Source organism: Streptomyces olivoverticillatus (assembly GCF_014203555.1).
Classification (GTDB): Bacteria; Actinomycetota; Actinomycetes; order Streptomycetales; family Streptomycetaceae; genus Streptomyces; species Streptomyces olivoverticillatus.
Map to the genome: position 1 here is coordinate 56009 of NZ_JACHJH010000005.1, position 46117 is coordinate 102125.

Annotated in this window: 42 protein-coding genes (1 of these 42 only partly in view); 29 read left to right on the forward strand and 13 right to left on the reverse strand. The window is 71.7% G+C overall.

From position 1 onward, the window contains the following. The 6 genes from mqnC to FHS39_RS17405 all read left to right on the forward strand — a co-directional run. Window positions 1-206 carry the final stretch of a cyclic dehypoxanthinyl futalosine synthase gene (gene mqnC / locus FHS39_RS17380; protein WP_184350272.1) on the forward strand. Its footprint begins 991 nt before the window's first position, so the window shows 206 of its 1197 coding nt (coding positions 992-1197); its start codon lies beyond the left edge, outside the window; its stop codon occupies window positions 204-206. A 10-nt stretch (window positions 207-216) separates the two neighbouring features. After that, the gene (locus FHS39_RS17385; protein WP_184350273.1) at window positions 217-666 is read left to right on the forward strand and encodes an imidazolonepropionase-like domain-containing protein; all 450 of its coding nucleotides are present in this window, start codon (window positions 217-219) and stop codon (window positions 664-666) included. A gap of 146 nt (window positions 667-812) precedes the next feature. Further along, window positions 813-1508, forward strand: coding sequence for a demethylmenaquinone methyltransferase (locus FHS39_RS17390; protein WP_184350274.1), 696 nt, complete (start codon window positions 813-815; stop codon window positions 1506-1508). A 133-nt stretch (window positions 1509-1641) separates the two neighbouring features. Continuing rightward, a complete protein-coding gene (locus FHS39_RS17395; RefSeq protein WP_184350275.1) occupies window positions 1642-2724 on the forward strand; it encodes a hypothetical protein in 1083 nt (360 codons plus the stop codon). Window positions 2725-2814: 90 nt separating this feature from the next. Then, window positions 2815-4116: a geranylgeranyl reductase family protein gene (locus tag FHS39_RS17400; protein ID WP_184350276.1), complete on the forward strand. Its 1302-nt coding sequence runs from the start codon at window positions 2815-2817 to the stop codon at window positions 4114-4116. A gap of 237 nt (window positions 4117-4353) precedes the next feature. After that, window positions 4354-4608: a hypothetical protein gene (locus FHS39_RS17405; RefSeq protein ID WP_184350277.1), complete on the forward strand. Its 255-nt coding sequence runs from the start codon at window positions 4354-4356 to the stop codon at window positions 4606-4608. A gap of 110 nt (window positions 4609-4718) precedes the next feature. Here FHS39_RS17405 and FHS39_RS17410 read toward each other — a convergent pair whose 3' ends face one another. Continuing rightward, on the reverse strand, window positions 4719-5534 hold the full coding sequence (locus tag FHS39_RS17410) for a C40 family peptidase (protein WP_184350278.1): 816 nt from the start codon (window positions 5532-5534) through the stop codon (window positions 4719-4721). 728 nt (window positions 5535-6262) lie between these two features. Here FHS39_RS17410 and FHS39_RS17415 point away from each other — a divergent pair. The 14 genes from FHS39_RS17415 to nuoN are packed head-to-tail and all read left to right on the forward strand — an operon-like array spanning window position 6263 to window position 22305. Beyond that, window positions 6263-6622, forward strand: a complete 360-nt coding sequence (locus FHS39_RS17415) for an NADH-quinone oxidoreductase subunit A (protein ID WP_184350279.1) — start codon at window positions 6263-6265, stop codon at window positions 6620-6622. A gap of 10 nt (window positions 6623-6632) precedes the next feature. Then, window positions 6633-7187: a NuoB/complex I 20 kDa subunit family protein gene (locus FHS39_RS17420; RefSeq protein ID WP_184350280.1), complete on the forward strand. Its 555-nt coding sequence runs from the start codon at window positions 6633-6635 to the stop codon at window positions 7185-7187. Beyond that, entirely contained in the window at window positions 7184-7933 is a 750-nt protein-coding gene (locus FHS39_RS17425) for an NADH-quinone oxidoreductase subunit C (RefSeq protein ID WP_184350281.1), read from the forward strand. Before FHS39_RS17420 ends, FHS39_RS17425 begins: the two co-directional genes overlap by 4 nt. Then, window positions 7933-9255, forward strand: coding sequence for an NADH-quinone oxidoreductase subunit D (locus FHS39_RS17430; RefSeq protein WP_184350282.1), 1323 nt, complete (start codon window positions 7933-7935; stop codon window positions 9253-9255). Before FHS39_RS17425 ends, FHS39_RS17430 begins: the two co-directional genes overlap by 1 nt. A 17-nt stretch (window positions 9256-9272) precedes the next feature. Then, entirely contained in the window at window positions 9273-10133 is an 861-nt protein-coding gene (gene nuoE / locus FHS39_RS17435; protein ID WP_184350619.1) for an NADH-quinone oxidoreductase subunit NuoE, read from the forward strand. Continuing rightward, window positions 10130-11482 carry an NADH-quinone oxidoreductase subunit NuoF gene (gene nuoF / locus FHS39_RS17440; protein WP_184350283.1) on the forward strand — a complete coding sequence of 451 codons (1353 nt, stop codon included), beginning with the start codon at window positions 10130-10132 and terminating at the stop codon, window positions 11480-11482. Before nuoE ends, nuoF begins: the two co-directional genes overlap by 4 nt. Continuing rightward, entirely contained in the window at window positions 11479-13998 is a 2520-nt protein-coding gene (locus tag FHS39_RS17445; protein WP_184350284.1) for an NADH-quinone oxidoreductase subunit G, read from the forward strand. Before nuoF ends, FHS39_RS17445 begins: the two co-directional genes overlap by 4 nt. 38 nt (window positions 13999-14036) lie before the next feature. Next, window positions 14037-15359, forward strand: a complete 1323-nt coding sequence (gene nuoH / locus FHS39_RS17450; protein WP_184350620.1) for an NADH-quinone oxidoreductase subunit NuoH — start codon at window positions 14037-14039, stop codon at window positions 15357-15359. Continuing rightward, entirely contained in the window at window positions 15352-15957 is a 606-nt protein-coding gene (nuoI, locus tag FHS39_RS17455; RefSeq protein WP_184350285.1) for an NADH-quinone oxidoreductase subunit NuoI, read from the forward strand. Before nuoH ends, nuoI begins: the two co-directional genes overlap by 8 nt. Beyond that, window positions 15954-16781, forward strand: a complete 828-nt coding sequence (locus FHS39_RS17460) for an NADH-quinone oxidoreductase subunit J (protein ID WP_184350286.1) — start codon at window positions 15954-15956, stop codon at window positions 16779-16781. Before nuoI ends, FHS39_RS17460 begins: the two co-directional genes overlap by 4 nt. Next, window positions 16778-17077 (forward strand): NADH-quinone oxidoreductase subunit NuoK, encoded by a 300-nt coding sequence (gene nuoK / locus FHS39_RS17465; protein WP_184350287.1) that lies wholly within the window; start codon window positions 16778-16780, stop codon window positions 17075-17077. The genes FHS39_RS17460 and nuoK overlap by 4 nt, the downstream gene beginning before the upstream one ends. A 13-nt stretch (window positions 17078-17090) precedes the next feature. After that, window positions 17091-19028: an NADH-quinone oxidoreductase subunit L gene (gene nuoL, locus FHS39_RS17470; protein ID WP_184350288.1), complete on the forward strand. Its 1938-nt coding sequence runs from the start codon at window positions 17091-17093 to the stop codon at window positions 19026-19028. Between the two features lie 2 nt (window positions 19029-19030). Further along, window positions 19031-20656: an NADH-quinone oxidoreductase subunit M gene (locus FHS39_RS17475; RefSeq protein WP_184350289.1), complete on the forward strand. Its 1626-nt coding sequence runs from the start codon at window positions 19031-19033 to the stop codon at window positions 20654-20656. Next, window positions 20653-22305: an NADH-quinone oxidoreductase subunit NuoN gene (nuoN, locus tag FHS39_RS17480; protein ID WP_184350290.1), complete on the forward strand. Its 1653-nt coding sequence runs from the start codon at window positions 20653-20655 to the stop codon at window positions 22303-22305. The genes FHS39_RS17475 and nuoN overlap by 4 nt, the downstream gene beginning before the upstream one ends. A gap of 78 nt (window positions 22306-22383) precedes the next feature. On the opposite strand, the gene FHS39_RS17485 is transcribed toward nuoN, so the two are convergent. The 4 genes from FHS39_RS17485 to fahA form a co-directional block, all read right to left on the reverse strand. Continuing rightward, window positions 22384-22893, reverse strand: a complete 510-nt coding sequence (locus tag FHS39_RS17485; protein ID WP_184350291.1) for a hypothetical protein — start codon at window positions 22891-22893, stop codon at window positions 22384-22386. Window positions 22894-22964: 71 nt separating this feature from the next. After that, window positions 22965-23513, reverse strand: a complete 549-nt coding sequence (locus tag FHS39_RS17490) for a hypothetical protein (protein ID WP_184350292.1) — start codon at window positions 23511-23513, stop codon at window positions 22965-22967. Window positions 23514-23586: 73 nt separating this feature from the next. After that, complete coding sequence (locus FHS39_RS17495; RefSeq protein ID WP_184350293.1) at window positions 23587-24246, reverse strand: GOLPH3/VPS74 family protein; 660 nt, start codon at window positions 24244-24246, stop codon at window positions 23587-23589. After that, entirely contained in the window at window positions 24243-25433 is a 1191-nt protein-coding gene (fahA, locus tag FHS39_RS17500) for a fumarylacetoacetase (RefSeq protein ID WP_184350294.1), read from the reverse strand. Before fahA ends, FHS39_RS17495 begins: the two co-directional genes overlap by 4 nt. A gap of 235 nt (window positions 25434-25668) precedes the next feature. Between fahA and FHS39_RS17505 the strand changes: the two genes are divergently transcribed. The 6 genes from FHS39_RS17505 to FHS39_RS17530 all read left to right on the forward strand — a co-directional run bounded on the left by FHS39_RS17505 (window position 25669) and on the right by FHS39_RS17530 (window position 32684). Continuing rightward, window positions 25669-26928, forward strand: a complete 1260-nt coding sequence (locus FHS39_RS17505; RefSeq protein ID WP_343069626.1) for a carboxylate--amine ligase — start codon at window positions 25669-25671, stop codon at window positions 26926-26928. An 81-nt stretch (window positions 26929-27009) separates the two neighbouring features. After that, the gene (locus FHS39_RS17510) at window positions 27010-28218 is read left to right on the forward strand and encodes an FAD-dependent oxidoreductase (protein WP_184350295.1); all 1209 of its coding nucleotides are present in this window, start codon (window positions 27010-27012) and stop codon (window positions 28216-28218) included. Window positions 28219-28400: 182 nt separating this feature from the next. Continuing rightward, window positions 28401-29411, forward strand: a complete 1011-nt coding sequence (locus FHS39_RS17515; protein ID WP_184350296.1) for a polyprenyl synthetase family protein — start codon at window positions 28401-28403, stop codon at window positions 29409-29411. Between the two features lie 189 nt (window positions 29412-29600). After that, window positions 29601-30851 carry a LolA family protein gene (locus tag FHS39_RS17520; protein WP_184350297.1) on the forward strand — a complete coding sequence of 417 codons (1251 nt, stop codon included), beginning with the start codon at window positions 29601-29603 and terminating at the stop codon, window positions 30849-30851. A 29-nt stretch (window positions 30852-30880) separates the two neighbouring features. Next, window positions 30881-31822, forward strand: coding sequence for an ABC transporter ATP-binding protein (locus tag FHS39_RS17525; RefSeq protein WP_184350298.1), 942 nt, complete (start codon window positions 30881-30883; stop codon window positions 31820-31822). Continuing rightward, window positions 31809-32684 carry an ABC transporter permease gene (locus tag FHS39_RS17530; RefSeq protein ID WP_184350299.1) on the forward strand — a complete coding sequence of 292 codons (876 nt, stop codon included), beginning with the start codon at window positions 31809-31811 and terminating at the stop codon, window positions 32682-32684. The genes FHS39_RS17525 and FHS39_RS17530 overlap by 14 nt, the downstream gene beginning before the upstream one ends. Before the next feature lie 45 nt (window positions 32685-32729). Here FHS39_RS17530 and FHS39_RS17535 read toward each other — a convergent pair whose 3' ends face one another. The 8 genes from FHS39_RS17535 to FHS39_RS17570 form a co-directional block, all read right to left on the reverse strand. After that, entirely contained in the window at window positions 32730-33785 is a 1056-nt protein-coding gene (locus tag FHS39_RS17535; protein WP_184350300.1) for a M28 family metallopeptidase, read from the reverse strand. A 56-nt stretch (window positions 33786-33841) separates the two neighbouring features. Beyond that, entirely contained in the window at window positions 33842-34816 is a 975-nt protein-coding gene (gene rarD, locus FHS39_RS17540; protein ID WP_184350301.1) for an EamA family transporter RarD, read from the reverse strand. An 85-nt stretch (window positions 34817-34901) separates the two neighbouring features. Then, the gene (locus FHS39_RS17545; protein ID WP_184350302.1) at window positions 34902-36896 is read right to left on the reverse strand and encodes an APC family permease; all 1995 of its coding nucleotides are present in this window, start codon (window positions 36894-36896) and stop codon (window positions 34902-34904) included. A 94-nt stretch (window positions 36897-36990) separates the two neighbouring features. Next, window positions 36991-38070: a 2-oxoacid:ferredoxin oxidoreductase subunit beta gene (locus FHS39_RS17550; RefSeq protein ID WP_184350303.1), complete on the reverse strand. Its 1080-nt coding sequence runs from the start codon at window positions 38068-38070 to the stop codon at window positions 36991-36993. Then, window positions 38063-40024, reverse strand: coding sequence for a 2-oxoacid:acceptor oxidoreductase subunit alpha (locus FHS39_RS17555; protein ID WP_184350304.1), 1962 nt, complete (start codon window positions 40022-40024; stop codon window positions 38063-38065). The genes FHS39_RS17550 and FHS39_RS17555 overlap by 8 nt, the downstream gene beginning before the upstream one ends. A gap of 240 nt (window positions 40025-40264) precedes the next feature. Continuing rightward, window positions 40265-40924, reverse strand: coding sequence for a LuxR C-terminal-related transcriptional regulator (locus tag FHS39_RS17560; RefSeq protein WP_184350622.1), 660 nt, complete (start codon window positions 40922-40924; stop codon window positions 40265-40267). Window positions 40925-41053: 129 nt separating this feature from the next. Beyond that, window positions 41054-42403, reverse strand: a complete 1350-nt coding sequence (locus FHS39_RS17565) for a sensor histidine kinase (RefSeq protein ID WP_184350305.1) — start codon at window positions 42401-42403, stop codon at window positions 41054-41056. 162 nt (window positions 42404-42565) lie between these two features. Next, window positions 42566-43753, reverse strand: a complete 1188-nt coding sequence (locus FHS39_RS17570; protein WP_184350306.1) for a sensor histidine kinase — start codon at window positions 43751-43753, stop codon at window positions 42566-42568. Window positions 43754-43925: 172 nt separating this feature from the next. Here FHS39_RS17570 and FHS39_RS17575 point away from each other — a divergent pair, with 172 nt between their 5' ends. From FHS39_RS17575 to FHS39_RS17585, 3 genes are all read left to right on the forward strand, one after another. Further along, a complete protein-coding gene (locus tag FHS39_RS17575) occupies window positions 43926-44342 on the forward strand; it encodes an NADH-quinone oxidoreductase subunit A (RefSeq protein ID WP_184350307.1) in 417 nt (138 codons plus the stop codon). Beyond that, window positions 44333-44890, forward strand: a complete 558-nt coding sequence (locus FHS39_RS17580) for an NADH-quinone oxidoreductase subunit B (protein WP_246470328.1) — start codon at window positions 44333-44335, stop codon at window positions 44888-44890. Before FHS39_RS17575 ends, FHS39_RS17580 begins: the two co-directional genes overlap by 10 nt. Further along, on the forward strand, window positions 44890-46117 hold a 1228-nt coding region (locus FHS39_RS17585), incomplete at its 3' end, for an NADH-quinone oxidoreductase subunit C (protein ID WP_184350309.1). The genes FHS39_RS17580 and FHS39_RS17585, both read left to right, overlap by 1 nt.

Genomic DNA, 46117 nt, shown 5'->3' on the forward strand with positions numbered 1-46117 from the left:
ACCGCTCCAACCGCATGGAGCTGATCGACCTGATCCGCAAGGCGGGCCGGGTCCCGGCGCAGCGCGCCACGACGTACGAGCACCTCCTCGTCCACGACGACCCGGCGAACGACCCGGTCGACGACCGCGTCGTCTCCCACATCTCCTCCACGGCGATCGAGGGCGGCACGGCGCACCCCGAGCTGAAGCTCATCGACGCGGGCTGAGGCGGCCGCCGTGCTCACCGTGCACACGGCGCAGGCCGTGCTGGTCGTCCCCGAGGACGAGGCGCCCGTCGTGGACGGGGCCGTGGCCGTCGAGGGCGACCGCATCGCGGCCGTCGGGCCGCGGGAGCAGGTCCTCGTGGCGCACCCCGGCGCGCGGGTGCGCCACTGGCCGGGGGCGCTGGTGCCCGGCCTGGTCCACGACGAGCCGCTGCCGGCCGCGCCGAGTCCGCGGGAGCGGGTGCACGCGCTGCTGCAGGGCGGGTGCACGGCGGTGCTGTCGGAGTTCGTCGCCGACCCGGAGCTGCGCGGCGCCGCCGTGCGGGGCGGGGTGGCGGTGCTTGACGGCTGCCGCCTGGGTTCGCTGGTTCCGGGGGGCAGGGCCGACTTCGCCGTCTTCGACGCGACTGGCGAGTGCCTCGCGACGGTGGTGGCGGGGCGGCTCGTTCACCGTCGGCGGTAGGTGGTGCAAGCGACCTTCGGCCGCTTCGTCCTCAAACGCCGGACGGGCTGAAATTCAGCCCGTCCGGCGTTTGAGGACGAGCCCGAAGGGCGATTACGGCAACCCGGACGCCGGGTGCCAGAGCCCACAGGTGAACAATGGGGACCGTGACCCGCGCATCCCTGGAGAAGCAGCCGCACGAAGTCGCCGCGATGTTCGACGACGTGGCGGCCAAATACGACCTGACCAACGACGTCCTCTCGCTGGGCCAGGCCCGCCTGTGGCGCAAGGCCGTGGCGCAGGCCGTCGCCGCCCGCCCCGGCGAGAAGGTGCTGGACCTGGCGGCCGGTACGGGCACGTCCTCGCTGCCCTTCACCCGCGACGGCGCCTACGTCGTCCCGTGCGACTTCTCGACCGGGATGCTCCGCGAGGGCAAGAAGCGCCACCCGTGGATGCCGCTGACCGCCGGCGACGCCACCAAGCTGCCCTTCGCCGACGAGGTCTTCGACGCCGTCACGATCTCCTTCGGGCTGCGCAACGTCCAGGACACGGACGCGGCGCTGCGCGAGATGCTGCGGGTGACCAAGCCCGGCGGCCGCGTGGTGATCTGCGAGTTCAGCCACCCCACCTGGGCCCCGTTCCGCACGGTCTACACCGAGTACCTGATGCGCGCGCTACCGCCCGTCGCCCGCGCCGTCAGCAGCAGCCCGGACGCGTACGTCTACCTCGCCGAGTCGATCCGGGCCTGGCCCGACCAGGGCGCACTCGCGGCCCGGCTGCAGCAGGCGGGCTGGTCCAAGGTCGCCTGGCGCAACCTGACGGGCGGCGTCGTCGCGCTGCACCGGGGCACGAAGCAGGCGTAGCCGGAGGAACCGCCGGAGCGGTCATGGGTGCGCTCCACGCTCGGTACGATCATCGTTTTCCCGGTCGTGATCTTCCTGCCGAGCCTCGGAGCGCTTCATGCCGTCGTTCTGTCCAGCTTGTGGTTTCGCGTTCGTGCCGCACGCTCGCTTCTGCATGGCGTGCGGCCTGGAACGGCCACAGGACGCGGCGGCGAAGCCGGCCACCGCCGCCACCGCCGCCATGGCCGCGGCTGGTCCGCCGGCCGCACCGCCTGCCCAGCCCGCCTTGGCCACCCCGGCGACCCCGCCCACACCGGCGGTACCTCCGGTCGCTCCCGCGGCCCCGACGGCACCCCCGGCCCAGGCGTCCCCGCCGCTGCCCGCTCAGCCGGCACCGGCAGCGCCCCCGGCCCAACTCGCCCAGCCCGCACCGCCCGTCCACCCCGGCCACCCGGCACCGCCCGCCCCCGCAGCCCAGCCTGCCCCGCCGGCTCAGCCGACCCCCGCCCTGACCGGCGCCTTCGCGCCTCTCGCCGCGCAGGCCCAGGCCACCGTGCCCGGCGAGCAGCGCTCCACCCGCCGCAAGGTCGTCCTCTGGGTGGCCGTCGGTCTGGCCGCGTTCCTCGTGGGCGGGGCCGCCACCGCCGGTGTGATGCTGACCCGGGGCGACGCCGGGAGCGACGGCAAGCGCAAGCACCCCGCGCCCGCATCCAGCAGCGGGCCGTCCGGCTCCGCGGGCCCGGCCGCCCCCGTCACCATCCCGGACCGCGCCAAGGCTCAACCGCCCGCCGGCTACGAGCGGATGACGTCCCCCGAGGGCTTCACGCTCGCCGTCCCCGAGGGCTGGCACCGCGAGAACAAGGGCAGCAACCAGATCGACTACGCGGGCCCCACGGGCCTGGCGCATCTGCGCGTCGGCATCACCGTGCACAGCACGCAGTCCGTCTCCGACCACTTCCTGGAGATGGAGAAGGTGGTCTCCAAGCAGGACGGCTACAAGCGCGTGCAGTTCACGGAGAACACCTTCCAGGGCAGGCCCGGCGCGCTGTGGGAGTGGACGTACACCGAGCAGTACACGGGCCGCACCATCCATGCCATCGACCAGGCCTACCTGGACGAGAAGGGCAACGAGCTGGCCGTCCTCTTCGAGGACCGCGAGGAGTACTGGTCCGAGACCCACAAGGTCTTCGACACGGCGCTCGCCTACTGGTGGTGCGGCGCAACCGATTTCGAGTGAGCGCCCCCGGGAGGTCCACTGGCTGCCCGGGGACGCCCGGCTCATAGACTCAGGCCCGACCGAATCCCTTGCCGAACGGGAGAGCCGACCGTGTCCGACACCGCATCCGCCGAGCCTGTCACCTCCGAGCGCAGCGCCGACGTGATCGTGGTCGGGGCCGGTCCCGCCGGCTCCACGACCGCGTACTACCTCGCCAAGGCGGGCCTGGACGTCCTGCTGCTGGAGAAGACGGCGTTCCCGCGCGAGAAGGTGTGCGGCGACGGTCTGACGCCGCGCGCCACCAAGCAGCTGGTGTCGATGGGCATCGACATCTCCGAGGAGGCGGGCTGGCTGCGCAACAAGGGCCTGCGCATCATCGGCGGCGGCGTCCGCCTCCAGCTCGACTGGCCGGACCTCGCCTCGTACCCGGACTACGGGCTCGTCCGCAAGCGCGACGACTTCGACGAGCAGCTGGCGCGGCAGGCCGTGAAGGCCGGGGCGCGGCTGTACGAGCGGTGCAACGTCGGGGCGCCCGTGATCGACGACCGTACGGGCCGGATCACCGGGGTCGAGGCGAAGCTGGGCGAGGAGAAGACGCCGGTCACCTTCCACGCCCCGCTCGTCGTCGCGGCCGACGGCAACTCCACGCGGCTGTCGCTGGCCATGGGCCTGCACCGCCGCGAGGACCGTCCGATGGGCGTGGCCGTGCGGACCTACTTCACCTCCCCGCGCCACGACGACGACTACCTGGAGTCCTGGCTGGAGCTGTGGGACCGGCGCGGCCCGCAGGACCGGCTGCTGCCCGGCTACGGCTGGATCTTCGGCATGGGCGACGGCACGAGCAACGTCGGCCTCGGCGTGCTCAACACCTCCGACTCCTTCAAGGAGCTGGACTGGCGCGAGGTCCTCAAGGCCTGGTGCGCCTCCATGCCGGAGGACTGGGGCTACACCCCGGAGAACATGACGGGCCCGATCCGCGGTGCCGCCCTGCCGATGGCCTTCAACCGGCAGCCGCACTACACCCGCGGCCTGCTGCTCGTCGGTGACGCGGGCGGGCTGGTCAACCCGTTCAATGGCGAGGGCATCGCCTACGCCATGGAGTCCGGCCAGCTGGCGGCGGACGTCATCGTGCAGGCGCACGCGCGCGCTTCGTACGCCCAGCGCGAGCTGGCGTTGCAGCGCTACCCGAAGGTCCTCAAGGACACCTACGGCGGCTACTACACGCTCGGCCGCGCCTTCGTGAAGCTGATCGGCAACCCGAAGGTCATGCGGATGGCGACGGAGCGCGGGCTGACGCACCCGCTGCTGATGAAGTTCACGCTCAAGATGCTGGCCAACCTCACCGACCCGACGGGCGGCGACGCCATGGACCGCATCATCAACGGCCTGAGCAAGGTGGCCCCGAGGTCGTAGCGCCGCCACCTCCCTCGCGAGCGGGAGGTTACGGATGGGTCGGGTAAATCACCAATTCGTGTGGCATTTACGGGGTTTGGTGTGTCGCCTTTTTGGAATAAATCGGGATAGTCCGGTTCTTCACCGCGAAGGGCGACATCTCATAGCCGCCCCCCGAGCGCCGCCCGCTGTGCGTACGCCCCCGCACGGCGGGCGGTCCACCAATTTTTGGAGTTGAGCCCCGTGGAGTTGAGCCCCGTGCCTGACCCCGATGCCGTGAGCTACTCGCGGGACATCCGCCCGCTCTTCACCGACCTGGACGTCACGCATATGCGGGAGTTCGGGATCTTCCTGGACGACTACGCCTTCATGTCCGTGCCCGTCAACGCGGAGAGCGCCTATTTCCAGGTCTCCCACCGGCTGATGCCCCCGCCGGACAGCGGGGAGGACGCCTGGCCCACCGAGCGCATCCACCTGCTGCGGGACTGGATCGACGGCGGGCTGCTGCCCTGAGGGCCGCGGGGCCCGCCCACGGCCCCGCACACACACGCCGAAGGGCCGCCGTTCCCGAGCGGTGGGAGCGGCGGCCCTTCGGACCAGACTGCTGACGGCGGCGGCCGGCGTCACATGACGCGGACGGCACCCGTGGGCGGGGAGTAGCTCAGGTCGCGCTCGACGATGCCCGTGCTCGGGTTCTGCGCGCCGATGAACTTGCCGCCGCCGACGTAGACGGCCACGTGGTAGGCGCTGCCCGCCGGACCCCAGTAGAGGATGTCGCCGACCTGGAGGTTGTCCAGCGACACCTGGGTGCCGGCCGTCGACTGGTCCTGCGAGACGCGGGGCAGGTCGATGCCGATCTGCGAGTAGGCGGCCATGACCAGGCCCGAGCAGTCGTACGAGGACGGGCCGGTGGAGCCCATGACGTACGCCTTGCCGAGCTGCGCCTCCAGGAAGGAGACCAGGGAGGCGGCGCTGCCGGTGGCGGTGGAGGCCGTGGTGCCGGAGTCCGAGGCGGACTTGGCGGTGAGGGAGGAGCGCTCGCTGCTGCGGGAGGCGCGGGCGGCCTCGTCGGCCTTCTCCTTCTCGGCGGCCTTGCGCTCGGCCTCGGCCTTGCGGTCGGCCTCGTCCTTGACCTTCTTGGCATCGGCCTTGGCGTGGTCGACGGCCTCGTCCACCTGGGCGCGAACCTGGTAGTCGACGGCCGTCTGCTGGGTGGCGGACGCGCTCTGCTCAATGGAAGCCGACAGGGCGGCGTTGAACGCCGGCATCTCCATGGTCGACTCGGTGGGCTTCTCGGCGGCGCTGGCCGAGGCGGAACCGGCGCCGGCGACTGCCAGGGTGCTGAGGACGCCACCGGCAACACCCGTGCGCACGACCCAGGACTGGGTCGCGGTGCGACGGGGCTTCCGGTGGCTGGTTATGTGCGCGTTCGGGGACATGGGACAAGGGACTATCAGTACGCGCAGGTTGAGTTCAATAAAAGTGGCGTGCGTCACGATTGGCGTGTACGCGCCCAGAATTCGGACTTTCCGATCACGGGAGGGTCACGGTGCAGGGGGCGCCCGGATCCGCGATCACACGCCTCAGCACGGGGTTTGGGTCCCGGCGACGCCCGGCGCACGCCCTATCACTTTTGCAGCCCGCCCGTCGAGGCTGCCCACAAAATCCGGCCTCCGAACCTCTCGGCACGTGGCAGAACTCACGCCCCGCCCGTCTTGGCGCGACGCTTGCGAATCCTCACGCGGAGCGGGCCGCGGAAGCGGCCCGAGGCGCCGGGGACGACCGCTGACTGCCGTCCCCTCGGCGGATGGCGCTTCTTTATCAGTTGACGGTTGAACGCGCGAATTTGCCATTGCGTAGCCGGTGCTGATAGTGGATCAAGGCTCCCACCAGCGCTTCCGCTCCGGAATGTCACCTATCGTGACCGGTCGGCCGCTTCGCGTATGAAGATCACCGCTCATCCGACTTGATGATCGTTCGCCAGGTGGTGGAGATCACAAACGTGGTCCTGTACGCCGTGTCGCAGATCACAGACCGACGGGCATAGGATGCAATCGACCCGGGCTTGTGAACTGCCTCACATGTGGCGATCTCCGCCAGGGGCCTCCCGCCGCCGGGTCCGGTCAGCCAGTAGTCAGCGTCGACAGACTGGAAGGAGCGAGGAGCGGTGAACGCCTACGCGCCCATCCTCGTACTGGGAGCCCTCGGTGCCGGCTTCGCGGTCTTCTCCGTGGTCATGGCATCGCTCATCGGCCCGAAGCGGTACAACCGCGCCAAGCTCGAAGCCTATGAATGCGGCATCGAGCCCACCCCGCAGCCGGCCGGCGGTGGCCGCTTCCCGATCAAGTACTACCTGACGGCGATGCTCTTCATCGTCTTCGACATCGAGATCGTCTTCCTCTACCCCTGGGCCGTCACCTTCGACGCCCTGGGGATGTTCGGGCTCGTCGAGATGCTCCTCTTCGTGCTCACCGTCTTCGTCGCCTACGCCTATGTATGGCGCCGCGGCGGCCTGGAATGGGACTAGGGGGCGCCCCATGGGACTCGAGGAAAAGCTGCCCAGCGGCTTTCTGCTGACCACCGTCGAACAGGCCGCAGGCTGGGTGCGCAAGGCATCCGTCTTCCCGGCCACCTTCGGCCTGGCCTGCTGTGCCATCGAGATGATGACCACCGGAGCCGGGCGCTACGACCTCGCCCGCTTCGGCATGGAGGTCTTCCGCGGCTCGCCGCGGCAGGCCGACCTGATGATCGTGGCGGGCCGGGTCAGCCAGAAGATGGCGCCGGTGCTGCGGCAGGTCTACGACCAGATGCCCAACCCCAAGTGGGTGATCTCCATGGGCGTCTGCGCCTCCAGCGGCGGCATGTTCAACAACTACGCCATCGTGCAGGGCGTCGACCACATCGTCCCGGTCGACATCTATCTGCCCGGCTGCCCGCCGCGCCCCGAGATGCTGCTCGACTCGATCCTCAAGCTGCACAAGAAGATCCAGAACGAGAAGCTCGGCCCGCACCGCGAGGAAGCCGAGCGCGAGGCGGAGCAAACGGCCCTCAAGGCCCTGCCCTTGATCGACGCGAAGGGGCTGCTGCGATGAGCGAGCCGACCGCCAAGGGTCCCAACGGCGTCAACCCCGACAAGGACGTCAACGCCCAGAACCTCCCCGGACAGCGCGGGGATCACGGCGAGACCATCCGCGTCCAGCGCGGCATGTTCGGCGCGAACAACGGCGGCGACACCTCCGGCTATGGCCGCCTGGTGCGCACCGTGCGGCTGCCCGGCGAGGCCGTCCGCCCCTACGGCGGATGGTTCGACGAGGTGGCCGACGAGCTGGAGGGCGCCCTGGAGGAGCAGGGGATCCCGGCCACGGGCGCCATCGAGAAGACCGTCGTCGACCGCGGCGAGATCACCTTCCACATCGCCCGCGAGCACCTGCCGCGGGTGGCCCGCACCCTGCGCGACGACCCGGCGCTCCGCTTCGAACTGTGCACGGGCGTGAGCGGAGTGCACTTCCCCGGCGACAAGGGCCGCGAGCTGCACGCCGTGTACCACCTGCGCTCGATCACCCACAACCGGCTGATCCGGCTGGAAGTCGCCGCCCCCGACGACGACCCGCACATCCCCTCCCTCGTCGAGGTCTATCCGACCAACGACTGGCACGAGCGCGAGACCTACGACTTCTTCGGGCTCGTCTTCGACGGCCACCCGGCGCTCACGCGGATCATGATGCCCGACGACTGGCAGGGCTTCCCGCAGCGCAAGGACTATCCCCTCGGCGGCATCCCCGTCGAGTACAAGGGCGCCCAGATCCCGGCGCCCGACCAGCGGAGGTCGTACTCCTGATGCCGACATCCAACGCCAGCCCCCGCGAGACCACCGAAGGCACGGTCTACACCGTCACCGGCGGCGACTGGGACGAGATCGCCGCGGCGGCGAAGCGGGCCGACGACGAACGCATCGTCGTCAACATGGGCCCGCAGCACCCCTCCACGCACGGCGTCCTCCGGCTCATCCTGGAGATCGACGGCGAGACGGTCACCGAAGCCCGCTGCGGCATCGGCTACCTCCACACCGGCATCGAGAAGAACCTCGAATACCGCAACTGGACCCAGGGCACCACGTTCGTCACGCGCATGGATTACCTGACGCCCTTCTACAACGAAGTGGCGTACTGCCTGGGCGTGGAGAAGCTGCTCGGCATCGAGGAGCAGATCCCCGACCGGGCCACCGTCATCCGGGTCATGCTCATGGAGCTGAACCGAATCTCCTCCCACCTGGTGGCCATCGCCACCGGCGGCATGGAGCTCGGCGCCACCACGATCATGATCTACGGGTTCCGGGACCGCGAGCTCGTCCTCGACGTCTTCGAGCTGATCACCGGCCTGCGCATGAACCACGCCTACGTGCGCCCCGGCGGCCTCGCCCAGGACCTGCCGCCCGGCGCCATGGACCAGGTGCGCGAGGTCATCAAGAAGATGCGCCGCAACCTCCCCGAATACGACAAGCTCGCCACCGGCAACCCCATCTTCAAGGGCCGCATGCAGAACGTCGGCTACCTCGACCTCGCGGGCTGCATGGCGCTCGGCGCGACCGGGCCCATCCTGCGCTCGACGGGCCTGCCGCACGACCTGCGCAAGGCCCAGCCCTACTGCGGCTACGAGAATTACGAGTTCGACGTCCCCACCGCCGACACCTGCGACGCCTACGGCCGCTTCCTGATCCGGCTGGAGGAGATGAGGCAGTCGCTGCGCATCGTCGAGCAGTGCCTGGACCGGCTGCAGCCCGGCCCGGTCATGGTCGCCGACAAGAAGATCGCCTGGCCCGCCCAGCTGGCCCTCGGCCCGGACGGCCTCGGCAACTCCCTCGACCACATCAAGAAGATCATGGGCACCTCGATGGAGGCCCTCATCCACCACTTCAAGCTGGTGACCGAGGGCTTCCGGGTGCCGCCCGGCCAGGCCTACACGGCCGTGGAGTCCCCCAAGGGCGAGCTGGGCGTGCACGTGGTCAGCGATGGCGGCACCCGCCCCTACCGGGTCCACTTCCGGGACCCGTCCTTCACCAACCTCCAGGCCGTGGCGGCGATGTGCGAGGGCGGCATGGTCGCCGACGTGATCGTCGCCGTCGCGTCCATCGATCCGGTTATGGGAGGCGTCGACCGGTGACTGACGTCGAACTGGGGATGCCCCAACTCCCCGCACCCGACTACCCCGAGGACGTGCGGTCCCGGCTGGAGGCGGATGCCCGTGAGGTGATCGGCCGTTACCCCGACAGCCGCAGCGCCCTGTTGCCCCTGCTCCACCTCGTCCAGGCCGAGGAGGGCCACGTCTCCCGCACCGGCATCCGCTTCTGTGCGGATCTCCTCGGGCTCACCACGGCCGAGGTGACGGCGGTGGCCACCTTCTACACCATGTACCGGCGCAAGCCGGGCGGCGAGTACCAGGTGGGGGTGTGCACCAACACCCTGTGCGCGGTGCTCGGCGGCGACGCCGTCTTCGCCGCGCTCCAGCGCCACTTGGGCGTCGGCAACGGAGAGACCACCGAAGACGGCAAGATCACCCTTGAGCACATCGAGTGCAACGCCGCCTGCGACTTCGCGCCGGTGGTGATGGTCAACTGGGAGTTCTTCGACAACCAGACGCCCGGGAGCGCCGAGCGGCTCGTCGACGACCTGCGCGCCGGGCGCACCGTCACCCCCACCCGCGGGGCGCCCCTGTGCACGTACAAGGAGACGGCCCGCATCCTGGCCGGCTTCCCCGACCAGCGGCCGGGCGCGGTCGAGGCGGGCGGCGGCGCCGGGCCCGCCTCGCTCGCGGGGCTGCGGCTGGCCAAGGGCGAGAGCGCCCCGGCCCGCGTGGGACCGCCGCGCGGCGCGCCCCCGCACGACGAGCAGCCGCCCCGGCACCCGAGCTCCCACGCCCGCCCGTCGCCCGACCACCACCCCTCAACGAGTCCCTCCGGGACGCAGCAGTCTCCGCAGCAGACATCCGCCTCGGACCCCGACCACCCCAGCGGTCCGGTCACCGAGGAGGGGGAAGGATGACCGTGGCACCGGAGATCTTCGAGACCAGCCCGGAGAAACTGCTCACGCCCGTCCTGAGCGCCTTCTGGGACGAGCCCCGCTCCTGGACGCTGGAGACCTACCTGCGGCACGAGGGCTACCAGGGCGTGCGCAAGGCCCTGGCGATGTCCCCCGACGAGGTCATCGCCTACGTCAAGGACTCCGGGCTGCGCGGCCGCGGCGGCGCGGGCTTCCCCACCGGGATGAAGTGGCAGTTCATCCCGCAGGGCGACGGCAAGCCGCACTACCTCGTGGTCAACGCGGACGAGTCCGAGCCGGGCACCTGCAAGGACATCCCCCTCCTCTTCGCCAATCCGCATTCCCTCCTGGAGGGCATGCTGATCGCCTGCTACGCGATCCGCTGCAACCGCGCCTTCATCTATCTGCGCGGCGAAACCGTCCCCGTGCTGCGGCGGCTGCACGAGGCCGTGCGCGAGGCGTACGCGGCGGGCTATCTCGGCCGGAACGTCCTGGGCAGCGGACTCGACGTCGACATCACCGTGCACGCGGGGGCGGGCGCCTACATCTGCGGCGAGGAGACGGCCCTCCTCGACTCGCTCGAAGGGCGCCGCGGCCAGCCCCGGCTCCGGCCCCCCTTCCCCGCCGTCGCGGGCCTGTACGCGTGCCCCACTGTGGTGAACAACGTCGAGTCCATCGCCTCGGTTCCCGCGATCCTCCGGCGCGGCAAGGAATGGTTCCGTTCGATGGGCAGCGAGAAGTCCCCGGGCTTCACGCTCTACTCGCTCAGCGGCCACGTCGCCTCCCCCGGCCAGTACGAGGCGCCGCTGGGCGTCACCCTGCGCCAGTTGCTCGGGATGAGCGGCGGCATGCGCCCCGGCCACCGGCTCAAGTTCTGGACCCCCGGCGGCTCTTCGACGCCGCTGCTCACCGACGAGCACCTGGACGTGCCGCTCGACTACGAGGCCGTGGGTGCGGCCGGCTCCATGCTCGGCACCAAGGCGCTGCAGTGCTTCGACGAGACGACGTGCGTCGTCCGGGCGGTGACGCGCTGGACGGAGTTCTACGCCCACGAGTCCTGCGGCAAGTGCACGCCCTGCCGCGAAGGCACCTACTGGCTGGTGCAGTTGATGCGCGACATCGAGGCGGGCAAGGGCCGGATCCCGGACCTCGACAAGCTCGCCGACATCGCCGACAACATCAACGGCAAGTCCTTCTGCGCCCTCGGCGACGGCGCCGCGAGCCCGATCTTCTCCTCGCTCAAGTACTTCCGCGCCGAGTACGAGCAGCACGTCAAGGGCCGGGGCTGCCCCTTCGACCCGGCGAAGTCCACCGTGTGGGCCGACCAGTCGCACCCGGAGGTGCACGTATGACCGTCACCACGTCCGCACCCTCCGGAGGGGGAGGCGCGGCCGTTCCGCCCGACGACCTGGTGTCCGTCACCATCGACGGCATCGCCGTCTCGGTGCCCAAGGGCACACTCGTGATCCGCGCCGCGGAGCTGCTCGGCATCGAGATCCCGCGCTTCTGCGACCATCCGCTGCTCGATCCCGTCGGCGCCTGCCGCCAGTGCATCGTGGAGGTCGAGGGCCAGCGCAAGCCGATGGCGTCCTGCACCATCACGTGCACGGACGGCATGGTGGTCAAGACGCAGCTCACCTCGCCCGTCGCCGAGAAGGCGCAGCGCGGCGTGATGGAGCTGCTGCTGATCAACCATCCGCTGGACTGCCCGGTCTGCGACAAGGGCGGCGAGTGCCCGCTGCAGAACCAGGCGATGTCCGCCGGCCAGGCCGACAGCCGCTTCGAGGGCCGCAAGCGCACCTACGAGAAGCCGGTGCCGATCTCGGCGCAGGTGCTGCTGGACCGGGAGCGGTGCGTGCTGTGCGCGCGCTGCACCCGCTTCTCCAACGAGATCGCGGGCGACCCGATGATCGAGCTGCTGGAGCGGGGCGCGCTGGAGCAGGTGGGCATCGGCGAGGGCGATCCGTTCCGGTCGTACTTCTCGGGCAACACCATCCAGATCTGTCCGGTGGGCGCGCTGACGTCGGCGGCCTACCGGTTCCGGGCCCGCCCCTTCGACCTGGTCTCCTCGCCGTCGGTGTGCGAACACTGCGCGGGCGGCTGCGCGGTGCGCACGGACCACCGGCGCGGCAAGGTGATGCGCCGCCTGGCCGCGGAGGACCCGGAGGTCAACGAGGAGTGGCTGTGCGACAAGGGGCGCTTCGCGTTCCGCTACGCGCAGCGGCCGGAGCGTTTCACCACCCCGCTGGTGCGGGACGCCGACGGGGTGCTGCGGACGGCGAGCTGGCCCGAGGCCCTGGAGGCCGCGGCCCGCGGGCTGGGCGCGGCCCGGGGCCGCGCCGGGGTGCTCACGGGCGGGCGGCTGACCGTCGAGGACGCGTACGCCTACGCCAAGTTCGCCCGCATCGCCCTGGAGACGCACGACGTGGACTTCCGGGCGCGGGTGCACAGCGCCGAGGAGGCCGACTTCCTGGCGGCCGAAGTGGCCGGTCGGGGGCGGGATCTGGACGGCTCCGGAGTCACCTACCGGTCGCTGGAGGAGGCGCCCGCGGTGCTCCTGGTGGGCCTGGAGGCGGAGGAGGAGGCGCCCGGCATCTTCCTGCGACTGCGCAAGGCGTGGCGCAAGCACGGGCAGCGCACCTTCGCCCTGGCCACGCACGCCACACGGGGCCTGGGGAAGGCGGGCGGCACGCTGCTGCCCGCCGCGCCCGGCACGGAGACGGAGTGGCTGCGGGCGCTGGCCGAGGGGTCGGCGGCGGGGCTGGACGCGAACGGCCGGGCGGCGGCCGACGCGCTGCGCGCCCCCGGCGCGGTGATCCTGGCCGGGGAGCGGCTGGCGGGCGTGCCGGGCGGCCTGACGGCCGCGGTGGCGGCGGCCGCGTCGACGGGCGCGCGCCTGGTGTGGATCCCGCGCCGGGCGGGCGAGCGGGGCGCGGTCGAGGCGGGCGCCCTGCCGGGGCTGCTGCCCGGCGGCCGCCCGGCCACCGATCCCCGGGCCCGGGAGGAGACGGCGGCCGCGTGGGGCGTCGGGGAGCTGCCGCGCAGCCCCGGCCGGGACACCGGCCACATCGTGGAGGCCGCGGCCACCGGCGAGCTGTCGGCGCTGCTGGTGGGCGGCGTGGAGGTCGCGGACCTGCCCGATCCGGCGCGGGCCCGCGAGGCCCTGGACGCGGTGGGCTTCCTGGTGAGCCTGGAGCAGCGGCCGAGCGAGGTGGCGGACCGGGCGGACGTGGTGCTGCCGGTCGCGGCGGTGGCCGAGAAGGCGGGGACGTTCCTCGACTGGGAGGGCAGGGCCCGCCCGTTCGAGCCGGCGATCCGCCGGGAGCAGCTGACGCACGGCGTGGCACAGCTGCCGGACCTGCGGGTGCTGCACATGCTGGCGGACGCCATGGAGGTGAACCTCGCGCTGCCGGACGTCTCCGCGGCGCGGGCCGAGCTGACCCGGCTGGGGTGCTGGGCGGGGGAGCGGGCCGCGGGGCCGGCTTCGAGCGCGGCCGCGCTGCCGCGGCCGGAGCGCGGGGAGGCGGTGCTCGCGGGGCACCGGCTGCTGCTCGACCGGGGCCGGCTGCAGGACGGTGACGACGCGCTGGCGGCCACCCGGCATCCGGCGCTCGCCCGGCTCTCGGCGGCGACGGCCGTGGAGGCGGGGGTGCGCGACGGAGAGGTGCTGGCGGTGACCGGCCCGGCGGGCACGGTCCGGCTGCCCTTGCAGATCACACCGATGCCCGACCGGGTGGTGTGGCTGCCGCTGAACTCCGTGGGCGGCGGCGTCGCTTCGGACACCGGGGTCCGCCCGGGCGGGCTCGTACGGATCGGGGCGGACACCGGCGCGGGCGCCGGGACGCCGGAGACGGAGGAGCGGTCGTGAACCCCTCGCTGCACCACCTCGCGGCCGAGGATCTGTCGATGTTCGGCCGGGACCCGTGGTGGCTGGTCGTCGTCAAGGCGGTCTTCTGCTTCGCGTTCCTCATGGTGACCGTGCTCTTCTCCATCGTCTGGGAGCGCAAGGTCGTCGCCTGGATGCAGCTGCGCATCGGCCCCAACCGGCACGGGCCGTGGGGGATGCTGCAGTCGCTCGCGGACGGCATCAAGCTGATGCTCAAGGAGGACGTGATCGTCCGCCGCGCCGACAAGGTCGTCTACCTGCTGGCGCCGGTCGTCGCGGCGATCCCGGCCTTCATGGCGATCGCCGTGATCCCCTTCGGCCCGGCCGGAAACGAGATCTCGGTCTTCGGGCACCGCACGACGATGCAGCTGACGGACCTGCCGATCGCCGTCCTGTACATCTTCGCCGTCGCGTCCGTGGGCGTCTACGGCATCGTGCTGGCCGGCTGGTCCTCCGGCTCGACCTATCCGCTGCTGGGCGGGCTGCGCTCGTGCGCACAGATGATCAGCTACGAGATCGCGATGGGCGCGGCCTTCGCCTCGGTCTTCCTCTACTCCGGCTCCATGTCCACGTCGGCGATCGTCGAGGCGCAGCACGACCGCTGGTACGTGCTGCTGCTGCCGGTCTCCTTCCTCGTCTACATCGCGACGATGGTGGGCGAGACCAACCGTGCCCCCTTCGACATGCCGGAGTCCGAAGGCGATCTGGTCGGCGGCTTCAACACCGAGTACTCCTCGATCAAGTTCGCGATGTTCATGCTCGCCGAGTACGTGAACATGGTGACGGTCTCGGCGGTCGCGACCACCCTCTTCCTGGGCGGCTGGCAGGCCCCGTACCCGCTGTCCCTGTGGGAGGGCGCCAACCACGGCTGGTGGCCGCTGCTCTGGTTCGTCGTCAAGGTGCAGCTGCTGCTGTTCTTCTTCATCTGGCTGCGCGGCACGCTGCCCCGGGTGCGCTACGACCAGCTGATGAAGCTGGGATGGAAGGTGCTCATCCCGGTGTCGGTGACGTGGCTGATGCTCGTCGCCACCGTGCGGGCGCTGCGCAACGAGAACTACGGCTTCCAGAGCATCGTGCTCTACGTCGGCGGCGCGCTGCTGGCGGTGCTGCTGCTGTCCTTCGTCGTCGACGTCTTCCGCGACCGCGACGGCAGGCGGGGCGCCGAGCCGGCCGACGGCCCGCCGCCCGCCTTCGACCCGATGGCGGGCGGATTCCCGGTGCCGCCGATGCCCGGCCAGAGCCTGCCGCCGGTGCCCCGGCGCAGGCCGCGCGGGGATCGCGAGCTCATTGTCAGTGGCGGAGTGGATACTCTGAGTGACGGAAAGGAGGGCGGCCGTGTCTGACCGGTCTTCCCGGCCCCCGCTGCAGAACCCCGTCGCCGGCTTCGGCGTGACCTTCAAGGCCATGTTCAAGAAGCGGCTGACGGAGCAGTACCCGGAGGAGAAGAAGCACACCGCGCCGCGCTTCCACGGCCGCCATCAGCTCAACCGGCACCCCGACGGCCTGGAGAAGTGCATCGGCTGCGAGCTGTGCGCCTGGGCCTGCCCGGCCGACGCGATCTACGTCGAGGGAGCGGACAACACCGACGAGGAGCGCTACTCGCCGGGCGAGCGCTACGGCCGCGTCTACCAGATCAACTACCTGCGCTGCATCCTGTGCGGCCTGTGCGTCGAGGCCTGCCCCACCCGCGCGCTCACGATGACCAACGAGTACGAACTGGCCGACGCCAGCCGCGAGTCACTGATCTACACCAAGGAGCAGCTGCTCGCCGGGCTCGACGAGCGCATGGTCGACACCCCGCACGCGATCTATCCCGGCATGACCGAAGAGGACTACTACCGGGGCCTGGTGACGGGCGCCGCGCCGGGCACCGTCCGGCAGCCGGCCCGCTCCCAGGGCGAGCGGCCGCAGGAGGACCACGAGGAAGGGGTGGAGGCATGAACGCTGCCGCCACCGCCTCGATGACGTCGACGGGCGAAGCGGTCCAGTTCTGGATCCTGGCCGTCGTCGCCACGGGCGGCGCGCTGGGCACGGTGCTGATGAGGAAGGCCGTGCACAGCGCCCTGTCGCTGGCCGGCACGATGATCGTGCTCGCGGTCTTCTACCTGGCCAACGGCGCGTATTTCCTCGGCGTCGTCCAGATCATCGTCTACACCGGCGCGATCATGATGCTGTTCCTGTTCGTGGTGATGCTCGTGGGCGTCACCGCCGCGGACTCCCTCAAGGAGACGATCCGCGGGCAGCGGTGGCTGGCCGCGCTGTGCGCCCTGGGGTTCGGCGTCCTGCTGTTCGCCGGCATCGCCAACGCCTCGCTGCGCAGCTTCGACGGGCTCGGCCAGGCCAACTCCGGGGGCAACGTCCAGGGGATCGCCGCCCTGTTGTTCACCAAGTACGTCTTCGCCTTCGAAATCACCGGCGCCCTGCTGATCACCGCGGCAGTGGGGGCCATGGTCCTCACCCACCGCGAGCGCACCGAGCGCGCCCCCACGCAGCGCGAGCTGTCCGTGGCGCGGGTGCGCCGCGGCAAGCAGGTGCCGCCGCTGCCCGCCCCCGGCGTCTACGCCCGGCACAACGCGGTCGACGTCCCCGGCCTGCTGCCCGACGGCACGCCCTCGGAGCTCACGGTCAACGCCACGCTGCGCGCCCGCGGCCAGATCCGCGACGTGTCGGCCGAGGCGCTGGGGGAGCTCGCGGCGCTGGAGCAGCGCTCGAGCGAGTGGCAGGGGCAGAAGCAGGGCGAGGGCCGGAAGGGAGCCGCCCAGTGAACCCCGTCAACTACCTCTATCTGGCCGCCCTGCTGTTCACCGTCGGCGCGGCCGGAGTGCTCATCCGGCGGAACGCCATCGTGCTCTTCATGTGCATCGAGCTGATGCTGAACGCCTGCAACCTCGCGTTCGTCACCTTCTCCCGGATGCACGGCAATCTCGACGGCCAGGTCATCGCCTTCTTCACGATGGTCGTGGCCGCCGCCGAAGTCGTCATCGGCCTCGCCATCATCGTGACGATCTTCCGCTCCCGTCATTCGGCCTCGGTCGACGACTCCGGCCTGCTGAAGCTGTAAGGGGACACTGACGGTGGAAAACCTCATCGGATTGCTCGTCCTTGCCCCTTTGCTGGGCGCGGCCGTGCTGCTGTGCGGCGGGCGCAGGCTGGACCGCGCCGGGCACTGGGTCGGCACGCTGCTCGCGGCCGTGTCCTTCGTCATCGGCGTGGTGCTCTTCGCGTACCTGCTGGGCAGGAGCGGCGACGACCGGGAGCTGGGCGTCACGGTGTTCAGCTGGGTGCCCGTCGGCGGCTTCCGCGCCGACGTGGGCTTCCAGCTCGACCAGCTGTCGATGACCTTCGTGCTGCTGATCACGGGCGTCGGCTCGCTGATCCACCTCTACTCGGTCGGCTACATGGCCCATGACGAGCGGCGGCGCCGGTTCTTCGGCTACCTCAACCTCTTCCTGGCCGCGATGCTGCTGCTGGTCCTGGCCGACAACTACCTGCTGCTTTACGTGGGCTGGGAGGGCGTCGGCCTGGCCTCGTTCCTGCTGATCGGCTTCTGGCAGCACAAGCCGAGCGCGGCCACGGCGGCGAAGAAGGCGTTCCTGGTCAACCGCGTGGGCGACATGGGCCTTTCGATCGCCATCATGCTGATGTTCACCACCTTCGGCACCTTCGCCTTCGGCCCCGTCCTCGGCGGCGCGGACGGCGCGGGCGAGGGGCGGCTGACCGCGATCGGGCTGATGCTGCTGCTGGCCGCCTGCGGCAAGTCCGCCCAGGTGCCGCTGCAGTCCTGGCTCGGCGATGCGATGGAGGGCCCGACGCCCGTCTCGGCGCTGATCCACGCGGCCACGATGGTCACGGCCGGGGTCTATCTGATCGTCCGCTCCGGGGCCATTTTCGAGGGCGCGCCGGACGCCCAGACGGCCGTGGTCACGGTCGGTGCGGTCACGCTGCTCTTCGGTGCGATCGTCGGTTGCGCGAAGGACGACATCAAGAAGGCCCTCGCGGGCTCGACCATGTCCCAGATCGGCTACATGATCCTCGCCGCCGGGCTGGGCCCCGTCGGCTACGTCTTCGCGATCATGCACCTGGTGACGCACGGCTTCTTCAAGGCCGGCCTCTTCCTCGGCGCGGGTTCCGTCATGCATGCCATGGACGACGAGGTCGACATGCGGCACTACGGCGGCCTGCGGACATACATGCCGATCACCTTCGTCACCTTCGGCCTCGGCTATCTGGCCATCATCGGCTTTCCCGGCCTGTCCGGCTTCTTCTCCAAGGACAAGATCATCGAGGCGGCCTTCGCCAAGGGCGGCACCGAGGGCTGGATCCTGGGCGGGGCGGCGCTGCTGGGCGCGGCCATCACCGCCTACTACATGACGCGCGTCATGCTGATGACCTTCTTCGGCGAGAAGCGCTGGCAGCCCGCCCCCTCCCCGGCGGAGCCCGGCGCCGAGCCCGCGGCCGCGCACGGCGCGGGCGAGCTGCCCCACCCGCACGAGGCGCCGAGGACCATGACCGTCCCGATGATCGTCCTCGCCGTCGGATCGGTCTTCGCCGGCGGCCTGTTCACGGTGAACAATGCCTTCGTGAAGTGGCTGGAGCCCGTCACCGGCCACGAGGAGGGCCACTCTCCCGTCAGCGCGCTCACGGTCACCGCGGCCACCATGGCCGTCCTCGTCGTGGGCGTGGCGCTCGCCTGGGCGCAGTACGGGCGCAGGCCGGTGCCGGTCACCGCGCCGCGCGGCTCGCTGCTCACCCGGGCGGCCCGCCGCGACCTCCTCCAGGACGACTTCAACCACGTGGTGCTGGTCCGCGGCGGCGAACACCTCACCCGCAGCCTTGTCTACGTCGACCACACCGTGGTCGACGGCGTGGTCAACGGCACCGCCGCCTCCGTCGGCGGCCTGTCGGGCCGGATGCGCAAGCTGCAGAACGGCTACGCCCGGTCGTACGCGGTCTCGATGTTCGGCGGCGCGGCGGTGCTCATCGCCGCCACCTTGCTGATGAGGGCGGTCTAGTCATGTCATTTCCCCTGCTGACGCTCACCGCGGCCGTCCCTGCGCTCGGCGCGGTGGCCACGGCCGCCGTGCCGGCGGCGCGGCGCACCGCCGCCAAGTGGACGGCGCTGGCGTTCTCGCTGGCCACGCTGGTGCTCGCGGCGGTGCAGCTGGTGCGCTTCGCGCCGGGCGCCAAGGGCCCGTTCCAGCTCACCGAGTCGCACGCCTGGATCAAGGACTTCGGGGTCCGCTACGAGCTGGGCGTGGACGGCATCGCGGTGGCGCTGATCGCCCTGACCGCCGTACTGGTCCCGTTCGTGATCCTCGCGGGCTGGCACGACGCCGACCCCCTGGAGACCAAGAGCTCGCGCTGGCGGCCCACCCAGGGCTTCTTCGCCCTGATCCTCATGGTCGAGGCGATGGTGCTGATCGCCTTCGAGGCCACCGACGTCTTCCTCTTCTACATCTTCTTCGAAGCCATGCTCATCCCGATGTACTTCCTCATCGGCGGCTTCGGCGACCGGGCGGGGGAGCACGGCGAGGCCGAGACGGCGGCCCAGCGCTCGTACGCCGCGGTGAAGTTCCTGCTCTACAACCTCGCGGGCGGCCTGATCATGCTGGCCGCCGTCATCGGGCTGTACGCGGTCACCGCCCACCAGCTCGGCGCCGGCACCTTCTCGCTCCAGGAGATCACCCAGGCGCGGGCGGACGGCAGGCTGGAGTTCGCGACCACCACCGAACGGGCGCTGTTCCTCGGCTTCTTCTTCGCCTTCGCGGTGAAGGCGCCGCTGTGGCCGCTGCACACCTGGCTGCCCAACGCCATGGGCGAGGCCACCGCGCCCGTGGCCGTGCTGATCACGGCGGTGGTCGACAAGGTCGGCACCTTCGCGATGCTCCGCTTCTGCCTCCAGCTCTTCCCCGAGGCGTCGAAGTGGGCGACGCCGGCGATCCTCGTGCTGTCGCTGGTGAGCATCCTCTACGGGGCGCTGCTGGCCGTGGGGCAGCGGGACATCAAGCGGCTGATCGCCTATGCCTCGATCTCGCACTTCGGCTTCATCATCCTGGGCATCTTCGCGATGACCACCCAGGGCCAGAGCGGCGCGACGCTCTACATGGTCAACCACGGCATCTCCACCGCCGCGTTGATGCTCGTCGCGGGCTTCCTGATCTCCCGGCGCGGCTCGCGGCTCATCGCCGACTACGGCGGCGTGCAGAAGGTGGCGCCGGTGCTCGCGGGCACCTTCCTGGTGAGCGGCCTGGCCACGCTCTCGCTGCCGGGGCTCGCGCCGTTCGTCTCCGAATTCCTGGTGCTGGTCGGCACGTTCACCCGGCACCCGGTCATCGGGGGCATCGCGACGCTGGGCATCGTGCTCGCCGCGCTGTACGTGCTGGTGCTCTACCAGCGCACGATGACCGGCCCCGTGCGCGAACAGGTGCGCCGGATGCCCGACCTCAGGGCGCGGGAGCTGGCCGTGGTGGCGCCGCTGATCGCGCTGCTGCTGTTCCTCGGCGTCTACCCCAAACCGCTGACGAAGATCGTCAATCCGGCGGTCGAGCACACGATGTCGCAGGTGCACAAGACGGACCCGCGGCCCGACGTGCCCGTGAAAGCCCCCGTGACAGCCCATGACGTGGAGGCCGCGAAGTGAGCCACGCAGCATCTGTCCACAGCCTGTGGACACTGGCGGCCGACGCGCCGAAGAAGATCCCCGGGCCGCACATCGAGTACGCCCAGCTGGCGCCGGTGCTCATCGTGCTCGGCGCCGCCCTGCTGGGCGTCCTCGTCGAGGCGTTCCTGCCGCGCCGCGCCCGCTACCACGCCCAGGTCCTGCTGACCGTGGTCGGCCTGGCCGCCGCCTTCGCCTCCGTGGTCGCCCTGGCCGTCGGCGGCTACGCCCACGACAAGGCGCACGTCGCAGCCATGGGCGCCGTCGCCGTCGACGGGCCGGCGCTCTTCCTCCAGGGCACCGTCCTGCTCGTCGGCCTCGTCGCCGTCTTCACCTTCGCCGAGCGGCGCCTGGACCCGGCCGTGCAGGGAAGGCCGGTGGACTCCTTCGCCGCGCAGGCCGGTGCCGTGCCGGGCGGCGACGCCGAGCAGCGCGCGGTCATGGCGGGCTTCGTGACCACCGAGGTCTTCCCCGTCCTCCTCTTCGCGATCGGCGGCATGCTGGTCTTCCCCGCCGCCAACGACCTGCTGACGCTCTTCGTCGCGCTGGAGGTCTTCTCGCTCCCCCTGTACGTGCTGTGCGCCCTCGCCCGCCGCCAGCGGCTGCTCTCGCAGGAAGCGGCCGTCAAGTACTTCCTGCTGGGCGCCTTCTCCTCGGCGTTCCTGCTGTTCGGCGTGGCGCTGCTGTACGGCTACGCGGGCACGGTCACCTACGCGGGCATCGCCGACGTGGTGAGCGGCAACGTCCAGACGCCCGGCCCGGCGCTCGCCGACACGATGGGCAACGACGCACTGCTCCTCGTCGGCGGAGCCATGGTGCTGATGGGGCTGCTGTTCAAGGTGGGTGCGGTGCCGTTCCACATGTGGACGCCCGACGTCTATCAGGGCGCCCCCACGCCGGTCACCGGCTTCATGGCCGCCGCCACCAAGGTCGCCGCCTTCGGCGCGCTGCTGCGGCTGCTGTACGTCGTCCTGCCCGGCATGCGCTGGGACTGGCGGCCGGTGATGTGGGGCGTCGCGATCGTCACCATGCTCGTGGGCGCCATCGTGGCCGTCACCCAGACCGATGTGAAGCGGCTGCTGGCCTACTCCTCCATCGCCCACGCGGGGTTCATCCTCGCCGGTGTCATCGCCGTCAGCCCGGCCGGGGTGTCCTCGGTCCTCTTCTATCTGGCCGCGTACTCCTTCGTCACCCTCGGCGCGTTCGCGGTGGTCACGCTGGTGCGCGACGCCGGCGGAGAGGCCACGCACCTGTCCAAGTGGGCCGGGCTCGGGCGGCGTTCGCCGCTGGTGGCCGCGGTCTTCGCGGTCTTTCTGCTGGCCTTCGCGGGCATCCCGCTGACCAGCGGATTCGCGGGGAAGTTCGCGGTGTTCAAGGCGGCGGCGCAGGGCGGGGCGGCGCCGCTGGTGATCATCGGTGTGCTGTCGTCGGCGATCGCCGCGTTCTTCTACATCCGGGTGATCGTGCTGATGTTCTTCAGCGAGCCGAAGGCGGACGGCCCGACGGTCGCCGTGCCCAGCCCGGTGACGTCCGTGGCCATCGCACTCGGCGTCATCGTCACCGTCGTCCTCGGCGTGGCCCCGCAGTACTTCCTGGACCTGGCCGGACAGGCCGCGGTGTTCGCGCGCTGAGCGCCCGGTACGCAGACCGCCGCCCGGCACCCTTGCGCAGGGTGCCGGGCGGCGGTGCGTGCGGTGCGATGCGGCGCGTCAGTGGCCGATCTTGCTCAGGTCGGGAAGCTGCCCGGCGCCGCCCGCCGCCCCGGCCCCGTCGGCCTTGACGAAGGTGTCCTTGCGGCCCGAAGCCCAGGAGACGGTGAGCGACTTGCCGTCCGAGCTCACGATGGTGCCCTGGCTGCGGGTGGTGTCGCCGTCGTTGCACTTGAGGGTCAGGGTGACCGGCTTGGCGCTCTGGTTCACCTCACCCGGGCAGATGTGCTTGCCGTTGACGACCGCGCCCTTGGAGCCGTGGATGGACAGGCCCACGGCGCCGTCCGCGCTCTGGGCCGTGCCCCAGGCGCCGTCCACCGAGCCGGTCGTGCCACCGGCGGGAGCGCTGCTCGCGCCACCCGCGGCGGGCGCGGCGGGCGCCTGCGAGCCGGCGGCCGCCGGAGGCGTCGCGGGCACCTTCTTGTCGCCGCCGTCGCTGCTCTTGCTGCAACCCGTCATCAGCACAGCGGCGAAGACCGCCGCCCCCGTGATCTGTACTGCCTTGCGCACGTGCGCCCTCTCGTCGTTTTCACCGTTTTATGGATCTGAACACGACAAGCTAGCAGCGGAACCGGGCCGGATCATTCCGAGGGCCGCCCGGCGGGCGAAGTGGGAAAGTCATCCAGCTTGGGCAGTTCGACCTTGATGGCGCCCGGATTCTGAAGGGTGTTGATGCGCCCGTTCTGCCACGCCACCTTGATCGCCTTGCCGCCCGGCAGCAGGGCCGCCGTGCCGGAGATGGCGCTCTGCTTGCCGTTGCACTTGAGGTCCAGCGTGGCCGCGGACTCGGACTGCCGCGCCTCGCCCATGCAGGTGGACTCGGGGTCGGAGTAGACGGCCGAGGTGCCGACGATGTGCATGCTCACCCCGTCCGAGGTGGTCGACACCCAGATGCCGTCGAACTTCTTTCCGTCCGGCTTCTGTTGGGAAGGGTTGGCCGAGGCGCCCGGGACGCCCGGGGCCACGATGCCCGGCCGTGAGGGATGTGCCGACGCCGTCGGCGAGGCGGACGGCTGCTGCGCCGCCGACGTCTCCCCGGCGCCCTTGCCGCCGCCCCCGCTCGTACCGCAACCCGTCACCAGCACGGCGGTTATGACCGCCGCCCCTGTCCACCGTGCCGCCTCGCGCACCGCATCTCCTCAGCCCGTCGCACCGAGCAGGCAAGCTAACAGGCCGCCTCCCGGGCGGCACAGCCCGACCGGCTCAGCCGCCCCCGCCGGACTGGCTCGCCCGGTCCTCCCGCACGTTGCGGTAGACCGCCAGCGCCGTCCACTCCTCGTGCACCAGCCGCCGCAACGACCTGCGCACGGACCGCTGGTCCCAGCTCGGATACAGCCGCGACGTCACCCCCGCCGCCGCCACCAGCGCGGCGAGCTTGCGCTCGCGCGGCGTGGGCAGCCCGGCGTGCAGCGCCGCGTCGAAGCGCTGCCGCACCTCCGTGCTCCGCTCGGCCTGCCCGGCCGGGAAGCGGTGATAGGGGACGAAGCCGAGGAAGCGACGGGTCTCCGCACGCAGCGCACCCCGCTCGATCAGGCGGGCCAGCCACTCCTCCTCCTGGCGCCGGGCCGCCCGGCGCACCCAGGCCCGCACCCGGGGCGAGCCCGCGCGCCGCCCCTTGGCGGACACGCCCAGGCTCGCCAGCGCGTCCGCCAGCAGCGGATCGCCGGGCGGAATGGGGTGGGTCACCACCGCCCGCCCGCGCTCCTCGGCTATGTGCCCGCTCAGCTCCAGCTCCGCCAGGGCCGCCCCCGCCACCGCGTACTGCAGGAAGCGGCCCTGGCACAGCCGGCTTCCGGAGACCGGGTTGAGGGAGAGCAGCAGCACTTCCTCCGGCAGCATGAGCGCGGCGGCGGGGTCTGTCATGCGCCGGGCGCGGGCGCGGTGCGCGCCGGGACGATCCGGCCGGTGACCTCGCCGAGGCCGATCCGGGCGCCGTCCGGGCCCGGGGCCCAGGCGGTGAGGGTGACCTCGTCACCGTCGGCCAGGTAGGGGCCCTTGCCCTGGGTGAGTTCGAGGAGGCAGCCGAGCTGGTCGGGCTCGGGGCCGCTGACGGTGCCGGAGGCGAAGAGGTCGCCCGTGCGCAGCGAGGCGCCGTTGACGGTCATGTGGGCCAGCTGCTGCGCGGCCGTCCAGTACATGGCGGAGAAGGGCGGCCGGGAGATCGTCTCGCCGTTGACGGTCACCTCGATGCGCAGGTCGATGCCGCCGGGCTCGGCGTGGGCGTCGTCGAGGTAGGGCAGCAGCGGGAACGTCCGCGCGGGCGGGGCCGTGCGGGCCTCGTCGAAGGCGTCCAGCGGGGTGATCCAGGCGGAGACCGAGGTGGCGAAGGACTTGCCGAGGAACGGGCCGAGCGGCACGTACTCCCACGCCTGGAGGTCGCGGGCCGACCAGTCGTTGACGAGGCAGACGCCGAAGACGTGCTCGCGGAAGTCGGCCAGCGCGACGGGGGTGTTCACCGGTGCGGGCGTGCCGACGACGAAGCCGACCTCGGCCTCGATGTCGAGCCGCAGCGAGGGCCCGAAGGAGGGCGTGGGGTCGGCGGGGGCCTTGCGCTGGCCCTGGGGGCGCACGACGTCGGTGCCGGAGACCACGACGGTGCCCGAACGCCCGTGGTAACCGATGGGCAGGTGCTTCCAGTTGGGCGTGAGGGGCTCGCCGTCTGGGCGGAAGATGCGGCCCACGTTGGTGGCGTGGTGCTCGCTGGCGTAGAAGTCGACGTAGTCGGCGACCTCGAAGGGCAGGTGCAGGTTCACCTCGGCCAGCGGGTGGAAGTGCGGGCCGTCCAGCCAGCCGCGGATCTCCGCGCGCACCGCCTGCCACACCTCGCGGCCCGCCGCCATCAGGGGGTTGAGGGTCGGCTGTGCCAGCAGGGGCGCGTGGGCGGAGCCGTGCGCCTCGGCGGCCGCGGCCGCATCGAGGACGTGTGCGCCGTAGCGGACGCCGATGCGGGGGCGGTCGGGTGCGTCGGGGGTGGTGAAGACGCCGTAGGGGAGGGTGTGCGCGCCGAAGGGGTCGCCTTCGGGCAGCTCACGGGGGCTGTGCTGGGGCATGGGACGCTGCCTCGCCTTCTCCTGGGACGCTCCGTGGGGCCGGGTGGGCCGTTCCCCACACAGTACGGGTTGATCTCCGCGGGGCAAGGGGTGTCCGACAGGTGTCCGACCACTGGCTAAAGGGTGGGCAATGTCCGGTAACTCCTTGCTGGAGGCGTGGATTCCGAAGTAGCGTCCTAAGTCGGGTCACACTCAATGGGGGGCCGCTGAGGCTGAGTGGCCGAGGGGGGTGCTGGTGGCGAGCAGGAGTGCGCCCGTGGCGGTGGACCGGTCCGTTCCGGGGCTGATCGTGAAAATCGGCGACTATCCCCTGCACCATGGCGGAGTCGGGGCGATCCGCAGTCTCGGCCGGCTGGGAGTCCCCATGTACGCCATCACCGAGGACAGCTGGACGCCCGCCGCCGTCTCCCGCTATCTGCGGTCCGGTTTCGTCTGGCCGACGACCGGCACCGAGCGGGCCGAGGAGCTGGTGGCCGGGCTGCTGCAGATCGGCCGGCGGATCGGCCGCCCGGCGGTGCTGATCCCCACGGACGAGGAAGCGGCGGTGCTGATCGCCGAGCACGCCGAGGAGCTGGCGGGCCCCTTCCTCTTCCCGCCGGTGGAGAGCGGCCTGCCGCGCAGACTGGCGAGCAAGCAGGGGCTGCACGAGCTGTGCGTGGAGCACGGGGTGCCCTCCCCGGCGGCCCTCTTCCCCGCCTCGTACGAGGAGATCGAGAAGTACGCCTCGGTGGCCGCCTTCCCTCTGGTGGCCAAGAACCGCGAGGCGTTCGAGCGCCGCCGACATCCGGCCGTGCACGGCACCACCCGCATCAAGGGCCCCCGCGAGCTGCTGGAGCTGGCGAAGGCCTGGGGACCGTCCCCGGGCGTGATCCTCCAGGAGTACCTGCCCCGCGACCAGGCCGAGGACTGGATCGTGCACGCCTACTTCGACGCGGAGAGCACCCCGCTGGCGTTGTTCACCGGCGTCAAGGTGCGCTCCTGGCCGCCGCACGCCGGCATGACGGCCAACGCCTACGTCGTGGACAACCCCGAACTGGCCGCGATGGCCGCCCAGTTCATCAAACAGATCGGCTTCTGCGGGATCATCGACCTGGACTGGAGGTTCGACCGGCGTGACGGCCGGTACAAACTGCTGGACTTCAACCCCCGGATGGGCGCCCAGTTCCGCCTGTTCGAGAACGAGGCGGGCATCGACGTCGTACGGGCCCAGCACCTGGACCTCACCGGACGGCAGGTGCCCGAGGGCGAACAGCTCGCCGGGCGGCGCTTCATCGTGGAGAACATCGACCTCCCCGCCTTCGCCGCCTACCGCCGCAGCGGATACACCACCCCCCACGCTCCCCGCCGCGCCAGCGGCACCGAGCTGGCGTGGGCCGCCCGTGACGACATGAAGCCGTTCTTCACCATGCTCGCCCGGTTCGTGCGGCCGGGCGTGCGGCACGTACGGCAGCTGTGGCGGGACCGGCGCCGGGCCGCTGCCGCCGCGGCCGAATGACAGCGCACCACCCTGCCGAGTAACCAGCGCCGGCCCCGCCGGGCCGGCGAACGCGCCGAGCAACGCCCTGGGAGGGGACTCGTGACACTTCCCGTAGCCGTCATCGGGGCCGGTCCGTACGGCCTCTCGACCGCAGCACATCTCAAGGCGCGCGCCGTTCCGACGCGCGTCTTCGGCTCGCCGATGGTGAGCTGGCGCGAGCACATGCCCGCCGGGATGCTGCTGAAATCCACCCCCGTGGCGTCGAGCATCGACGCGCCGCAGCCGGGGCACACGCTCTTCGACTTCTGCCAGGACGTGGGGGAGAAGCGCTACGAGTCGGACTGGGACACCATCCCGGTGGAGACCTTCGCCCGCTACGGCCTGTGGTTCCAGCGGCGGCTGGTGCCGGCCCTGGAGCAGGTGCGGGTGGTGTCCGTGGACCGCCGCGGCTCCGGCGGCGGCTTCGAGCTGAAGCTGGACTCCGGGGAGCAGTTCGCCGCGAAGGCGGTGGTGGTGGCCAGCGGGCTGAGCGGGCTGGCGCAGCTGCCGCCCGAGCTGGCCGCGGCCGTGCCGGCGGGCCCCTCGGTGAACGGGCCGGTCTCGCACAGCTCCCAGCACCGCGATCTGACGGCCTTCGCCGGGCGCGACGTGGTCGTGGTCGGCGCCGGGCAGTCGGCCCTGGAGACCGCGGTGCTGCTGGCCGATGCGGGGGCCGCCTCCGTACGGGTGGTTGCCCGGCGGCGGGGCGCGGTGCGCTTCGGCGCGGCGCCGGACGGGCAGTCGCCGTTCAAGCCCGACACCCCCTTCGGGCGGGCCTGGTCGCTCTACGCCTTCTCGTACCACGCGGACGGCTTCCGGCGCCTGCCCGCGCCGACGCGCCGGTTTCTGGTGCAGCGCGTGCTGGGGCCGCTGGGGGCGTGGTGGCTGCGCGAGAGGTTCGTGGGCCGGGTGCAGGTGACGGACGGCAAGCGGATCGTGCGGGCCCGCGTGGAGCAGGGGCGCCCGGTGCTCACGCTCGCCGGCGAGGGGGAGAGCGGCGCGGAGAGCGAGTTGCGGGCCGACCACGTGATCGCGGCGACCGGCTACCGGATGGACGTGGCGGCGCTGGACTTCCTGGGCGCGGGGCTGCGCACCCGGCTCGCGGTGAGCGCGGGCGGGCCCCGGCTGGGCGCCGGATACCGCTCCTCGGTGCCGGGGCTGTTCTTCACGGGGCTGCCCGCGGCGGCCAGCTACGGGCCGGTCATGCGGTTCGTGTGCGGCACGGACTACGCCTCGCCGCGCCTGGCACGGGCCGTGGCGGCGCTCTAAGCGGCACCACCCGATGTGGGCAGCCGTTCCGCTGGGCGGAACGGCTGCCCACATCGGCGAGTACGGGGATCGGCGCGGAGGCGCCGCCGGTGATCGAGAGCCGACCGGATACGCTGACTTTCGGTAGAGGACAGCGACACATCGACAATCCCCGTGTTCGCAGGCAGACAGGAGTATCCCTCGTGACCGTCGTCGGGCCTTTTGGGCTGAGCGTGCGGGACCAGGCTCTTGAAGCCGATGTCCAGGCCGGGTTGGCCGCTGTCGAGGAGGGCCTCCTGGAGGCCACCAAGAGCGGTGTCCCCTTCATCACGGAGGCCGCCCAGCACCTGGTACAGGCAGGAGGCAAGCGGTTCCGCCCGCTGCTGGTGATGCTCGCCGCGCAGTTCGGCGACCCGTACGCCCCCGGGGTGGTGCCGTCGGCCGTCGTCGTCGAGCTCACCCATCTGGCCACGCTCTACCACGACGACATCATGGACGAGGCCGAGGTGCGGCGCGGCGTGGACAGCGCCAACGCCCGCTGGGGCAACTCCGTGGCCGTCCTCACCGGCGACTTCCTCTTCTCCCGCGCCTCCCGGATCCTCGCCGACCTCGGCCCGGAGGCCGTCCGCATCCAGGCCGAGGCATTCGAGCGGCTGGTCACCGGGCAGATCCTGGAGACGGCGGGCCCGCGCGACGGCCGCGACCCCATCGAGCACTACCTGGACGTCCTCGAGGGCAAGACGGGGTCGCTGATCGCGGTCTCCATGCGCTACGGGGCGATGATGTCCGGCGCCGACGAGCGCATCGTGGAGACCCTCACCCACTACGGCGAGCGGCTGGGCATCGCCTTCCAGCTCGCCGACGACGTGCTCGACATCGCCAGCGACTCCCACGAGTCGGGCAAGACGCCCGGCACGGACCTGCGCGAGGGCATCGCCACGCTGCCCGTCCTCCACCTGCGCGCCCGCGCCGCGGCCTCCGGCCTGCCGGAGGACCAGGAGCTGTGCGCGATGCTCGACGGCGACCTCGGCGACGACGCGCTGCTCGGCGAGGTGCTGCGGCGGCTGCGCGCCCACCCCGCGCTGGAGCAGGCCCGCCGGGACACCATCCGCTACGCGGAGGAGGCGCGGGCCACGCTGGCGCCGCTCCCCGAATGCTTCGCCAAGCAGGCGCTTGAGCAGCTGTGCGACGCGGTGGTCCACCGGGCGGGCTGACCCCCGCCCGTCAGCCGTGCGGCAGTACTCGCCATACGCCCCGTCATACCCAAGGCGTATGGCGAGTTGATCCCGTCGGCTGACGTCCGCAGGCCCCCTCTTTGGTGGAATGGAATCCCCCACCGAGCGGTCGGGCCACAATTGAGCCTGAGTGCGAGCGACCGCCGGCGACCACGGAGGTAGAGGCACATGGCACGGAACGAGTCCACGTCCGGGACGGGCACGGGCCGCCGGAAGGCGGTTCGCTATGCGGTGCCGGTCGCGGTGGCGGGTGTTGCGGCGGCGACCATCGGGATCGGCTCGGCGCTCGCCAGCACCGGCAGCCCCGATCTGCCGAAGATCAGCGCGCAGGACCTCATAGCCAAGATGGCCGCGTCGGACACGCAGCAGCTGTCCGGCTCCGTCCGGGTCACCACCGACCTGGGTCTGCCCTCGCTCCCGGCCGGTCTGGCCTCGGGCATGGGCGGCAAGGGCGGCGACCACAAGGGCGGTTCCGCCCCCGACCCGCAGGCCAAACTGACCGAACTGGCGTCCGGCACGCACACGCTGCGGGTGGCCGCCGACGGCCCCGACAAGCAGCGGGTGTCGATCGTCGAGCAGGCCGCCGAGTACAGCGTGATCCACAACGGCGACCAGGTCTGGGCGTACGACAGCGCGACCAACACCGTTCACCACTCCACCGATCGGCAGCACCGGGCCGACGGCAAGCGCGGCGGCAAGCACGACGACAAGGGCGACAAGACCGGCATCGGCGAGGCGTCCCCGCAGGAGCTGGCCAAGAAGGTGCTGGCGGCCTCCGACGACACGACGGCCGTCACGGTCGACGGCACGGTCAAGGTCGCCGGGCGGGACGCCTACCAGCTGGTCATCAAGCCCAAGCAGTCCGAGTCGACGGTCGGCGCGGTGCGGATCGCGGTCGACGCCAAGAACGGCGTCCCGCTGAAGTTCACCCTCTCGCCCAAGAGCGGCGGCAAGGCGGCCGTCGAGGCGGTCTTCACCAAGGTCGACTTCGGCAAGCCGGGCGCGGACACCTTCTCCTTCACCCCGCCCAAGGGCGCCAAGGTCACCGAGGGCGACGGCAAGCAGCAGGGTCACGAGCAGCAGGGCCGCGAGCACCAGGGCAAGCTGCCCGAGGGCCTGCCCGGCGCCGACGCCGGTTTCTCCGGCTCGAAGAACGTCATCGGCAAGGGCTGGACCTCGATCGCCGAGATCAAGGGCGGCAAGGACGCGGGCGCCGCGGTCACCGGCAAGGGCAAGAGCCACGGCTCCGAGGCCTCCTCGCTGATGGACGGCTTCGGCTCCAAGGTGTCGGGCAAGTTCGGCTCCGGCCGCGTCTTCAGCACCCGCATCGTCAACGCCCTGATGACGGACGACGGCAAGGTCTACGTCGGCGCCGTCTCCAAGGACGCGCTGGTCAAGGCCGCCGACGCCGCCAAGTAGGACCTGCTGGAGCAAGGACGGGGAAGCCGATGGAACCGGTGATCGCCACGCTCGGCCTCACCAAGCGCTACCGCGGTGGGCAGCTCGCCGTCGACGGGCTCGACCTCGTCGTGCCGCGGGGCAGTGTCTTCGGCTTCCTCGGGCCCAACGGCTCCGGCAAGACCACCACCATCCGGATGCTGATGGGGCTGATCGAACCGACGTCGGGCACCGCCCGGGTGCTGGGCGAGGCGATGCCCGGCGCCGGGCGGCGGGTGCTGCCGAGGGTGGGCGCCCTGATCGAGGGGCCCGCCCTCTACGGCTTCCTCAGCGGCCGCGACAATCTCGTGCGGTTCGACGCCGCCGACCCCACCGCCGACCCCCGCACCCGGGCCGCCCGCGTCGAGGGCGCCCTGGATCGGGTGGGCCTCGCGGGCGCCGCGGGCAAGAAGGCCCGTGCCTACTCGCTCGGCATGAAGCAGCGCCTCGGCCTGGCCTCGGCGCTGCTGCGGCCGCGCGAGCTGCTCGTGCTGGACGAGCCGACCAACGGCCTCGACCCGCAGGGCATGCGCGAGATCCGGTCCCTGGTGCGGCAGCTGGCCTCGGACGGCACCACGGTCTTCCTCTCCTCGCACCTCCTCGACGAGATCGAGCAGGTCTGCACGCACGCGGCCGTCATGGCACAGGGCCGGCTGCTGACCCAGGGCACGGTGGCCGACCTCGCCTCCTCGGTCCGCGGCCGGCTGGCCGTCACCACCCCCGACACAGCGGATGCCGTACGGGTCCTCAAGGAGCACGGAGTGATCGACCTCGTCGTCACCGACGACCGCGTCACCGGCGAACTGCCCGCCGCCGGGCCGCCGGACCTCGCCGACGTCAACGCCGCGCTCGTCCGGGCGGACGTCCGCGTCCGGGCCTTCGGCACGCAGCGGGCCTCGCTGGAGGACGCTTTCGTCGCGCTCACCGGGGAGGGTTTCGATGTCGCAGGCTGAGACGGCGGCCGCGGTGCGGGCCCCGAGCCCGCTGTGGGGGCTCTCGCTCCTGCGCAGCGAGGTGGGCACGACCTTCCGGCGGTGGCGGACGCTCGCGCTGCTGGGCGTGCTGGCCGCGGTGCCGGTGCTGGTGGGCATCGCCGTGAAGGTCGAGACGCGCGGCGGCGGCTCGGGCGGGCACGACGGCGGGGGCCCGGCCTTCATCAGCCAGGTCACCAACAACGGCCTCTTCCTGGTCTTCACGGCCCTCGCCGCCACGCTGCCGTTCTTCCTCCCGATGGCCGTCGGGGTGATCGCGGGCGACTCGATCGCGGGCGAGGCGAGCGCGGGGACGCTGCGCTATCTCCTCGTCGCGCCCGCCGGGCGGACGCGGCTGCTGCTCGCCAAGTTCGCGACGGCGATGCTCTTCTGCCTGGTGGCCGCCTTCGTGGTGGCCGCCTCGGCGCTGGCGGTCGGGGCGCTGCTCTTCCCGCTGGGCGACGTCACGCTGATCAGCGGGACGACGATATCGCTGGGCGAAGGGCTGCTGCGGGCGGCTCTGATCGCGGTGGTGGTGGCCATGTCGCTGATGGGCGTGGCGGCGCTGGGGCTCTTCGTGTCGACCCTCACCAACAGCGGCATCGCGGCGATGGCCACGACGGTGGGTCTGCTGATCACGGTCCAGATCCTGGACCAGTTCCCGCAGCTGCACGCGATCCAGCCGTATCTCTTCCCGCACTACTGGCTGAGCTTCGCGGATCTGCTGCGGGATCCGGTCTACTGGGACCAGATGCTGCGCAATCTGGGCCTGCAGGCGCTCTACGCGGCCGTGTTCGGGTCGGCGGCCTGGGCGCGGTTCACGGCGCGGGACGTGACCGTGTGAGCCGGACGGGCCCGCAGGGGCCCGTCCGACTCCAAGGGCGCTGCGTCAGCGCGAGGAGCCCGAGCCGCCGCTCAGCGACCACACCGCGTACGCGATCGCGTCGCTGTTGTTCTTGAGCGCCGTGTCCGAGAGGTTCGCGTACGTGTCGCAGGACCGGTGGTAGCAGGCGTCGAACGCCTTGCCCTGGGTGCCGCCCCACTTCGCCGCCTGGTCGGCGGACTTGATGTAGTCCGCCCCGCTGAACAGGCCGCCCACGGGTATGCCCGCGTCCTGGAAGGGCGCGTGGTCGGAGCGGCCGTCGCCCTCCGTGTCGACCTCGGTGGCGATGTCCTTGCCGGCGAAGTAGTTCTCGAAGAGCCCTTCGAGCGGCTGGTCGTAGCCGTAGACGAAGTAGCCCGGGTTCGGCGAGCCGATCATGTCGAAGTTCAGATACGCGTCGATCTTCGACCGCTCGGCGGCGGGCAGCTTGTCCACGTAGTTCCGCGAGCCGACCATGCCCAGCTCCTCGGCGCCCCACCAGGCGAACCGCAGGTGCTTGTCGGGGTGGTAGCCCTCGCGGGCCACGGCGAGGGCGACTTCGAGGATGCCGGCCGAGCCGGAGCCGTCGTCGTTGATGCCGGGGCCGGCCTGGACCGAGTCGAGGTGGGCGCCGGTGAAGACGACGTGGTTGGCGTCGCCGCCGGGCCAGTCGGCGACGAGGTTGTAGCCCGTCGTGCCGCCGGAGGAGGTGAAGGGCTGGACGGTGGTGGTGTATCCGGCGGCGTCCAGCTTGGCCTTGACGTAGTCGAGGGACGCCTTGTAGCCCGGGCGGCCGTGGGCGCGGTTGCCGCCGTTGGCGCGCGCTATGGACTGCAGTTGACCGAGGTGTGCCTTGACGCCCGCGACGGGTATGTCCGGGGCGCCCGCCGTGTGCCGGGCGGCGACGGGGGCGGCGTGGGCGCTCGCGGTGGTGGGGACCGCGGTGGCCGGGGCCGGGGACATGCCGAGCAGGGCGGCGGTCAGGGCCGCACCGGCGGCCAGCGGAAGGGCTCTGCGCGTGCTGTGGGTTCTGAGGGGCCTGTGGGGGCTGCGGGTCAGGGTTGGTCCGTGGAGTTCAGACATGGGGGGCTCCAACTCATTTGACGTGAACATGATGTTGGAGGCCCCCCATGGGCCCGTCAAGAGAGGGTTTCGGACACCGGACGCTCGTTTCCGGATACCGGGCGCACGCGGTCCTGGACGGCGAGCAGCTCCGCCCGCGCCCTGCGGGCCGTCCGCAGCGCATCCCACGTCAGCAGCGCCAGCGCCAGCCACACCAGCGCGAAGCCCGCCCAGCGCTCGGGCGGCATGGTCTCGTGGAAGACGGTGATCCCGAGGGCGAACTGGAAGACGGGGGCGAGGTACTGCACCATCCCGATCACCGACAGCGGCAGCCGGACGGCCGCGATGCCGAAGCAGATCAGCGGCAGCGCGGTGATCACGCCGGTGCCCGCCAGCAGCAGGGCGTGCCCGGTGCCCGAGGCGGTGAAGGTGGACCGGCCCTGTGCGCCCAGGAAGAGGAGGAAGCCCAGCGCCGGGAGGAACTGCACGGCCGTCTCGGCGGCCATCGACTCCAGACCGCCCAGCCCCACCTTCTTCTTGACCAGGCCGTAGGTGCTGAACGTGGCCGCCAGCACCAGTGAGATCCACGGCGGCTTGCCGTAGGCGACGGCCATCACCACGACCGCCGCGGCGCCGACCCCGACCGCCGTCCACTGCAGCGGCCGCAGCCGCTCACGCAGCACGAGGACGCCGAAGGCGATGCTGACCAGGGGGTTGATGAAGTAGCCCATGGACGTGTCGACGACGTGCCCGGTGTTGACGCCCCAGATGTAGACGCCCCAGTTCACGGAGATGAAGAGGGCGCCCAGCGCGATCATCCCGATCCGCTTGGGCTGCCGCAGCAGCGGGCGGATCCAGTCCAGCCGACGGGTGGCCAGCAGCGCGAGGGCCACCGTGACCAGCGACCACACCATCCGGTGGGCGAGGATCTCGGCGGCGCTGGTCGGCTCCAGCAGCGGCCAGTAGAGCGGGAAGAGGCCCCAGATCGAGTACGCGGCGACGCTGCACAGCAGTCCGGTGCGAGTCTCGTCCCGAGATATGTGCGGCTTCACGGATACCTCCCAGGGATGCGGCAGCGGCAACCTTGCGAAGGTAGCGGCACCGCACCCCGCCTGTCATTCGCGTCTCGTGTGACGGTCATGACGGCGTCCGGGAACGGGCCGCCCTGGCCTGCGCCTGCAGTTGCTCGATCGCCTTGGTGACGTCGAACGGCAGGATGGTCACCGCCACGTTCGGCAGGTGCTCCAGCGTCTTCGCCATCTCCTCGCCCATGTTGCGGTGCAGCAGCCGGCCCAGCGGCGTCGAGTAGGTGCGGCGCGGGATGAGCAGCGTCAGGGCCGTCGCGCCGTCCGCCGTGATGCGGGCCGCGATCGTCGCCACGGTGTGCCGCAGCCGCCGGTCCGGGCAGTCGATGAGGTCGAGCGGCACATCGCCCGTGCCGGTCGACTCCTCCCACAGCCGGGCCAGCCGCTTCGCCCGGGCCTCGTCGATGACGAAGTGCAGCGCCCGCACCTCGTCGGCGCGCAGCTCGTGCGCGTAGCTGAGTGCCTTGACGGTGGCCAGGTCGAAGGCGTCGACGAGCACGTAGACCAGGTGTCTGCGCCAGTGCGGCCGTTCCCCGGGGGAGGGGACGTGCTCCAGCGCCTCCGCCTCCTGCCGGTACTGCCGGTTGATGCGGATCAGCGCCCACACCCCCAGGGGGAAGACCATGACGACCAGCCAGGCGCCCTCCGTGAACTTGGTGACCGCGAAGATCAGCACGACCAGCGCGGAGGCCACCGCCGCGACCAGGTTGACCCCGGCCTTCCAATGCCGGTGCCGTTCCCCGGGCTGGCGCAGGTAGTGCGCGGTCATCCCGGCGGCCGCCATGGTGAAGCCGGTGAAGACGCCGATGGCGTAGAGCGCGACGAGCCTGTCGACGCTGCCGCGCGTCACCAGCAGCAGCGCCAGCGAGACGACGGTGAGGCTGATGATTCCGTTGGAGAAGGCGAGGCGGTGGCCCCGGCGCGTCAGCTGCCGGGGCAGGAAGCGGTCCTCGGCCACGAAGCTGGCCAGGAAGGGGAAGCCGGTGAAGGGCGTGTTGGCGCCCGTGTAGAGGATGAGCGCCGTCGCCAGCTGGACGTAGACGAGCCCGGCCGTGCCCAGCCAGCCGTTGCCGAAGACCAGGTGGGCCTCCTGCGCGATGACGGTGGGGTTGCCGTCCACGTAGGGGATCGCGTGGGTGAAGTGGGCGAGCGCGGAGACGCCGAGGACCATGGTGCCCAGCACGCAGCTCATCACGGTCAGCGTGCGGCGGGCGTTGGTGCCCTGCGGGCGGCGGAAGGCGGAGACGCTGTTGGAGATCGCCTCCAGCCCGGTGAGCGAGGAGCCGCCGTTGGCGAAGGCCCGTAGCACCATGAAGAGCGAGGCCCCGTAGAGCCAGCCCTGCCCCGGGGTGCCGAGGTCGAGGGCGCCCTGCGCGTGCACGTTCGCGTGCGGCAGGCCGCCGCCCAGTGCCCGGACCAGGCCCACCGCCAGCATCAGCGCGACGGCCAGCATGAAGAGGTACGCGGGGGCCGCGAAGGCACGGCCCGCCTCACGGACGCCGCGCAGATTCCCGTACATCAGCAGCACCACCACGCCCATGGTGATGGGCAGCTTGAGGTGGTCGATGCCGGTGTACTCCTCGCCGACGAGGTGCGCGAGGGAGATCAGCGCGTCGGTGCCCGCGGCGGTCTGCACGGCGACGGTGACGATGTAGTCGACGAGCAGGGCGACGGCCGCGATCTGGGCGATCCGCGGCCCGAAGTTCTCGCGCGCCACGACGTAGGAGCCGCCCGCCCTGGTGTAGACGGAGACCACGTCCCGGTAGGAGAACGTGAGCAGCACCAGGACGAGCAGGATCGCGCCCGTCACCGGCATCAGCAGGGTGAACGCGGCGACGCCGACCACCGGCACGAGGATGCGCAGCATCTCCTCGGAGCCGTAGGCGGTGGAGGAGATGCAGTCGGAGGCGAGGACCCCGAGCGCCATGGGGTTGGAGAGGGTCTGGTGGGCGAGCTGCTCGGTGACGAGCGGCGGGCCGAGGATGCGCCGCTTGAGGCGGTAGGCGAGCCGGTCGCGGACGAGGGGGGCGGCTTCGGAGTCGGCCATGTCCATATGAGAGCCGCTGCCCGGCCCGGCGGCCGCCAGAACCTCCGGCCGGACACCCGATCGTGCCCGGCCGGAGGTTCGTACGCTGGTCGGATCAGCCCACGACGGTCCAGGTGTCGTTGCCGCGCAGGAGGGCGGCCAGGTCGCCCTTGCCCTGCTGCACGACGGCCGTCTCCAACTGCTCCGACATCAGGCCGTCGTAGACCGGCCGGTCCACGCTGCGGAAGACGCCGATGGGCGTCTGGTGCAGGGTGTCCGGGTCGGCGAGCCGGGAGAGCGCGAAGGCCGTGGTCGGGGACGCGCTGTGCGCGTCGTGGACCAGGATCCGCGCCTCGTTCTCCGGGGTGACCGCCACGACCTCCAGATCGCCGGTGGCCGCGTTGCGCACGACGCCCTTGGCCAGGTCGGTGCCGAAGCGGATGGGCTGCCCGTGCTCGAGGCGGATGACCGCCTCCTGCGCCTGCTGCTTGTCCTTCAGGGCCTCGAAGGCGCCGTCGTTGAAGATGTTGCAGTTCTGGTAGATCTCCACGAGCGCGGTGCCGGGGTGGGCGGCCGCCTGGCGCAGCACCTCGGTGAGGTGCTTGCGGTCGGAGTCGACCGTACGGGCCACGAAGGAGGCCTCGGCGCCCAGCGCCAGCGACACCGGGTTGAAGGGCGCGTCGAGCGAGCCCATCGGCGTCGACTTGGTGATCTTGCCGACCTCGGAGGTGGGGGAGTACTGGCCCTTGGTCAGCCCGTAGATCCGGTTGTTGAACAGCAGGATCTTGAGGTTGACGTTGCGGCGCAGGGCGTGGATGAGGTGGTTGCCGCCGATGGAGAGGGCGTCGCCGTCGCCGGTGACGACCCAGACGGACAGGTCGCGGCGGGAGGTGGCCAGGCCCGTGGCGATGGCGGGGGCGCGGCCGTGGATGGAGTGCATCCCGTAGGTGTTCATGTAGTACGGGAAGCGGGAGGAGCAGCCGATGCCGGAGACGAAGCAGATGTTCTCCTTCGCCAGGCCCAGCTCGGGCATGAAGCCCTGGACGGCGGCGAGGATGGCGTAGTCGCCGCACCCCGGGCACCAGCGCACTTCCTGGTCGGACTTGAAGTCCTTCATGGACTGCACGGCCTCGGCCTTGGGCACGAGGGAGAGTGCCTCGATCGCGCCCGTGCCCTGCGGGATCGTCTCAGTCATGGATGGCCTCCTTGAACACGTCCGCGAGCTGCTCGGCCTTGAACGGCATTCCGCTGACCTGGGTGTGGGAGCGGATGTCGACGAGGTACTTCGCCCGCAGCAGGGTGGCGAGCTGGCCGAGGTTCATCTCCGGTACGACCACCGTGTCGTAGCGCTGCAGTACGTCCCCGAGGTCGGCGGGGAAGGGGTTGAGGTGGCGCAGGTGCGCCTGGGCGATGCGGCCGCCCCCCGCCCGGACCCGGCGCACGGCCGCGGTGATCGGTCCGTAGGTGGAGCCCCAGCCGAGCACGAGGGTGCGGGCGGCGCCGTCGGGGTCGTCCACGTCGAGGCGGGGCACGTCGATGCCGTCGATCTTGGCCTGGCGGGTGCGGACCATGAAGTCGTGGTTGGCCGGGTCGTAGGAGATGTTGCCCGTGCCGTCCTGCTTCTCGATGCCGCCGATGCGGTGCTCCAGGCCCGGGGTGCCGGGCACGGCCCAGGGGCGGGCGAGGGTCTGCTCGTCGCGCTTGTAGGGCCAGAAGACCTCGGTGCCGTCGGCCAGGGTGTGGTTGGGGCCGGTGGCGAACTGCACCCGCAGGTCGGGCAGTTCGTCGACCTCGGGGATCCGCCAGGGCTCGGACCCGTTGGCCAGGTAGCCGTCGCTCAGCAGGAACACCGGCGTCCGGTAGGTCAGGGCGATCCGGGCCGCGTCCAGGGCGGCGTCGAAGCAGTCGGCGGGCGTCTTCGGGGCCACGATCGGCACCGGGGCCTCGCCGTTGCGCCCGTACATCGCCTGGAGCAGGTCGGCCTGCTCGGTCTTGGTGGGCAGGCCCGTGGAGGGGCCGCCGCGCTGGATGTCGACGATCAGCAGCGGCAGTTCGAGCGAGACGGCGAGCCCGATCGTCTCCGACTTCAGGGCCACGCCGGGGCCGGAGGTGGTGGTCACCGCGAGCGCGCCACCGAAGGCCGCGCCCAGCGCCGCGCCGATGCCCGCGATCTCGTCCTCGGCCTGGAAGGTGCGTACACCGAAGTTCTTGTGCCGCGACAGCTCGTGCAGGATGTCGGAGGCCGGGGTGATCGGGTACGAGCCCAGGTAGAGCGGCAGGTCCGCCTGGCGGGAGGCGGCGACCAGGCCGTAGGACAGCGCCAGGTTGCCGGAGATGTTGCGGTAGGTGCCGGGCGGGAAGGCGGCGGTGGCGGGGGCCACCTCGTAGGAGACGGCGAAGTCCTCGGTGGTCTCGCCGAAGTTCCAGCCGGCCCGGAAGGCGGCCACGTTGGCCTCGGCGATGTGCGGCTTCTTCGCGAACTTCTTCCGCAGGAACGCCTCGGTGCTCTCGGTCGGCCGGTGGTACATCCACGACAGCAGGCCCAGCGCGAACATGTTCTTGCTGCGCTCGGCCTCCTTGCGGGACAGGCCGTGGTCCTTGAGCGCCTCGATGGTCAGCGTGGTCAGCGGAACGGCGTGCACGCGGTAGGCGTCCAGCGAGCCGTCCTCCAGCGGGCTGGCGGCGTAACCCACCTTGGCCATCGCGCGCTTGGCGAACTCGTCGGTGTTGACGATGATCTCGCCGCCGCGCGGCACGTCGGCCAGGTTGGCCTTGAGCGCCGCCGGGTTCATCGCGACCAGCACGTCCGGGGCGTCGCCGGGCGTGAGGATGTCGTGGTCCGCGAAGTGCAGCTGGAAGCTGGAGACGCCCGGCAGCGTCCCGGCGGGCGCCCGGATCTCGGCCGGGAAGTTCGGCAGCGTCGACAGGTCGTTGCCGAAGGAGGCCGTCTCCGAGGTGAAACGGTCGCCCGTGAGCTGCATGCCGTCACCGGAGTCGCCCGCGAACCGGATGATCACCCGGTCGAGGCGGCGCACCTCCTTGGCGGCGGCGGGGCGCGCTGTGGTCTCTTCCCCTCCCGCCGGCGGGGAGTCCCCGTGCGGCTCGGCGGAATCGGCCTGTTCGGCCGGGCTGCTGACCTGGCTGGTCACTGCTTCGGACCTCCCTCGTGGCGGCGCCGCGCACTCGGTGGTGCGTAACCGGCGTTCCCATGGCCATCGTACGTGGGTAAGGGTGGCCTTCCAGGGAGGGATCACGGGACAAACCGCAGAGGGTAGTACGCTTTCGCCCCTATTTGTCATGGTTTTGCGGCGTCCCGAGGGGTCCTTTCCAAGGCCTTCGGCTCTGGGGGATCCCCTCGTTCTTTTGATCTACGCCCGGCCCGCGGACCGTTACGAGCGCAGGTAGGTGAGCACCGCCAGGACCCGCCGGTGGTCCCCGTCGCTGGGCGAAAGCCCCAGCTTGAGGAAGATGTTGCTGACGTGCTTCTCCACCGCCCCGTCGCTCACCACCAGCTGCTTGGCGATCGCGGAGTTCGTCCGTCCCTCGGCCATCAGACCGAGGACCTCGCGCTCGCGCGGCGTCAGTCCGGCCAGCACGTCCTGCTTGCGGCTGCGGCCCAGCAGCTGGGCGACGACCTCCGGGTCCAGCGCGGTGCCGCCGCGCGCGACGCGCACCACCGCGTCCACGAACTCGCGCACCTCCGCCACCCGGTCCTTGAGCAGATAGCCCACGCCCCGGCTGCTGCCCGCCAGCAGCTCCGTGGCGTACTGCTCCTCGACGTACTGCGAGAGCACCAGCACACCCAGCTCGGGGTGGTCCCGGCGCAGCCGCACCGCGGCCCGTACGCCCTCGTCGGTGTGGGTCGGCGGCATCCGCACGTCCGCGACCACCACGTCCGGCAGCGCTCCCTCGCCGCTCAGGTCGGTGATGGTCTTGACGAGCGCCTCAGCGTCGCCCACACCCGCCACGACCTCGTGCCCCCGGTCGGTCAGCAGCCGGGTCAGGCCCTCCCGAAGCAGCACCGAGTCCTCGGCGATGACCACCCGCACCCTGTCCTCCACGATTTCCTGCCCCCGATGTCCCCGCGCGGCCCCGCGCCGGCGCTGCTGTATGAAGACCAACTCTCCCAGCATCGCAGCAATCGTCCGCTCCCGGCGGCGGGCAGGGCCTGCGCGCGGTCACTCCATGGGGCCGCGCCACGGCAGTTCGGCCGTCACGGCGGTCGGACCGCCGGCGGGGGAGTCGGCGACCAGCAGCCCGTCGACCGAGCCGAGGCGCTCGGCCAGCCCCGCCAGCCCGCTGCCCGCCGCGGTGGAGGCACCGCCCTGCCCGTCGTCCCAGACCTGGAGCATCAGCCGGTCCGCCGAACGCCACACGTCCACCCGGGCGGTGCGGGCTCCGCTGTGCTTGCTGATGTTCTGGAGCAGTTCGGAGACGGTGAAGTAGGCGATGCCCTCGATCGCCGGTGCCGGACGCTCGGCCAGGTCCACCTCGGTGGAGACCGGCACCGTGCAGCGTGCGGCCAGCGCCGACAGCGCCGCGTCCAGACCGCGGTCGGTGAGGATGGCCGGGTGGATGCCGCGGGCGAGGTCGCGCAGCTCCTGGAGGGCGAGCTTCACTTCGCCGTGCGCCTCGTCGACCATCTTCGCCGCGGCCTCCGGATCCTCCAGCAGCTTCTCCTTCGCCAGCCCCAGATCCATGGCGAGGGCGACCAGCCGGGCCTGGGCGCCGTCGTGCAGGTCCCGCTCGATGCGGCGCAGGTCGGCGGCGGCGGTGTCCACCACCACCCCGCGGTCCTCTTCCAGCTCCCACACCCGTGCCGCCAGCCGCGAGGGCCCCAGCAGCCCTGACACCAGCAGCCGGTCCACCTGCGCCATGCCGCGCAGCACCCACGGCGTGACCAGCACCAGCACCAGACCCACCGCGCAGGTCAGGACCGTCTTCACGGGACCGTCCAGGTAGACGGCGTAGCCGTCGGCGTCGCCGTACAACTGCAGCCCCGACCCGCCGACGAACTCGGGGAACACCCACTCGTACGCCGGATACAGGAACAGCGACCAGCCCACCGACCACAGCACCACCGACACCACGAACGCGAACAGCGCCCACGGGAAGTACACCAGCGCGTACAGCAGATGGCGCCAGGACGTCCCGCTCTTGAGCAGCGCCCCCACCCAGGCCATCGCCCCGCCCCGCCCGTCCTTCGACCGGGGGCGTACGGGCTCGGGGTCGGCGACATCAAGGCGCAGCAGCGCCCGCGCCCGCGCCCGCTCCAACGCGCCCAGGCCGCGCGCCCCGGCGAGCGCCGCGGCCAGGACCGGCACGCCCAGGAAGGTGATCAGCAGCCCGGCGCCGAGGCTGGTCATGGTGACCGCGAACGCGAACGCCGTCACCGCGACCGGAAGGCCGAGCAGGAAGTACAGCAACTCCCGCCAGGTGCGCGCCTCCAGCGGGGCCCGCAGCCCGGCCGGCAGCCGGTGGCGCCGGTCCGCGGTCCCGCCGCGCGTGTGTCCGTGGTCGATGGCCATCTGTCCGTCCGATCTCCGTGATCCGCCTGGGCGCCCCGCGCCGTTCTCTCGTACACCAGGCTCCCCGGCCGCGGCGCCCTGGACCATGCGGCAGGTCGGTGTCCCGGGGGTGGGGTTGCCCCCACCCCCGCGGTGGGGGAGCGCCCGTTTACGAAGGAAAGGTCAGCGGTCGCGCCAGGGCAGCTCCGCCGTGATGGTCGTCGGACCGCCGACGGGGGAGTCCACGACGAACAGCCCGTCGACCGAGCCGAGCCGCTCGGCCAGCCCCGCCAGCCCGCTGCCGCCCGTGGTGGAGGCGCCGCCCCGGCCGTCGTCGCGCACCTGGATCAGCAGCCGGTCCTGCTTGCGCCACAGCTCGACCTCGGCCCGGCGGGCTCTGCTGTGCTTGCTGATGTTCTGGAGCAGTTCGGAGACGGTGAAGTAGGCGATGCCCTCGATCGCGGGCGCCGGCCGCACCGCCAGCCCTACATCGGTCGAGACCGGCACCGTGCAGCGCGCGGCCAGCGCCGACAGCGCCGCGTCCAGACCGCGGTCGGTGAGGATCGCCGGGTGGATGCCGCGGGCGAGGTCGCGCAGCTCCTGCAGGGCGAGCTTCACTTCGCCGTGCGCCTCGTCGACCATCTTCGCCGCCGCCTCCGGATCCTCCAGCAGCTTCTCCTTCGCCAGCCCCAGCCCCATCGCAAGGGCGACCAGCCGGGCCTGGGCGCCGTCGTGCAGGTCCCGCTCGATGCGGCGCAGGTCGGCGGCGGCGGTGTCCACCACCACCCCGCGGTCCTCCTCCAGCTCCCGCACCCGCCGCTCCAGCTCGCTCGACGGGCACAGCAGGCCGCGCACCATCGCCCGGTCCACATTGCTCAGCGCCCGCGCCACATACCCGAGGAACGGCCAGCCGACGAAGAGCAGACAGAGAATGACCCCGAAAGTGAGAACGCCCCATGGCAATCGGATGAACGAATACAGGGTGCTGCGCCAGGCCACCGGGTCCTTCAGGGCCGGCCACAGCCAGCCGAAGAACCGGTGCCCGTCGCCGTGCGCCCGCGCCCGCGACAGCGGGCTCGGCTCGTCGATCCGCACGCCCAGCAGGGCCCGCGCCCGGCGCCGCTCCTGCCGGCCCACCCAGCGCGACCCCGTCAGGCCCACCGCCAGCAGCGGCAGGCCCACCACCGTGACGGCCGTCAACACACCGGCATACAGCCAGACAGAGACGTAGAGGAAGCCGAGAATTCCTTCCGGGAGATTGAGGAGGAGGTGGGCCACTTCCTTCCACGTCCGGGCTTCGAACGGGAGGCGGGCGGGGGGCAGCCGGTCCTCGTCGGCGGCTGCTTCGTACGTCGTGGTGCCGGCAGTCATACGGCAAGCCTGCCCGGCGGCCGCGGCGGCCCGCCATGGGGGTCATGGGGGGCGGGAGGTGGGGATAACCCCACCTCCCGCCGGGCAGCGCTTCCGGCCGGGGCGGCGGCAGGGCCTAGACTCGCGGGCGTACAGATCGTCGAATACGCAGGACAGAGAGCGAGGGGCACACGTGCCGGACGCGACCGTGCGCACCAGCGGCGCCAGTGTCCAGCTGGCGGCGGACTACTACCACGGGTACTCGGTGGTCGGGCTGCTCGCGGTGATCGGCGTGCTCTTCGTGGCCGTGGCCTTCGGGGCCGGACGGCTGCTGCGGCCGGTGGCGCCGACGCCCGAGAAACTGCTGACGTACGAGTGCGGCGTGGACCCGGTCGGTGAGGGCTGGGCGCACACGCAGGTGCGCTACTACGTCTACGCCTTCCTGTACGTGATCTTCGCGGTGGACTCGGTCTTCCTCTTCCCGTGGGCGACGGTCTTCGCCGCCCCGGGCTTCGGGGCGGCCACGCTCGTGGAGATGTTCATCTTCCTCGGCTTCCTCGCCGTGGGCCTGTTGTACGCATGGAAGAAGGGCGTCCTGGAATGGACGTGACACGTAGCCTCGGCCCGCTGGCGCGCCTCGCCCCCGAGCCGATGAAGGTCGTCCTGAACTGGGGCCGCCGCTACAGCCTGTGGGTCTTCAACTTCGGGCTCGCCTGCTGCGCGATCGAGTTCATCGCGGCCTCCATGGCCCGGCACGACTTCATCCGGCTCGGCGTCATCCCCTTCGCGCCGGGCCCGCGCCAGGCCGACCTGATGATCGTCTCCGGCACGGTGACGGACAAGATGGCGCCGGCCGTGAAGCGGCTGTACGAGCAGATGCCCGAGCCCAAGTACGTGATCTCCTTCGGTGCCTGCTCGAACTGCGGCGGCCCCTACTGGGACTCGTACTCGGTGACCAAGGGCGTCGACCAGATCATTCCGGTGGACGTCTACGTGCCCGGCTGCCCGCCGCGGCCCGAAGCGCTGCTCCAGGGCATCCTCAAGCTCCAGGAGAAGATCGCCCAGGAATCGCTGGGCGAGCGCTACACCCGGCCGTCCGCCGCCGCGCTGCGCAGCGGCCTGGTGGCCGCGCCGCCGACGCCGGGGGAGACGGCGTGATGTGGCTGCCCGCGAGCGCCCAGGAACTCTTCGGCGAGGATGCGACCGCCGAGGAGGCGTACGGGCTGCTGACCGTCGACGTCCCCGCGGCCGAGTGGCTGACCGCGCTGGGGACCGCCCGTGACCGGCTGGGCTGCACGTTCTTCGACTGGCTTAGCGCGGTGGACGAACCGGGCACGGGCTTTAGGGTGTGCGCGCACGTCGCGGCGCTGACCGGGCCGGGCGCGGTCCGCCGTCTGCTCCTGCGCACGACGGTGCCGCACGAGGCGCCGTCGCTGCCGAGTGCCGTGGGCGTCTTCGCGGGCGCGGCGTGGCACGAGCGCGAGACCCACGAGATGTTCGGCGTGCACTTCGAGGGCCACCCGCACCTGGTCCCGCTCCTGCTGCCGGAGGGCTTCGAGGGCCACCCCCTGCGCAAGGACTTCGTCCTGGCGGCCCGGGTGGCCAAGGCGTGGCCGGGCGCGAAGGAGCCGGGCGAACCGGCGGAGGGCGGCCCGAAGCGCCGCCAGATGCTCCCCCCGGGCGTCCCGGACCCCAACGAATGGGGCCCCCTCAAGGGCCAACTCCCCCCGGCTCCCGCCCGCCCGACCCGCACGGCCCGCCCACCCCGCGCCGCCGCGGAGGGCGCGGCTCCGGCCCGCCGCACACGCAGCGTGAGCGAGGGTTCGGCGAGCCAGGCGGAGGGTGCGGCTCCGGCTCGTCCTGCGGGCAGCACGGCGGAAGGCGCGGCCCCGGCCCGTCGTGCCCGCAGCGCGTCCGAAGGCTCGGCGAGCCAGGCTGCGGCTCCGCGCCGCACGCGCAGTGCGACGGGGGGCTCGGCCAGCCAGCAGGCGGCCGGCACGGCCGACCAGCAGCCGGAACCGCCGCGCAGCCCGGCGGCCCCCCGCTCGGCGGACGCCCCCTGGCACCACGCCCGCCCGGCCTTCGACGACACCGAACCCCAGCCGGAACCGGGCGCACCCGCGCGCACCGAGGCCCCGGAGCCGGGATCCGGTGCGGCCGGAACCCCGGAAACGACCGAACACCACGCCCCGGCCAAACGCCTGGGCGCAACAGAAAGCGCAGCCAACGCCACGGAGCCCGGCGCGCCGGGCCAGGCCGCGACCGCCCCCGAGCCCGGCGCGCCCAAGGCCGCAGGTGAGCCCGGCGCAGCCGAGGGCTCTGCCGAGGCCGAGGGCGTAGCCGAAGCTGCCCCCGAGCAGCCCGGCGCAGCCAAGGGTTCTGGCG

What these genes read in the sequence shown, in the direction of transcription:
- FHS39_RS17410 (WP_184350278.1), bottom strand. Translation starts at nt 5,534, where the DNA reads ATGTCCCCGAACGCGCACATAACCAGCCACCGGAAGCCCCGTCGCACC.
- FHS39_RS17420 (WP_184350280.1), top strand. Translation starts at nt 6,633, where the DNA reads ATGGGACTCGAGGAAAAGCTGCCCAGCGGCTTTCTGCTGACCACCGTC.
- FHS39_RS17425 (WP_184350281.1), top strand. Translation starts at nt 7,184, where the DNA reads ATGAGCGAGCCGACCGCCAAGGGTCCCAACGGCGTCAACCCCGACAAG.
- FHS39_RS17430 (WP_184350282.1), top strand. Translation starts at nt 7,933, where the DNA reads ATGCCGACATCCAACGCCAGCCCCCGCGAGACCACCGAAGGCACGGTC.
- nuoE (WP_184350619.1), top strand. Translation starts at nt 9,273, where the DNA reads ATGCCCCAACTCCCCGCACCCGACTACCCCGAGGACGTGCGGTCCCGG.
- nuoF (WP_184350283.1), top strand. Translation starts at nt 10,130, where the DNA reads ATGACCGTGGCACCGGAGATCTTCGAGACCAGCCCGGAGAAACTGCTC.
- FHS39_RS17445 (WP_184350284.1), top strand. Translation starts at nt 11,479, where the DNA reads ATGACCGTCACCACGTCCGCACCCTCCGGAGGGGGAGGCGCGGCCGTT.
- nuoH (WP_184350620.1), top strand. Translation starts at nt 14,037, where the DNA reads ATGTTCGGCCGGGACCCGTGGTGGCTGGTCGTCGTCAAGGCGGTCTTC.
- FHS39_RS17460 (WP_184350286.1), top strand. Translation starts at nt 15,954, where the DNA reads ATGAACGCTGCCGCCACCGCCTCGATGACGTCGACGGGCGAAGCGGTC.
- FHS39_RS17475 (WP_184350289.1), top strand. Translation starts at nt 19,031, where the DNA reads ATGTCATTTCCCCTGCTGACGCTCACCGCGGCCGTCCCTGCGCTCGGC.
- FHS39_RS17495 (WP_184350293.1), bottom strand. Translation starts at nt 24,246, where the DNA reads ATGACAGACCCCGCCGCCGCGCTCATGCTGCCGGAGGAAGTGCTGCTG.
- fahA (WP_184350294.1), bottom strand. Translation starts at nt 25,433, where the DNA reads ATGCCCCAGCACAGCCCCCGTGAGCTGCCCGAAGGCGACCCCTTCGGC.
- FHS39_RS17520 (WP_184350297.1), top strand. Translation starts at nt 29,601, where the DNA reads ATGGCACGGAACGAGTCCACGTCCGGGACGGGCACGGGCCGCCGGAAG.
- FHS39_RS17525 (WP_184350298.1), top strand. Translation starts at nt 30,881, where the DNA reads ATGGAACCGGTGATCGCCACGCTCGGCCTCACCAAGCGCTACCGCGGT.
- FHS39_RS17530 (WP_184350299.1), top strand. Translation starts at nt 31,809, where the DNA reads ATGTCGCAGGCTGAGACGGCGGCCGCGGTGCGGGCCCCGAGCCCGCTG.
- FHS39_RS17535 (WP_184350300.1), bottom strand. Translation starts at nt 33,785, where the DNA reads ATGTCTGAACTCCACGGACCAACCCTGACCCGCAGCCCCCACAGGCCC.
- FHS39_RS17545 (WP_184350302.1), bottom strand. Translation starts at nt 36,896, where the DNA reads ATGGCCGACTCCGAAGCCGCCCCCCTCGTCCGCGACCGGCTCGCCTAC.
- FHS39_RS17550 (WP_184350303.1), bottom strand. Translation starts at nt 38,070, where the DNA reads ATGACTGAGACGATCCCGCAGGGCACGGGCGCGATCGAGGCACTCTCC.
- FHS39_RS17565 (WP_184350305.1), bottom strand. Translation starts at nt 42,403, where the DNA reads ATGGCCATCGACCACGGACACACGCGCGGCGGGACCGCGGACCGGCGC.
- FHS39_RS17570 (WP_184350306.1), bottom strand. Translation starts at nt 43,753, where the DNA reads ATGACTGCCGGCACCACGACGTACGAAGCAGCCGCCGACGAGGACCGG.
- FHS39_RS17580 (WP_246470328.1), top strand. Translation starts at nt 44,333, where the DNA reads ATGGACGTGACACGTAGCCTCGGCCCGCTGGCGCGCCTCGCCCCCGAG.